This is a genomic window from Chelativorans sp. YIM 93263, from assembly GCF_028767125.1.
In the GTDB taxonomy this organism is placed as follows: Bacteria; Pseudomonadota; Alphaproteobacteria; order Rhizobiales; family Rhizobiaceae; genus Chelativorans.
In genome coordinates this window covers 395952-452874 of the sequence record NZ_JAKCWP010000003.1, presented here as the reverse complement: position 1 = coordinate 452874, position 56923 = coordinate 395952, and the positions used below count along the sequence as shown (strand labels likewise).

The 56923-nt window shown below is 62.5% G+C and carries 52 protein-coding genes and 1 tRNA gene (2 of these 53 only partly in view); 33 read left to right on the top strand and 20 right to left on the bottom strand.

Features of this window, described 5'->3' with window-relative positions; genetic code table 11:
• The 8 genes from LY631_RS09275 to LY631_RS09240 form a co-directional block, all read left to right on the top strand.
• On the top strand, nt 1–802 hold the 3' end of the coding sequence (locus LY631_RS09275; RefSeq protein ID WP_274424975.1) for a hypothetical protein. 902 nt of this gene lie to the left of the window's left edge; the window shows 802 of its 1704 coding nt (coding positions 903–1704); the start codon falls outside the window, past its left edge; it ends in the stop codon at nt 800–802.
• Nucleotides 799–1530: a hypothetical protein gene (locus LY631_RS09270; protein WP_274424974.1), complete on the top strand. Its 732-nt coding sequence runs from the start codon at nt 799–801 to the stop codon at nt 1528–1530. The genes LY631_RS09275 and LY631_RS09270 overlap by 4 nt, the downstream gene beginning before the upstream one ends.
• On the top strand, nt 1527–2498 hold the full coding sequence (locus tag LY631_RS09265) for a dipeptidase (RefSeq protein WP_274424972.1): 972 nt from the start codon (nt 1527–1529) through the stop codon (nt 2496–2498). Before LY631_RS09270 ends, LY631_RS09265 begins: the two co-directional genes overlap by 4 nt.
• A gap of 14 nt (nt 2499–2512) precedes the next feature.
• On the top strand, nt 2513–3571 hold the full coding sequence (locus LY631_RS09260; RefSeq protein ID WP_274424971.1) for an ABC transporter substrate-binding protein: 1059 nt from the start codon (nt 2513–2515) through the stop codon (nt 3569–3571).
• Between the two features lie 114 nt (nt 3572–3685).
• The gene (locus LY631_RS09255) at nt 3686–4534 is read left to right on the top strand and encodes an ABC transporter permease (protein WP_274424969.1); all 849 of its coding nucleotides are present in this window, start codon (nt 3686–3688) and stop codon (nt 4532–4534) included.
• A gap of 1 nt (nt 4535) precedes the next feature.
• A complete protein-coding gene (locus LY631_RS09250; RefSeq protein ID WP_274424968.1) occupies nt 4536–5348 on the top strand; it encodes an ABC transporter permease in 813 nt (270 codons plus the stop codon).
• A 12-nt stretch (nt 5349–5360) separates the two neighbouring features.
• The gene (locus LY631_RS09245) at nt 5361–6422 is read left to right on the top strand and encodes an ABC transporter ATP-binding protein (protein WP_274424966.1); all 1062 of its coding nucleotides are present in this window, start codon (nt 5361–5363) and stop codon (nt 6420–6422) included.
• Between the two features lie 27 nt (nt 6423–6449).
• On the top strand, nt 6450–6827 hold the full coding sequence (locus tag LY631_RS09240; protein ID WP_274424965.1) for a RidA family protein: 378 nt from the start codon (nt 6450–6452) through the stop codon (nt 6825–6827).
• Nucleotides 6828–6863: 36 nt separating this feature from the next.
• Here the strand turns inward: LY631_RS09240 and LY631_RS09235 are convergent, their stop codons facing one another.
• Nucleotides 6864–7322, bottom strand: coding sequence for a COG4315 family predicted lipoprotein (locus tag LY631_RS09235; protein WP_274424964.1), 459 nt, complete (start codon nt 7320–7322; stop codon nt 6864–6866).
• 343 nt (nt 7323–7665) lie between these two features.
• Here LY631_RS09235 and LY631_RS09230 point away from each other — a divergent pair, with 343 nt between their 5' ends.
• The 3 genes from LY631_RS09230 to LY631_RS09220 all read left to right on the top strand — a co-directional run bounded on the left by LY631_RS09230 (nt 7666) and on the right by LY631_RS09220 (nt 11566).
• The gene (locus LY631_RS09230; RefSeq protein ID WP_274424963.1) at nt 7666–8718 is read left to right on the top strand and encodes an ABC transporter ATP-binding protein; all 1053 of its coding nucleotides are present in this window, start codon (nt 7666–7668) and stop codon (nt 8716–8718) included.
• Nucleotides 8719–8862: 144 nt separating this feature from the next.
• The gene (locus tag LY631_RS09225; RefSeq protein WP_274424962.1) at nt 8863–9843 is read left to right on the top strand and encodes an ABC transporter substrate-binding protein; all 981 of its coding nucleotides are present in this window, start codon (nt 8863–8865) and stop codon (nt 9841–9843) included.
• Nucleotides 9844–9853: 10 nt separating this feature from the next.
• Nucleotides 9854–11566 (top strand): ABC transporter permease, encoded by a 1713-nt coding sequence (locus LY631_RS09220; RefSeq protein WP_274424961.1) that lies wholly within the window; start codon nt 9854–9856, stop codon nt 11564–11566.
• Nucleotides 11567–11603: 37 nt separating this feature from the next.
• On the opposite strand, the gene LY631_RS09215 is transcribed toward LY631_RS09220, so the two are convergent.
• Both LY631_RS09215 and LY631_RS09210 read right to left on the bottom strand, forming a co-directional pair.
• Nucleotides 11604–13790 (bottom strand): acetate--CoA ligase family protein, encoded by a 2187-nt coding sequence (locus LY631_RS09215; protein ID WP_274424960.1) that lies wholly within the window; start codon nt 13788–13790, stop codon nt 11604–11606.
• 66 nt (nt 13791–13856) lie between these two features.
• Nucleotides 13857–14837 carry a Bug family tripartite tricarboxylate transporter substrate binding protein gene (locus LY631_RS09210; RefSeq protein WP_274424959.1) on the bottom strand — a complete coding sequence of 327 codons (981 nt, stop codon included), beginning with the start codon at nt 14835–14837 and terminating at the stop codon, nt 13857–13859.
• A gap of 256 nt (nt 14838–15093) precedes the next feature.
• Here LY631_RS09210 and LY631_RS09205 point away from each other — a divergent pair, with 256 nt between their 5' ends.
• Genes LY631_RS09205 through LY631_RS09180 form a run of 6 tightly spaced genes read left to right on the top strand, consistent with a single transcriptional unit; the run spans nt 15094 to nt 24012 of the window.
• Nucleotides 15094–18387: a carboxyl transferase domain-containing protein gene (locus tag LY631_RS09205; RefSeq protein ID WP_274424958.1), complete on the top strand. Its 3294-nt coding sequence runs from the start codon at nt 15094–15096 to the stop codon at nt 18385–18387.
• Between the two features lie 20 nt (nt 18388–18407).
• Nucleotides 18408–18854 (top strand): tripartite tricarboxylate transporter TctB family protein, encoded by a 447-nt coding sequence (locus tag LY631_RS09200; RefSeq protein WP_274424957.1) that lies wholly within the window; start codon nt 18408–18410, stop codon nt 18852–18854.
• A gap of 3 nt (nt 18855–18857) precedes the next feature.
• Entirely contained in the window at nt 18858–20378 is a 1521-nt protein-coding gene (locus tag LY631_RS09195; RefSeq protein WP_274424956.1) for a tripartite tricarboxylate transporter permease, read from the top strand.
• A gap of 1 nt (nt 20379) precedes the next feature.
• On the top strand, nt 20380–22446 hold the full coding sequence (locus LY631_RS09190; RefSeq protein WP_274424955.1) for a 3-hydroxyacyl-CoA dehydrogenase NAD-binding domain-containing protein: 2067 nt from the start codon (nt 20380–20382) through the stop codon (nt 22444–22446).
• 4 nt (nt 22447–22450) lie between these two features.
• Complete coding sequence (locus LY631_RS09185) at nt 22451–23617, top strand: acetyl-CoA acetyltransferase (RefSeq protein ID WP_274424954.1); 1167 nt, start codon at nt 22451–22453, stop codon at nt 23615–23617.
• The gene (locus tag LY631_RS09180; protein WP_274424953.1) at nt 23614–24012 is read left to right on the top strand and encodes a Zn-ribbon domain-containing OB-fold protein; all 399 of its coding nucleotides are present in this window, start codon (nt 23614–23616) and stop codon (nt 24010–24012) included. The genes LY631_RS09185 and LY631_RS09180 overlap by 4 nt, the downstream gene beginning before the upstream one ends.
• A 24-nt stretch (nt 24013–24036) precedes the next feature.
• Here the strand turns inward: LY631_RS09180 and LY631_RS09175 are convergent, their stop codons facing one another.
• The 3 genes from LY631_RS09175 to LY631_RS09165 form a co-directional block, all read right to left on the bottom strand.
• Complete coding sequence (locus tag LY631_RS09175) at nt 24037–24768, bottom strand: IclR family transcriptional regulator (RefSeq protein ID WP_274425098.1); 732 nt, start codon at nt 24766–24768, stop codon at nt 24037–24039.
• Nucleotides 24769–24996: 228 nt separating this feature from the next.
• A complete protein-coding gene (locus LY631_RS09170) occupies nt 24997–25878 on the bottom strand; it encodes an NAD(P)-dependent oxidoreductase (RefSeq protein WP_274424952.1) in 882 nt (293 codons plus the stop codon).
• Entirely contained in the window at nt 25875–26843 is a 969-nt protein-coding gene (locus LY631_RS09165; protein WP_274424951.1) for an SMP-30/gluconolactonase/LRE family protein, read from the bottom strand. The genes LY631_RS09170 and LY631_RS09165 overlap by 4 nt, the downstream gene beginning before the upstream one ends.
• Nucleotides 26844–27027: 184 nt before the next feature.
• On the opposite strand from LY631_RS09165, the gene LY631_RS09160 reads away from it, so the two are divergent.
• Genes LY631_RS09160 through LY631_RS09125 form a run of 8 tightly spaced genes read left to right on the top strand, consistent with a single transcriptional unit; the run spans nt 27028 to nt 34326 of the window.
• Nucleotides 27028–27405, top strand: coding sequence for a hypothetical protein (locus LY631_RS09160; RefSeq protein ID WP_274424950.1), 378 nt, complete (start codon nt 27028–27030; stop codon nt 27403–27405).
• Nucleotides 27402–28283 (top strand): alpha/beta fold hydrolase, encoded by an 882-nt coding sequence (locus LY631_RS09155; protein WP_274424949.1) that lies wholly within the window; start codon nt 27402–27404, stop codon nt 28281–28283. The genes LY631_RS09160 and LY631_RS09155 overlap by 4 nt, the downstream gene beginning before the upstream one ends.
• 22 nt (nt 28284–28305) lie before the next feature.
• On the top strand, nt 28306–29469 hold the full coding sequence (locus LY631_RS09150; RefSeq protein WP_274424948.1) for an ABC transporter substrate-binding protein: 1164 nt from the start codon (nt 28306–28308) through the stop codon (nt 29467–29469).
• 60 nt (nt 29470–29529) lie between these two features.
• Nucleotides 29530–30393: a branched-chain amino acid ABC transporter permease gene (locus tag LY631_RS09145; protein ID WP_274424947.1), complete on the top strand. Its 864-nt coding sequence runs from the start codon at nt 29530–29532 to the stop codon at nt 30391–30393.
• Nucleotides 30390–31361, top strand: coding sequence for a branched-chain amino acid ABC transporter permease (locus LY631_RS09140; protein ID WP_274424946.1), 972 nt, complete (start codon nt 30390–30392; stop codon nt 31359–31361). Before LY631_RS09145 ends, LY631_RS09140 begins: the two co-directional genes overlap by 4 nt.
• On the top strand, nt 31358–32131 hold the full coding sequence (locus LY631_RS09135; protein WP_274424945.1) for an ABC transporter ATP-binding protein: 774 nt from the start codon (nt 31358–31360) through the stop codon (nt 32129–32131). Before LY631_RS09140 ends, LY631_RS09135 begins: the two co-directional genes overlap by 4 nt.
• Entirely contained in the window at nt 32121–32834 is a 714-nt protein-coding gene (locus LY631_RS09130) for an ABC transporter ATP-binding protein (protein ID WP_274424944.1), read from the top strand. Before LY631_RS09135 ends, LY631_RS09130 begins: the two co-directional genes overlap by 11 nt.
• 16 nt (nt 32835–32850) lie before the next feature.
• Entirely contained in the window at nt 32851–34326 is a 1476-nt protein-coding gene (locus LY631_RS09125; RefSeq protein ID WP_274424943.1) for an aldehyde dehydrogenase family protein, read from the top strand.
• A 335-nt stretch (nt 34327–34661) separates the two neighbouring features.
• Here LY631_RS09125 and LY631_RS09120 read toward each other — a convergent pair.
• The 4 genes from LY631_RS09120 to betI form a co-directional block, all read right to left on the bottom strand.
• A tRNA-Pro gene (locus LY631_RS09120) sits at nt 34662–34738 on the bottom strand.
• 73 nt (nt 34739–34811) lie between these two features.
• Nucleotides 34812–36275 (bottom strand): betaine-aldehyde dehydrogenase, encoded by a 1464-nt coding sequence (gene betB / locus LY631_RS09115; RefSeq protein WP_274424942.1) that lies wholly within the window; start codon nt 36273–36275, stop codon nt 34812–34814.
• A 14-nt stretch (nt 36276–36289) separates the two neighbouring features.
• A complete protein-coding gene (gene betA, locus LY631_RS09110) occupies nt 36290–37942 on the bottom strand; it encodes a choline dehydrogenase (RefSeq protein WP_274424941.1) in 1653 nt (550 codons plus the stop codon).
• The gene (gene betI, locus LY631_RS09105) at nt 37935–38522 is read right to left on the bottom strand and encodes a transcriptional regulator BetI (RefSeq protein WP_274424940.1); all 588 of its coding nucleotides are present in this window, start codon (nt 38520–38522) and stop codon (nt 37935–37937) included. The genes betA and betI overlap by 8 nt, the downstream gene beginning before the upstream one ends.
• A 169-nt stretch (nt 38523–38691) precedes the next feature.
• Here betI and LY631_RS09100 point away from each other — a divergent pair, with 169 nt between their 5' ends.
• Nucleotides 38692–39435, top strand: coding sequence for an SDR family NAD(P)-dependent oxidoreductase (locus tag LY631_RS09100; protein ID WP_274424939.1), 744 nt, complete (start codon nt 38692–38694; stop codon nt 39433–39435).
• On the opposite strand, the gene LY631_RS09095 is transcribed toward LY631_RS09100, so the two are convergent.
• Nucleotides 39342–40184, bottom strand: a complete 843-nt coding sequence (locus tag LY631_RS09095; RefSeq protein WP_274424938.1) for a DUF3750 domain-containing protein — start codon at nt 40182–40184, stop codon at nt 39342–39344. The two genes, LY631_RS09100 and LY631_RS09095, sit on opposite strands and share 94 nt — an antisense overlap.
• Nucleotides 40185–40237: 53 nt before the next feature.
• On the opposite strand from LY631_RS09095, the gene LY631_RS09090 reads away from it, so the two are divergent.
• Nucleotides 40238–41245, top strand: coding sequence for an asparaginase (locus tag LY631_RS09090; protein WP_274424937.1), 1008 nt, complete (start codon nt 40238–40240; stop codon nt 41243–41245).
• Here the strand turns inward: LY631_RS09090 and LY631_RS09085 are convergent.
• The 4 genes from LY631_RS09085 to LY631_RS09070 all read right to left on the bottom strand — a co-directional run bounded on the left by LY631_RS09085 (nt 41242) and on the right by LY631_RS09070 (nt 46977).
• A complete protein-coding gene (locus LY631_RS09085) occupies nt 41242–42231 on the bottom strand; it encodes a magnesium transporter CorA family protein (RefSeq protein ID WP_274424936.1) in 990 nt (329 codons plus the stop codon). The genes LY631_RS09090 and LY631_RS09085 overlap by 4 nt on opposite strands.
• 235 nt (nt 42232–42466) lie before the next feature.
• Entirely contained in the window at nt 42467–44593 is a 2127-nt protein-coding gene (gene scpA, locus LY631_RS09080; RefSeq protein WP_274424935.1) for a methylmalonyl-CoA mutase, read from the bottom strand.
• Nucleotides 44590–46029 (bottom strand): methylmalonyl-CoA mutase family protein, encoded by a 1440-nt coding sequence (locus tag LY631_RS09075; RefSeq protein WP_274424934.1) that lies wholly within the window; start codon nt 46027–46029, stop codon nt 44590–44592. Before LY631_RS09075 ends, scpA begins: the two co-directional genes overlap by 4 nt.
• 201 nt (nt 46030–46230) lie before the next feature.
• Nucleotides 46231–46977: a L,D-transpeptidase gene (locus tag LY631_RS09070; protein WP_274424933.1), complete on the bottom strand. Its 747-nt coding sequence runs from the start codon at nt 46975–46977 to the stop codon at nt 46231–46233.
• 418 nt (nt 46978–47395) lie between these two features.
• Here LY631_RS09070 and LY631_RS09065 point away from each other — a divergent pair, with 418 nt between their 5' ends.
• The 4 genes from LY631_RS09065 to LY631_RS09050 all read left to right on the top strand — a co-directional run bounded on the left by LY631_RS09065 (nt 47396) and on the right by LY631_RS09050 (nt 50598).
• Entirely contained in the window at nt 47396–48274 is an 879-nt protein-coding gene (locus LY631_RS09065; protein ID WP_274424932.1) for a branched-chain amino acid aminotransferase, read from the top strand.
• Between the two features lie 99 nt (nt 48275–48373).
• Complete coding sequence (locus LY631_RS09060) at nt 48374–48976, top strand: superoxide dismutase (protein WP_274424931.1); 603 nt, start codon at nt 48374–48376, stop codon at nt 48974–48976.
• A 246-nt stretch (nt 48977–49222) separates the two neighbouring features.
• Entirely contained in the window at nt 49223–49672 is a 450-nt protein-coding gene (locus LY631_RS09055) for a c-type cytochrome (protein ID WP_274424930.1), read from the top strand.
• A 14-nt stretch (nt 49673–49686) separates the two neighbouring features.
• The gene (locus LY631_RS09050) at nt 49687–50598 is read left to right on the top strand and encodes a c-type cytochrome (RefSeq protein WP_274424929.1); all 912 of its coding nucleotides are present in this window, start codon (nt 49687–49689) and stop codon (nt 50596–50598) included.
• 96 nt (nt 50599–50694) lie between these two features.
• On the opposite strand, the gene LY631_RS09045 is transcribed toward LY631_RS09050, so the two are convergent.
• Together LY631_RS09045 and LY631_RS09040 are read right to left on the bottom strand one after the other, a co-directional pair.
• Nucleotides 50695–51282 (bottom strand): class I SAM-dependent methyltransferase, encoded by a 588-nt coding sequence (locus tag LY631_RS09045; protein ID WP_274424928.1) that lies wholly within the window; start codon nt 51280–51282, stop codon nt 50695–50697.
• 29 nt (nt 51283–51311) lie between these two features.
• Complete coding sequence (locus tag LY631_RS09040; protein ID WP_274424927.1) at nt 51312–52070, bottom strand: SDR family oxidoreductase; 759 nt, start codon at nt 52068–52070, stop codon at nt 51312–51314.
• Nucleotides 52071–52142: 72 nt separating this feature from the next.
• Here LY631_RS09040 and LY631_RS09035 point away from each other — a divergent pair, with 72 nt between their 5' ends.
• On the top strand, nt 52143–52805 hold the full coding sequence (locus LY631_RS09035) for a TetR/AcrR family transcriptional regulator (protein WP_274424926.1): 663 nt from the start codon (nt 52143–52145) through the stop codon (nt 52803–52805).
• A 42-nt stretch (nt 52806–52847) separates the two neighbouring features.
• On the opposite strand, the gene LY631_RS09030 is transcribed toward LY631_RS09035, so the two are convergent.
• From LY631_RS09030 to msrB, 3 genes are all read right to left on the bottom strand, one after another.
• Nucleotides 52848–53219, bottom strand: a complete 372-nt coding sequence (locus tag LY631_RS09030; RefSeq protein ID WP_274424924.1) for a VOC family protein — start codon at nt 53217–53219, stop codon at nt 52848–52850.
• Between the two features lie 64 nt (nt 53220–53283).
• A complete protein-coding gene (locus LY631_RS09025; protein WP_274424923.1) occupies nt 53284–55380 on the bottom strand; it encodes a S9 family peptidase in 2097 nt (698 codons plus the stop codon).
• A gap of 232 nt (nt 55381–55612) precedes the next feature.
• The gene (msrB, locus tag LY631_RS09020) at nt 55613–56020 is read right to left on the bottom strand and encodes a peptide-methionine (R)-S-oxide reductase MsrB (RefSeq protein ID WP_274424921.1); all 408 of its coding nucleotides are present in this window, start codon (nt 56018–56020) and stop codon (nt 55613–55615) included.
• Nucleotides 56021–56226: 206 nt separating this feature from the next.
• Between msrB and LY631_RS09015 the strand changes: the two genes are divergently transcribed.
• Nucleotides 56227–56923, top strand: partial view of a putative monovalent cation/H+ antiporter subunit A gene (locus LY631_RS09015; protein WP_274424920.1) — the beginning only. Its footprint extends 1658 nt past the window's final position; 697 of the gene's 2355 nt are visible here — the first part of the coding sequence; it begins with the start codon at nt 56227–56229; the stop codon falls past the right edge of the window.

Below are 56923 nucleotides of genomic sequence, written 5' to 3'. Positions count from 1 at the left end.
CGAAGACAGGATGGTTTACGAGACCTTCGCCTCCAGCGCGGATGTAGCCGACGATCTGGAGAAGATCGCGGCCGCACTGGCCGAACTGAAAGAGACCGGGCTGGTCGGCGGCGAGCGCAGGGAATTCCCGCTGGATGCGCTTGCTCGGCACTTCAAGACGGCGCTCCACCCCGAATCCTTCGAGACCTTTCTGTCCCTGCTCATTGAGTTGGTACCCGAGGAGGCGGATGCGCTGTCGGCGAAGATCGAAGGTCCGGACGAGATGACCGTCGCGCCGGCTGAAACTGCGGCGGAGCTGATCGATTTAATCCAGGAGCAATACCGGTGGGCCTTGGACACGGATATGTCCGACCCCGACGCATATAAGTATGTCTGGTACAAGTCCGAGTCGGCCGAGGAGCCGCGCCGCGGCGCGCGCGAGGAAGTGCCTGAAGCGCTCGACCTCGGCCTCGACATCTGTGGCGAGATCCAGCGCCTCGATGCCGATTTGCGCGCGGAACCGCCGGACCTGACGATGGCGCGCTTTCTGCTCAAGCATCCCGGCCACCGTCACATGGTCGCCCGCATTCAGGCATTGCGTGACTACGAATATCACACACCCATGGCAAACATTAATGCGGAGGAATTCATTCCTATTCATCTCGTTCGTCTTATGAATGTCGGCATCCACGGCATTGACAAGACTCGCGATTTCCTGCGCCGGAACCTGCGCGGTGTTCTCTATCACGGTGCGCCGACCCCGGCGGACATCCGCGCCGGCCATGGAGGACCCTGGGCCTATCCGGCGGAGCCGCGCCAATGAGCGGGGCAGGGGAAGAGGCCATGCTGCGCATCATGCCGCGCGAGATGCGCATGATGACGGAACGCATCTTCTCGCTCACCAACCTGCCGAAGGGGTTCGTCCCGGCCGCGCAAGATGTGGTGATGATCTCGGAGAAGCTCGGGCTTGGCGGATTTGCGCATCTGGAGGACCGGGTCGAGTCGCTGAAGGACGCCGATCTGTCACGAATCCGGATCGCATCGGAAGGTGATGGAGAGCTGTGCCTCGACGGCGGCGGCCAACATGCCTGGTTTGTCGCGTTGACGCTTGTCGACCTGATGGGCGAACTGGTTCAGCGTTCCGGCTCCGCTCGCGTTACGGTCGTCAACACGCTTTATCCCGCAGAGCTGCAGATCGCAGTGGCGCTCGGTTCCCGCAGTGGGCTGGCGGTGCTTTTTACAGGCGGGGAGGAAGCGCAGCTCACCGCTTCCGCGATTACCGCAACCGGTGATCTCCGCAAGGACGAGCCGCTTCTTTGGGCCCTTTTGCAGGACGGTGCGCAGATCGAGCCGGATCTGTGGTGGCGCATCTATCGCCTGGCGCAGAAGGCGTTAACCCCGGACAGCGTCGTTTCCCGCCGCCATGCCGGCCCGTTGATCGTGAACGACGACGGCACGGTGATCGGCCGCAAGGACAATGACGACGAGACGGACATCTCTTTCCTGACCTCCGCCCGCAGCGGGGTCCAGAAACAGGGCGCAGACACATGATTATTGACGGATTGCAGTGCGGCCATTTCGACCGTGAAGCCTTCGCATCGCTTCAGAAGGCCGGCGTCGGTGGCGTGGTGGTCACCTGCGGCTTCTGGGAAGGCACGGTCGAGTCCCTCGATTCCCTCGGCCGCTGGCGCGACCTTGTGCGCGAGAATTCCGATATCGCGGAGATCGGGACCACAGCCGACGCGGTCAAGCGGATCGGCGAATCCGGCAAGGTGGCTGTTATTCTGGGTTTCCAGAACGCCAATCTCTTCGAGGGGCGCATCCGCTTCGTCGAGCTGTTTGCCGAACTGGGCGTGCGCGTCGTTCAACTCACCTATAACAACCAGAACGAGCTCGGCGGAAGCTGTTACGAGGCGGAAGATTCCGGCCTTGCCCGCTTCGGCAAGGAAGTGGTCCGCGAGATGAACGCGGCCGGGATGCTGGTCGACTGCAGCCATGTGGGCGACCGCACGACGCTCGACGCCATTGAGGCCTCGGGTAAGCCGATCGCGGTGACACATGCCAATGCCCGCTCGCTGTTCGACCACAAGCGCAATAAGTCCGACGACGTGCTGAAGGCATTGAGCCAGACCGGCGGTGTCATCGGCTGCGCGGCCTACCGCAACATCACCGGCGACGATTACTGCAAGTCCATCGAGGCGTGGTGCGGCATGGTGGCTCAGACAGTAGAAATTGCTGGCATCGACTCCGTCGCCATTGGCACGGACCGCAGCCACAACTTCACCGCACCGGATTACGCCTGGATGCGTCAGGGCCGCTGGACCCGCGGTATCGACTATGGCGCGGGGTCGGCAGCCCGTCCGGGCAAGGCTCCTCCGCCGGATTGGTTCCAGTCCGTCGAGGACATGAACGTCATACCAAACGGCCTCCGCACAGTGGGCTTCTCGGAAGAAGAGGTCGCAAAGATAACCCACGGAAACTGGCTTCGCCTCTACGAAGCGACTTTCAGAAGAACCTAAGAGGAGAACGCACAATGACGGCATTCAACAAGCGGCCCTTCGGCCTGCTCGCGCCAAACCGCCGAACATTTCTGAAGGCATCCGGTGCCGCGCTCACCACGACACTCGCCGCACCCTATATTGCGCGGGCCCAGGAAAACGTCCTTTACATCAACACCTGGGGCGGGCCCTGGGAGGAGGCCGCACGCGCGAATCTCTTCGATCCCTTCACCGCCGAGACGGGTGTCGAGATCAGGACGGTCTCGCCGGTCTCCTTCGCAAAACTGGCCCAGCAGGTACGCACGGGCACCTATGAATTCGACATCACCACGCTTGGCGGTAGCGAACTCGTCCGGGCCAACGAAGCCGGTATTATCGAGACCTGGAACGAAGCGCCTTATGAGGGCGCCCTGTTCCAGAACGGCGTCGCCTCACATGCCTTTGCAACCGTGATCGGCCACAGGACCGACAAGTTCCCCGATGGCGGCCCCAAGAACTGGGCGGAATTCTGGGACGTGGAACGTTTCCCCGGACCGCGTTCGCTACAGCGTTATCCCGCGCGCATTCTGCCGATCGCGCTCCTGGCCGATGGTGTACCGGAAGACGAGCTCTACCCGCTCGATATCGATCGGGCCTTCGCATCGCTCGACCGTATCAAGGATAACATCATCGTCTGGTGGACCGCCGGTGCGCAGTCGGCGCAGATCCTGCGGGACGGCGAAGTGGACCTCATCGGCATTTGGCACAGCCGCTTCTTCGAGGCGCAGGACACGGGCGCGCCGCTTGAGATGACCTGGAACGAAGGCGAAATCGACCGCGCCTATTGGGTCGTGGCGAAGGACACGCCGAACGCCGAGATCGCCAGAGAGTTGATCAAGTTCGCCACGAGCCCCGAGCCGCTGGCTGGATTTGTGATGCAGGCGAACTACGGGCCGCTCAATCCGGCCGCCAATGAATACATCCCGGAGGAAGACGCCGAGCGCATGCCGACCTCACCGGAGAACTATGCGAAATGCTTTGAGCAGGATATCGCCAATCTCGGCGCCGATCCGTCGGAAATTTCTCAACGCTTCGAAGAGTGGCTTGCCACCTGAATGACACGATCGGGTGCTGCATCCGATCGCGCAAAACGCCGCCGCGAATACCCATGGTACGTGCTTCGCGGCGGCGCCGCCAAGAATCGATAACGAATAAGAAGAGGAGCAGCAGTGGGAGCGACAATCTCCAGATTGGCTGACAAGCCGAATTTGTGGCCGTGGCTGCTTTTGACGCCGCTGGCCCTCTATTTGGCCGTCTTCTTCGCCGTGCCGCTCTTCGACGTTGCGGTGATGAGCTTTACCGAACCCTCACTGTCGTTCGCCAATTATGAGCGGGTGCTGACCGGCAAGCTTTATCAGCAGGTCTTCATGAACACGTTTATGACGGCCGGTCTGGTGACCCTCTCGTGCCTGCTCGTGGGCTATCCGCTCGCGTATCTGATGAATCATGTGACGCGGCGCACGGCGATGCTCATCCTGCTGCTCGTGACCATGAGCTTCTGGACGAGCTTCCTGGTGCGCACCTATGCCTGGATGGTGCTGCTTGGCAATAACGGGCCAGTCGTCGCCTTCCTGGCCGCCATCGGCGTCGACCCTGCGCCGCAGCTTCTCTTCACGCGCTTTTCGTCGACGCTGGCCATGGTGCACATCCTGGCCCCGTACATGATCATGAACATCTACACGGTAATGCAGAAGATCGATCCCGTGCTTATCCGCTCGGCCGAAAGCCTTGGCGCACGGGGGTGGTCATTGTTCCGTCACGTGTACCTGCCGCTCACCGCACCCGGGATTGCCAATGGCTGTGTGCTGGTCTTCGTCATCTGCATCGGCTTCTACGTCACACCCGTGCTGCTGGGCAGCCCACGCGAGCAAATGGTGGCAGGTCTCATCGGCACGCAGATCGAGGAGTTCCTGGCCTTCGGCATGGGGTCGGCGATGGCGATCATCCTGCTGGTCATCACACTGGCCATTCTGGCCGTCTATCACCGCCGTTTCGGCCTCGACAAGCTGTGGGGGTGACATGAACCGTCTCATGCGCATTCTGGGCGTCCTCGTCGTGATCTTCATCGCGGCACCGTTGGTCATTGTGGTCCCGATGTCATTCTCCGACGCGCGTTCGCTTCAATTCCCGCCGCCCGGATACTGGCTCGGCTACTATTACGCTTTCTTCAACGACTGGGGCTGGCTGAGACCTACCTGGAACAGCATCATCATCGCGGCGGCGACCATGGTGCTGACCATGATCCTCGTCGTGCCGGCAACTTTCGCGCTGGTGCGCTACCGCTTCTACGGCAAGAGCGTCGCCGATCTGATGATGATGATGCCGCTGGCCGTGCCGCACATCGTCATGGCGGTGGGGTATTATTCGTTCCTCGGCGATCTGCGCCTGGTGCACACGCATTTCGGCGTTATCCTTGCCCATACCTGCCTTGCGGTGCCGATCGCGTTTCTGGTGCTCTCGGCCAATCTGAAGGGCTTCGACCGGACGTTGGAGCGTGCGGCGCAGAGCCTCGGGGCCAGCCCCGTGCGTACGTTCATGCACGTGACGCTGCCGATTCTGCGACCGGGTATCATGATCAGCGCGCTCTTTGCGTTCATCCAGTCCTTCGACGAGACGGTGGTCGCGATCTTTATCTCGGGCCGGAACGCCGAAACCCTGCCGCGCAAGATGTTCGACAGCATCCGCCAGGAAGCCGATCCGGTGATCGCCGTGATCTCCACCCTTCTCTTCGCCGTCGTAATCTTGGCTCTGGTCGCACCGGCGGGCTGGAAGAGCATTCGCAAGCGCCTGCGTTCCAAAACACCGCCGGCAGCTATCCTCGGTAGCCAGTAACGGGATTTCACCATGAACAGCTATCTTGAAATCAAAAACATCACGAAGAGGTTCGGGGATTTCACCGCTCTCCATGAGGTCAGTCTCGCGGTGGAGAAGGGGGAGTTCGTCACCTTTCTCGGCCCCAGTGGCTCGGGCAAGACGACGACCCTGATGATCATCGCCGGCTTCGAGAAGGCGACGAGCGGGGATGTTCTGGTGCAGGGACAGTCCCTGTCCGGCCTGGCGCCCTATCAGCGCAACATCGGCATCGTCTTTCAGAATTATGCCTTGTTCCCGCACAAGACGGCGGCGGATAACGTCTATTTCCCGCTCCAGATGCGCGGCTACGGCCGGGGCGAGGGGCTGGAAAAGGCCGCCGAGATGCTCGACCTCGTCGGGTTGAAAGGCTTCGGTGACCGTTATCCGAAGGAGCTTTCGGGCGGCCAGCAGCAGCGTGTGGCTCTTGCCCGCGCGCTCGTTTTCGAGCCTTCGCTCCTGCTTCTGGACGAGCCGCTGGGCGCGCTCGACAAGAACCTGCGCGAGCAGATGCAGATCGAGATCAAGCGCATTCAGCGCAGGCTGGGCGTGACCACTGTGTTCGTCACGCACGACCAATCCGAGGCCATGTCGATGTCCGACAGGATCGTGGTGTTCGAACAAGGCCGAATCCAGCAGGCGGCCTCGCCGCTCGATGTATATCACCGCCCGAAGACGCGGTTCGTCGCGGGATTCGTCGGCGAGAGCAATCTCATCCCCGCGCGGATCACGGATGCCGCCGCGGGTAAGGCGGATAGTCCGGTTCTTGGCAACTGCGAAGTTAAGGCAAACGGCGCGGCGGACGGCCAGGACGTGACGCTTCTCATCCGTCCCGAGCACATCAGGCTCTCGCGCGAGCCGGTGGACGGGCGAAAAAACGCCCGCATGCAGGTGGATACCATCGTTAACTACGGCGACAACGCTCTCGTCATGGGCCGCGTCGGTGATCTCAACATGCGCGCGCGCGTCCTGGGGCGGGATGTCATCATTCTGGAGGAAGGTGACGAATGCTGCATAAGCTGGCTGCCGGAATCTGTATTCGTCATTGAACAGTAGCCGCGTCGCGAAAGAAGGATAAAAACCATGACCGAAAGCTTTTTCGAGCGGTTCGGAGTCGGTAAGCGCGCCAGCCTCGCAACCGCCCTCAACGGGACGGGCTATTTTGCCGTAACGCCGCAAGCGCCCTATGACGGAAGCCTGAGCACCGCCGAACAGACCCGCCAGCTTCTGGCAAAGGCGGACGCACGGCTCGCCGAGATCGGCAGCGGCAAGGACCGGCTGGCTTTCACGGCCATCATCCTCGCGGACATGGTCGACTACGATTCCGTGAACGAGGTTTGGGACGAGTGGGTCAAGGACGTGGATCCACCGGCGCGTGCGTGCTTTGAGGCACGGCTCGCCAGCCCCGACATGAAGGTCGAGATGATCATGGTTTCGGCGGTGAATTTTGATATGACGTAGCCGACAGCGGCCGCGCGGACGCTGCCTCGGAAAGAATTACTCCTCGCCTTCGATCTGCTCGCCTGCGGGTGAGACGAGATACCACTCGCCGCCGAAGCTTTCGATCTCGTGGCCGGTCGGCTCGTCCGAGCCTTCGTCCTGGGAGAAATAATAAAGCGGCCAGCCATTATAGGTGACCATCATCTGCCCTTCGTGATCGAGGGTGCCGATCATTTCGGCGTCGACCTGATCGCCAGCCTGGGGCTCGCCTTCGCTATAGACGGGCGGCCATGCGTCCAGGCATTCGCCTTCGCACGAGACCTGGGCGTCGCTATCGCCCGTTCCCTGCGTGTCGGTCGTAAAGAGATAGAGGGCGCGGCCTTCGCCGTCAGCCAGATAGCTGCCGTATTCCTCGCTCTCCCCGACCGTCAGTTCCACGGCATCCTGGGCCATGGCGGGCGTAGCGGACAGCGCAAGTGTGATAATCGCGGCGGAACCAGTCAAATGCTTCAACATGAGAGCCTCCCGTGGGATCTACGGCCCCGCTAACACCTCGGCAGCGGCTTTGTTCCACGGCTGGATGCCGATAACTTCACGCGGACAGATACGCGCCTCGTTCGGGACGAGAGGGGCGCAACTCCAGTTTGCCTTGCTGCTGTCGAGATTTCGAGGTGTGATCCTGCATATCCGCCCAGGGTTGCACCGCCTCCGACAGCGGCACCGGCCCATCCACGTCAATGTCAAGGACGCGCAGTTGGAGCATGCGCACCAGTGTTAGAGACGGCCAGCGTGAGAAGGCACCTGTCGTTAAACCGTCGCAAACCTTCGGTAGCGCTTTATCCAAAATCAGGAGCGGGCAATGGCTGGCATCGAACTTGGCGGCGTCACCAAGCGCTTCGATCAGAAGGCGGTGGTACGCGACGTCGACCTGCACATCCAGGACGGCGAATTCCTCGCGCTCCTCGGCCCGTCCGGCTGCGGTAAGACTACGCTTTTGCGCATGATCGCCGGGCTTGAGCGCCCAACAAGCGGTGAAATCCGCATCGGCTCGGACACGGTCGCGTCCCAATCGATCTTCGTTCCGCCCGAAGACCGCAAGCTCGGCATGGTCTTTCAGTCCTACGCGCTCTGGCCACACATGACGGTCTTCGAAAACGTTGCCTTCGCGCTGCGCGTCGCCAAATTGCGCGGCAAGGCGCTCGAGGACCGCGTCACCGAAGTGCTCGAAGCTGTCGGCCTCGCCGAATTCGCGGCACGGAAACCCGCGCAGCTTTCCGGCGGCCAACGCCAGCGCACCGCACTTGCACGCTGCCTCGCCATGGAGCCGCGCCTTATCCTGCTCGACGAGCCGCTGGCTAACCTCGATGCCAATCTACGCGGCACCATGCAGAGGGAGTTCCGGCGTATCCACAGAGAATCCGGCACAACTTTCGTCTTCGTCACACACGATCAGCACGAGGCCATGGCGCTCTCCGACCGCGTCGCGGTCATGCACGAAGGCCGCATATTGCAACTGGGCACCCCGCAGGATGTCTATGGCCAACCTGCCAATCCCACAGTTGCTCGTTTCGTCGGCAAGGGCGCGCTTCTGCCGGTCGAGGTCACTGAAACGTTGGGGCAGGGGCGCCTGCGCGCGCTTCTATCGGAAAAGCTGATCGAACTGTCTGGGCCCGAGGGCACGGGTGAGCGCACGCTCTGCTTGCGTCCCGGCGACATTGAAATCCCCCCCGCTGATACCGCCGGATTCGCCGCAACCGTCATGTCCGTCGAATATCGCGGCGGCATGTTCGCGCTGGAACTCGCCCCCGACAGCCTGAACGGCACCCGCCTTGAAGCCGCATCTCCGGTCGCCTACGCTGAGGGCGACCGGGTGGATTTTGGCATCAAGAGCGGCTGGGTTCTACCGGGGTAGGCACCCGGCATTGAGGCGAACACCCACTTCCTCTATCGCTTGGGGAAAATGGCAAACCCGCCTCGAACTTTGTCACCGCACTGTAACGGACGCCCAATAGAGAGTCGCCCGTCACGGTAACGCACTCCTTGAAAGGCCATTGCCATGAAACGTCATTTCCTCACCACACTCGCCGTTCTTCTCGCGGGCGCCGCCCCCGCCATCGCCCAGGATGGCACCATCACGGTCTATACCTCCCAGCCGACCGAGCAGATGGAAGCGGTCATCGCTGCATTTAACGAAGACTATCCCGACGTGACCGTTGAGTTGTTTCGCTCCGGCACCACCGAAGTGATGACCCGTCTGCAGTCGGAAATTGCCGCTGGTGACGTCCAGGCCGACGTCGTGCTCATCGCCGACGCCGTCGCAATGACCCAGCTCAAGAACCAGGACCAACTCTACGCCTACGAGGATGCCCCGGTCGAGAACTTGCCCGCAAGCGTCGTCGATCCCGACATGACGTTCTTCGGCACGAAGCTCATTACCACCGGCATCGTCTACAACACCGATCTCGTCGAAGAAGCCCCGACGTCCTGGGCCGATCTGACCGACTCTGAGGTGGCTTCGGGCCTTATCATGCCCAGCCCGCTCTACTCCGGCGCCGCGGTAATTCACGTCGGCACCATCGTCCAACAGCCCGAACTCGGCTGGGACTTCTATGAAACCCTAGCCGACAACGGTGCCGTCGCCGGCCAGGGCAATGGCAGCGTGATCGAAGCTGTCGCGCGCGGTGAAAAACCCTACGGGATCATCATCGAATACATGGCCCTGAACGCCAAGGCTGAGGGCTCGCCTGTCGATTTCGTCTTCCCCGAGGAAGGCGTCACCTCAATCACCCAGCCAGTCGCGATCATCGAAGGCACCGACAACCTCGAAGCCGCCCAGGCGTTTGTCGACTGGCAGCTTTCCGAGACCGCCCAGGAGCAGTCGGTTGCTCAAGGTTACTTCCCGATCTACGACGGCGTCGAGCCCCCGGCCGGCTATCCGCAGGTCTCCTCACTCTCCATTCTCGAGGCCGACCCCGCCGCGATGCTAGAAGCCGACGAAGAAAACAAGCGCAACTTCGCCGATCTCTTCGGCGGCTAACAGCGCGTTGATGGCATCAACTCTAAGGCGTATCCCGTCCGGCGAGACGTTCGTTCTTGCCGGACTTCTGCTTTACGTCGTCGTTGTCGTCGTCATCCCGCTCGCGCGCCTGCTTCTCGAGGGCCTCGCGCCGGGCGAGGAGGGGCAGATCTTCGGCCTTGCGCGTGATACTTGGGGCAGCCGTTCGGTCGGTCGCGCGCTCGCAAACACAGTGCTCATCGCTTCGCTGAGTACCTGCGTTTCGGTCGTCGTAGGCGTTGCCTTTGCGCTTTTCGTTCGGCTCACCGACATATGGGGGCGCAAGGCGATCGTCTTCCTCGCCATGCTCCCCATGCTGATCCCGCCGCAGATTTCGGCACTGGCGTGGATCGAACTCCTTGGTCCCTCGAGCGTAATCCTTCAGCTACTCGGTCTCGCCCCGCCGCCGGGCACGACGAACCCGCTCTATTCGATGGGCGGCATCATCTGGGTGATGGGACTCGAGCACGCCCCACTGGTCTTCCTCGCGGTTACGGCTGCCGCAAGCGGTCTTTCCAACGACCTCGTGGAAGCCGCCCGCATTGGTGGTGTCGGGTCCTGGCGAATCGTCCGCTCGGTTGTTGTTCCGCTCCTGTTGCCGGCGATCATTGCCGGGGGTGCGCTCGCCTATGTCTCGGCCATCGGCAACTTCGGAGTGCCCGCGCTTCTGGGCATCCCCGGCCGCGTCACGGTCTTAACGACGCTCATCTACCAGCGTCTCAATGGCTTTGGCCCTTCGGTCCTCGGCGAGGTCGCCGCAATCGCCTACCTCCTCGTAGGCCTTTCCATTCTCGGTATCGTTATCCGTATCGTGTTCGAAACCCGCAGCCGCACCGTCCAGACGCGCATCGGCCCCGCACTGCGCAGCTTCGCGCTCGGCCGCCATCGTCTGACCGTGAGCGCGCTCGTCTGGACGGCTACACTCTTTTTCTCGATCCTTCCGCTGATTGCGCTCGTTTCCCGCGCGCTCGTTCCTGCACTGGGCGTCAAGCTCAGCTTTGAGACGATGTCGCTCGAGAACTTCTCCTTCGTCCTGTTCGAAAGTGCAGGCACGCGCCGTGCCTTCGCCAACAGCTTCACCCTCGCGGCCGCCGCCGCCATCCTTTCGGCGCTTGCGGCCATCCCCTTGGCCTATTTTTCGACCGTCCGCCAATTGCCCGTCGCCCGATTCCTCGATGCAGCCGCCGATGCGCCTTATGCCGTCCCCGGGACGGTTCTCGCCGTCGGTATCATCCTCGTGTTCCTGCCGCCGCTGCCCCTCCTCGGTTTTTCGCTTTACGGCACGATCTGGATTCTGCTGATTGCCTATCTCGCCCGCTTTCTCCTTCTCGCTCTGCGCCCGATCAATGCCGCCTTCGCAACGCTCGAAACCGGTCTCGATGAAGCCGCGGCCATCGCCGGCGCTCGCCCAATGCGGCGCCTCCTCGCCATCGGCGCGCCCCTTGTGGCGCCCGCTGCGGTGGCGGGCGCCATGCTCATCTTCATGACCGCATTCAATGAACTAACCCTGTCGGCGCTTCTCTGGTCGACTGGCCACGAGACCCTCGGAATCATGGTCTTCTTCCTGCAATACGAGGGCAATTCCCCTGCCGCTGCCGCGCTGGCGACGGTCATCGTGGCGGTCACCGTGCTGCTGGCTTTGCTCTTCGAACTCTTTGGCCGCCGCTATGCCCCCGGCGCGGTACCCTGGCACGTAGCCACGTAGAGTTTTTCCGGGCCATTTGCCGGCAGGACGGGCTTATTCATTCGGCAGCGGCATGATGCTGCCGCGACCCCGTTCGATCGGCGAGCACGATAAGCGCGTCCGCGGCAATGATGTCGCTGCCGCGGCAGATGAGGGGGTTCAGGTCGAGTTCCGCCAGCTGGTTCGCGTGGTCTGCGGCAAATTCAGAGACGCGTGCGATGATGTCTGCCAGGGCTTGGCGATCTACGGCGGGAAGGCCGCGGAAGCCGTCGAGCAGTTTGGCGCCGCGCAGGTTCTCCAGCATGCGTAAGGCCTGGTCGGGGGTTACGGGTGCAGGGGCGGTCACGCTGTCGGCCAGCAGTTCGACCATCACGCCGCCGAGCCCCACAAGAACAAGGGGTCCGAAGGCGGGATCAATGCGCGCACCGACGACGATCTCTATGCCTTCGGGGATCATGCGTTGTAAGATTACACCGTCGATGGCGGCATCGGGGGCATTGCGGGAAACGTCGTCCATCATCTGCTCGTAAGCGGCGGCAACGGCTTCCGGTGTGTCGAGATTGAGGGCGATCCCGCCAACTTCGGTCTTGTGGGCGATGTCGGGACTGTCGATCTTCATGACCAGCCTGCCGCCCATTTCGACCACCGCCTGCCGCGCTGCCTCGGCGGAGGTCGCGCGCCAGTCCGTCGTCACCGGCACTCCATACGCGGCCAGAAGCGCTTTGGCTTCGCGTTCGGCAATCGTGCGGTGCGGCGATGCGGCAAGCGCCGTGGCAACTTCGCGTCCCGCTTCATCAACGCTGACGCGGACCGAGGCGGTGGTCTGCAACTGTGCGCGGCGTCGGTGCCAGTCGGTCCAGATGCGGATGGTCTCGAAACAGCGGTCCATGGAGCGGAACAGGGCGAGGTTGCGGGCAATTTCGATCTCCCGCGCGCCAGGTCCCTCCAGCCAACCCGACAGCCAGACCAGCGAAATCACTTTGCCTGCCTCCCGGCCAAGCCGATCAAGGAGCTCGATGCGGGGATAAGCTGTCTCGTAGGCCAGCGGGTGCGGGACCACCAGGGCAGCATAGCCGTCCTCGTCGAGCACCGTGCGCACGCAGGCGGTGAGGGATTCCACATTGTTGACCACCTCGGCGGTGACGTCGGCGGGATTGCGCGCACTGCCGAAGGAGGGAATATGGGCGCGCAGGGTGTCGCGCACCGCACTGTCTGGCTGGGGAAGCGGAACGCCGGCCGCTTCGGCGGCGTCTGCGGACAGGATCGCGGCGCCGCCTGAGGTGGCGATGACCATGGCACCGTCGCCGGTCGGCGCATCCACTTTGGAGAGGAAGCAGGCCGTTTCCAGAAGGTCCTCGAAAGCGTCGATCACGATGCCGCCGGCCCGCTCGATCATTGAGCGGTAGGCGGCGTGGGAGCCAGCGAGGCTGCCGGTATGGGAGGCGGCCGCCTGGGCGCCCGTGTCTCCATGCGCCATCTTGCACAGGATAATGGGTTTGCCGGCGGCGGTGGCACGCCGTGTGACTTCCTCCAGGCGGCGCGGCGCGGTGAGGCCCTCCAGCAGGCAGACGATGACCTTGCAGGCCGGGTCGTCGACCAGGAAGTTGGCACAATCGGCGAGATCGACATCCGCCGAATTGCCGCACGACAGAACATGGCTGAAGAAGACACCCCGGTTCATCGCCTGGGCCAATGACAGGCCGAGTGCACCGGACTGACTGACAAGCCCTATGCGGCGATCCTCCGGCGCGCGGTCGAAGCCGCGCTCGAAATCGAGGCCCGTCAGGAAGGTGGCTCCGGCGCGAGAAGAGAAATTGACGAAACCGATCGCGTTGGGCCCGAGCAGAGGCACGCCGCTCTCGGCGGCGCGGGTGGCGAGTCGGTCCTGGATCGCGGCCGTGTCCGCCTCGCCGGTCTCGGCAAAGCCCGATGCAATCATCACGACGCCGCCTGCGCCGACAGCGATGCAATCTTCGAAGATCGCCTCTACGGTCGCCAGACCGGTTGCCACAATGACGCAATCGGGCGCCTCGGGCAGATCCCGCAGCGAGCGGCTGCACGGCATGCCGTCGATGTCGTCATAACGCGGGTTGACCAGGTGCAGGCGCCCCTCGAAGCCCGCAAGGTTGGCCATGAAGCGTGCGCCGAAGGAACTTTTGTTGGCCGAGGCTCCGACGATGGCGATGGACCTGGGCGAGAACAGCCGGGCGAGACGCTCGGCGCTTTGGACGGGATCGTGATTCATGGCTATCCTGCGAAGTAACGAAGACGCACCGGGCCGCGAGGGGCGGCCCGGTGCTATTCTTTTACGCTATTGCTCGACGACGATGCCGGCGGCCTCGATGGTCTGCGCTGCAACCTCGGTTTCCTCGGCGATCTGGGCGCGGAACTCTTCGGGCGTCGGAACGACGGGGCGACCCTGCATTTCGAGTTTCTCCCGCGTCGCCGGATCTTCCGTCGCAGCGACGATGGCGTCATACAGCGCCTTCACAATTGCCGGGTCGGTGCCGTCCGGCACGAAAACGCCGGTCCAGAAGGTAACGTCGAAATCCGGGTATCCCGCTTCCATCATTGTCGGCGTATCAGGCAGGCCCGGCCAGCGGTCGGGGCCGGAAACGGCAAGTGCCGTCAGCTTGCCGGCCTCGATCTGCGGAACACCGGCGGGCGTGTCGAAGGCGAGGTCGATTTCGCCGCCCAAGAGACCCACTTCCATCGGCGCAGCGCCCTTGTACGGGATGTGCGTCATCTTCACATCGGCCTGCTGCGACAGCAGCTCCGTCGCGATGTGGATGAGATTGCCGATGCCGGCCGAACCGTAGGAGAGCTCGTCCGGTTTCTCGCGGGCCAGTTCGACGAGGGAGGCGACATCGGTAACGCCGGCCGTGCGCTCGTTCTCGGGATTCGTCACCAGAATGAAGGGAGTGGCCACCACCTTGGTTACCGGCTCGAAGTCCTCCAGGGGTTGGTACTGTATATCGTTGAACAATGTGGGGTTCACGGTGATCGAGCTGGAGTTCGAAAACAGTATGGTGTGCCCGTCAGACTCGGCCTGAGCCACCGCCGTAGCGGCCAGCATGCCGTTGGCGCCGGTCCTGTTCTCAACGACGACAGGCTGACCCAGGGACTTCGTCAGGTTCTCGCCGACGATTCGAGCGACGGAATCGATCGAGCTGCCGGCGCTGAAGCCGACGATGATCTTGATCGGTTCGCTGGGCCAGTCCTGCGCCTGTGCCGAGTTGCCGTAACCAAGGCCGAGCATAAGCGCGAGGGCGAGTGGTCGTAATTTCTGCATGGAGTTCCTCCCTTTCAAGAAAAATGGTCTGTTACATAGCCCATGTGTTCTATTCTGAGCACCAAATAATAAATTTTGCAATGCCCTCGCGGAATTTTTGGGGCGGTCTGCATTCAGCTGGTGGCAAATTCACAGCCGATCGGCAGAAAAGGACTTGATCTCAAGTTAGAACATATGTTCTTTCAGAGAGAACGAATTGAAGGAGGATGGACATGAATGGAACGTTCTGCGGGGATGGCGCGGGGCGCACGGCTGCATGACGAGCGAATTCACGTCCAGCCGCATGCTAATCGCCAATCGAGGCGAAATCGCTATCCGTCTAGCGCGCACGGCCGCGGATCTCGGCCTCTACACCTGCGCAATCCATCCTGAGGATGACGCCGCCTCGCGGCATGTTCATAGCACCGATGAGGCTGTTTTGCTGCCGGGTCGAGGCGCGGCCGCGTATCTGGACATCGATGCGGTGATCGAGGCTGCGAAGCGGTCCGGTTGTGACATGGTTCATCCGGGCTATGGTTTTCTGTCCGAGAACGCGGCGTTTGCCGCCCGATGCCAGGAGGAAGGCATCCTCTTCATTGGTCCGGACGCGGCGGCCTTGCGGGAACTGGGCGATAAAGCACGTGCGCGGGACCTGGCGCGGCGACTTGGCGTCCCGGTGGTCGACGGCGCCGATGACGTATCCACTCTTGAGAGCGCAACTGCCTTTTTCGAGGCTCAGCCGCGCGGCACCGCGATTATGATCAAGGCCGTCGCTGGCGGCGGCGGGCGGGGCATCCGGGTGGTGCGGAACGCGGCGGAGTTGCCGGCAGCGCTGGAGAGTTGTCGCAACGAGGCACGCAGCGCCTTCGGCGATGGCGCGCTTTATGTCGAGCGCCTGATCGAGCGGGCGCGCCACGTAGAAGTGCAGATACTGGGCGATGGGCAGGGTGGCGTCGTTCATCTGTGGGAGCGCGAATGCACGCTGCAGCGCCGCAACCAAAAGCTGCTTGAAATCGCGCCAAGCCCGTGGATCGACCGCACGATGCGCGACGCCATGCTGCAGGACGCATGCCGGATCGCAGCCGAAGTCGGCTATCGCGGCCTTGCCACGATGGAATTCCTGGTTGACCTCAATCGAGGAGACTACGCATTCATTGAGGTCAATCCGCGCATTCAGGTCGAGCACACGGTTACGGAAGAACTGACGGGCCTCGATCTCGTGGCTGCGCAGATTCGCGTATGCGCCGGTGACAGCCTTGAAGAACTTGGCCTTGAGCAAGAGGCGATTCCCGAGCCACGCTGCATCGCTGTCCAGGCGCGCATCAATGCGGAAGTAATGAGTCCCGACGGCAGTGCCCGCATGGCCTCCGGGCGCATCAACGCCTACGAGACACCCGGAGGCCCGGGGGTGCGTGTGGACGGCGGGGGCTATCGCGGCCTGAACTTGTCGCCACATTACGATTCCCTGCTCGCCAAGGTCATCGTGCGCGGGAAGGACTGGGTGCAGGCCCTGACGCGCCTCGACCGGTCTCTGGCGGAGTTCCGCGTCGACGGCGTGCCGACCAATTTGGGCTTTCTGCGCAAGATCCTGGCGCTCCAGGAAGTGCGAAGTGGTGCCATCACCACCCGCTTCGTCGACGAGCATGCGGCTACCCTGGTCGCGGCGGAGGATCCGCCGCAGCAGATGGGAGCCGGCGAGGCCGAGACGTTGCACGGCGAGGTCGGCGGCATTCCGGTGCCGCCTGGGTTCGAGGCCGTGGCTGCCCCGATGGGCGGCGTGCTCGTGCGCCTGCTCGTCGCCGAGGGCGATGCGGTGGCGCAGGGTGCGCCGGTTGCCGTTCTCGAGGCGATGAAGATGGAGCATGTGGTAAGCTCCAAGATCGCCGGCTACGTTCGCGGTCTTGCCCCCGTCGACGCCGTGGTGGCCGCGGGAGAGGCCCTTGTGGTACTGGAGCCGGCTGACGTCGCCGCTAATACGGCAACGCGCGAAGAAGCTTTCGATCCCGACCGTATTCGCCCCGACCTGGAAGAAGCGTTGAAGCGCCGCCAAATGGGTTTCGACGCCGCCCGGCCCGAAGCCGTCAAACGGCGGCATGCAAAGGGCAAGCGTACCGCGCGCGAGAATATCGCGGATCTCTGCGATCAAGGCAGTTTTGTCGAATATGGCGCGCTGGCCGTCGCCGCGCAGCGCAGCCGCCATTCGGAAGAGCATCTGCGGCAGATCAGCCCGGCCGACGGACTTGTGGCGGGGCTTGCCACCATCAATGGCTCGATCTTTGGCTCCGAACGGGCACGTGCGGCGGTCATGTCCTATGACTATACGGTCTTTGCGGGCACCCAGGGCAATATCGGCCATCGTAAGACGGACCGGCTTCTGCGGGTGGCAGAAAGGTCAGCATTGCCCGTCGTCATCTATGCCGAGGGCGGCGGCGGCCGTCCAGGTGACACGGATAACCGCCCGGGCGTGAATCTCGCCAACCCGACATTCTGGCAGCTCGCCCGCATGTCTGGCGTGGCTCCGATGGTGGGTATCGTTTCGGGGCGTTGCTTTGCCGGCAATGCGGCCGTACTGGGGGTCTGCGACGTGGTGATAGCCACCGAGGATGCAAATATCGGTATGGGCGGACCGGCGATGATCGAAGGGGCGGGGCTTGGCGTTTACCGGCCGGAAGAGGTTGGACCCGTTTCGGTGCAGGCGCCGAACGGGGTTATCGACGTCCTCGTTGCGGACGAAGCAGAAGCCACAGCTGCCGCCCGCAAGTATCTGTCCTATTTCCAGGGTTCACTTGAGGATTGGGAGGCGGGTGATGAGCGCATGCTGCGCGGCGCGGTTCCTGAAGACCGCAAACGCGCCTATGACGTACGGCCCTTGATAGAGATGGTGGCCGACAAGGACAGCGTGCTTGAACTGCGCCGCCAGTTCGGTCCCGCGCTGGTGACGGCGCTTATCCGCATCGAAGGCCGCCCGTGCGGCGTCATGGCCAATGTTGCCGCCGTCAATGGCGGAGCGCTCGATCGTGACGAGGCGGACAAGGCGGCGCGCTTCATGCAGCTTTGCGATGCCTACGACCTGCCGATCATCAGTCTCGTCGACACGCCCGGCTTTATGGTGGGCCCGGACGCGGAAACGCGCGCCAATGTCCGCCATTTCAGCCGGATGTTCCTGGTGGGAGCCAGCCTCAACACGCCCTTCCTGACGGTGATCCTGCGCAAGGCTTATGGCCTGGGGGCGATGGCCATGAGCGGCGGCAGCTTTCACGAAAGCAGCCAGATGACGCTCAGCTGGCCGTCCGGAGAATTTGGCGCCATGGGCCTTGAAGGCGCTGCGCGTTTGGGCTTCCGCAAGGAGCTCGAGGCGATCACGGATTCGCAGGCGCGCGATGAACGCTATCGCGAGATCGTCGCCGGCATGTATGAGGCGGGCAAGGCCGTCAATATCGCCCCCTATCTCAGCATCGACGCTGTCATCGACCCGGCCGAGACCAGAAGCCTGTTGGCGGCGGGATTGGCCGCGGTGCCGCGGGCGCGACTGCCGAAAGAGTCCAAACGACCCATGGTCGACGCCTGGTAAGGCGACAATAGGGAGGCGGCATGAAGGGACGACACATCAACTGGCCGGAGACGGCGGCGGCGCTGACCGTGCTCGCCTTCGGCGTCTTCATGGCGGCGAAAGGCATGGACTATCCACTGGGGTCGCTGCGCCGGATGGGGGCGGGCTTCATGCCGGTGGCGCTGGGCACGCTCCTCGCTCTCTTCGGCGTCGGTCTGCTCTTCGAGGCGTTGCGCGCGCCGGAGGAGGTCTTTGAGATCCGATTGCGACCGCTCATTGCCATCGGCCTGTCGATCCTGTTCTTCGCCTTCACGGTACGCCACATCGGTATGATTCCGGCAACCCTCGGCATGATCGTGCTTGCGGCGTTCGCCGACCCGCCGTTCCGGGCGATGCCGGCCCTGCTGTCGGCGGCAGTCATTGCCATTGCCGGCTACCTCCTTTTCGTTCCCGGGCTCGGCGTTTCGCTCGACCCGTTCTGGTGGTGAGCTATGGAAACGCTCGCCAATCTCTCACACGGTTTTTCGGCCGCCCTCAGCCTGGACGCGCTGCTCTTCTGTTTCATCGGTGTATCCGTCGGCACGTTTGTCGGCGTCCTTCCCGGCATCGGCGCGCTGGCGGCAATCGCGATGCTCCTGCCGCTCACCTACTATCTCGACCCGATGGTCGGGCTGATCATGCTGGCTGGCATCTTCTACGGCGCTCAGTATGGCAGCTCGACCGCTGCGATCCTGCTGAACATTCCAGGCACCGCGACGGCGGCCGTCACCTGCCTCGACGGATATCCAATGGCACGCGACGGGCGCGCCGGCGTGGCGCTGTTCACGACGTCGATAACCAGCTTCTTCGGCGGCATGTTCGCGATCTGCCTGATGATGTTCTTTACGCCAATGCTCGCGAACCTGGCGCTTTCGTTCAACTCGGCAGAGTATTTCTCGGCAATGTTCCTTGGTCTCGTAGCCGCTTCGACCTTCAGCGTCGGCTCGCCTCTCAAAGGGCTCGCCATGGTGGTGCTGGGTTTGGCGCTCGCCATTCCCGGGACGGACATCAATTCCGGCCTCATGCGTTTTACTTTCGGCCGCTACGAAATGGCGGAGGGCTTTCAGCTTGTCGCCATCGCCATGGGCTTGTTCGGCATATCGGAAATCCTGTCGACCCTAGTCCGGCGCGAACAACCGCAGGTCCTGGCGCGCGACATTACGTTTCGTTCCCTGCTGCCGACGCGCGACGATTGGCGCCGGATTCCGTGGCCGTCGCTGCGCGGCGCCGGCATCGGCTCAATCATCGGGGCGCTGCCGGGCTCCGGACCCTCGATGGCGACCTTCATCGCCTATGCGGTGGAGCGGCGCGTGGCGAAGGACCCGTCCCGCTTCGGTAAGGGTGCCGTCGAAGGTGTCGCGGCGCCGGAATCGGCCAACAACGCCGCCGTGCAGGCGGCCTTTATCCCGACGCTCAGCCTCGGCGTGCCAGGCGATGCGGTGATGGCCATTCTGCTGGGCGCGCTGATGATCCACGGCATCATCCCCGGGCCGCAATTCATTCAGGAGCAGTCGACGCTGTTCTGGGGACTGGTGGCCAGCTTTTGGATCGGCAACATCATGCTGCTGGTACTCAACGTGCCGCTGATCGGCCTTTGGGTGCGGCTGCTGACAGTCCCCTATCGAGTGCTCTACCCGACCATGCTCTTCCTCATCTGCGTGGGTGTCTACTCGGTGCGATCCAACCCGTTCGATGTCGGCGTTGCTCTCGCCTTTGGCATTCTTGGCTTCTTCATGAACATGCTTCGCTACCCGACCGCTCCGGTTCTGCTGGGCTTCATCCTCGGCCCGCTGATCGAGGAGCATTTCAAGCGAGCGCTTCTGGTATCGCGCGGGGATCTGGCCATTTTCATCGAGCGCCCGATCAGTGCTGGCCTTCTCGCTCTCGCCCTGGGCTTGCTCCTGCTCTCTTTGTGGCAGGCGTTGCGGGCGTGGCGCCGGCGCAATGCGGTGACCACTTCAATGGAGACATAGGATGACTGAACGTGCCGTAACCCTTCAGCGCGTGGACGATGTGGCGCTGTTGATGATCGACAACCCGCCGGTCAACGCGCTCAGCCACCATATGCGCGTCGACCTGGAGGCGTGCCTCGATAAGGCTGCCGCTGATTCCAACGTGCGGGCAGTGGTGATAGCTGGCAAAGGGCGCTCGCTCTGCGCCGGAGCGGATATCCGTCAGCTGAACGCTCCGCCGCAAGAACCGACCTCGCCGGAGATATTCATGCACATCGCAGCGCTGAAGAAGCCAGTGGTCGCTGCTATACATGGTCCCACCCTCGGCGGCGGCTTCGAACTGGCGCTAGCCTGTCATGGCCGCGTCGCCGCGCCCGATGCGCAGATAGGGTTGCCCGAGATACGCCTCGGTCTCATTCCGGGCGCAGGGGGCACGTTCCGTCTGCCAAGGCTCATCGGCGCGGCGGCGGCGCTCAGGCTCATGGCCGAGGGTCGCCGGCTTGATGCCGAGGAGGCGCTTAGCATGGGGCTGGTCGACGCCGTCTCGCATGATCTGCAGGGTGCCGCCATCGCGCTGGCACAGCAGCTGGCGGATGATCCGAAAACGGCGGCGGCTGCGCGGGCTGATCGTGAAGACTTCGAGCATACCGCCGAGAAGGTATTGCGCCGCGCACGCGGGGCCGATGCGTTAGCGGCGCTTGTCGAGGCGGTTCGCGACAGCTTCCGGCAGGATGATGCGACGGCACAAAAGGAGGCGCAGCGACGCTTTCAGGAGCTGCGTTCGGGGGATCAATCGGCCGCGATGCGGCACCTCTTCTTCGCGGAACGAAAGGCTGCGCGCCTGCCCGTGGACGTCTCCGGAACGGCTGGGACTATTGATCGGGCGGCCGTCGTGGGCGCGGGCACCATGGGCGGGGGCATTGCGATGAGCTTTGCCGATGCCGGCATTCCGGTGGTTCTGATCGATGCCAAGCAGGAGATGCTCGAGAAGGGCTTAGCGCGGATTCGTAAAAATTACGAGATTTCGGTCGGTCGCGGGCGGATCAGCCCGGACGAATGCGAGGCGCGAATGGCACTCATCACCCCCGCTACCGCGCTGGACGCGGCGGACGGCGCCAATGTGGTGGTGGAGGCTGTCTTCGAGGATATGGAACTCAAGCAGCGGCTGTTTCGCGATCTCGACGGAATCGTTGCCGGCGAGGCGGTGCTGGCGTCCAACACTTCATCGCTCGACATCAACGCCATAGCCTCCGCCACACAACATCCAGAACGCGTGATCGGCCTGCATTTCTTCTCACCGGCCAACGTGATGCGCCTGCTGGAGATCGTACGGGGCGCCAGAACATCGGGCGATAGCTTGGCGACAGCCCTTGCCATCGCCGGGCGGCTGGACAAGCAACCGGCTGTCGTCGGTAATTGTCCGGGCTTCGTGGGCAACCGCATCCTGCGCCAGCGCCACCACCAGGCGGAGTTGCTGCTCGAGCAGGGCGCACGGCCGGCTGAGGTGGACGGCGCGGTGACGCGCTTCGGCATGGCCATGGGCCCCTTCCAGATGAATGATTTGGCCGGCCTCGATGTCTCCCGCCTTGTCCGGCAAAGCCAGGGCTACAATCTGCCGGTAGCCGACGCGCTGTGTGAGATGGGGCGCCTCGGCCAGAAGACCGGGGCGGGGTACTATCGCTACGAAGACGGGCGCACGCCCATTCCTGATCCCGAAACAGACAGGCTGATCGAAAGCATCGCCGTCCGGTTGGGCGTCAAGCAGCGCACTTTTTCCGAGGAAGAGATCATCGCGCGGCTGTTCTATCCGATGGTCAACGAGGGAGCGCGCGTCCTTGAAGAAGGGATCGCTGCGCGCCCGAGCGATATCGACGTGATCTATGTCCATGGATACGGATTCCCGGCCTGGCGAGGCGGCCTCATGTACTGGGCTGACCAGGAGGGGCTGGACCGGATCGCTTCTGCGCTCGACGCCTGGTCGCGGGAGGCGGAAGAGGAAAGGTTGCGGCCGGCGCCGCTCCTTGCCCAATTGGCAGGCGAAGGCCGCAGCTTCGCCGAATGGAATGCAGAACGAAACAGCGAGGATTGAGCGCATGGGGCGCAATTTCAGGGATGCGGTGGCGATTACCGGTGCCGCCGAAAGCGAGGTCGGTATCCTGCCGCACCGCACGGAAATGCAGCTGCATGCGCAGGCGGCCAAGCGGGCTCTCGAAGATGCGGGCATTCCCCTGTCGGAAGTGGACGGCGTGTTGTCGATCGGCTCGTCGCACGGCACCAGGATGCCGTCGGTGCAGGTGGCTGAGTATCTCGGCATCTGCCCCAGCTACAGTGACTCCACCTCGTTGGGCGGTTGCTCATTCGAAGCGTATGTGCAGCATGCGGCCCTCGCCATTGATGCCGGTCTTTGCAACACTTGCCTGATCACATACGGGTCGACCCAGCGGAGCGGCGGTGCAGGCTTCGGCGGCGGCACGGATCCCTGGTTGCCTTTTTCGCAGTTCGAGGCGCCCTGGGGCTTGCCGATGATGACCGGCGCCTATGCGCTGGCAGCCTCCCGGTACATGCATCTCTACGGCACCACCCGCGAGCAGTTGGCTGAGATTGCGGTCGCCGCGCGCGCCTGGGCGAGGCTAAACCCTGACGCGCCACGGCATGAGCCGCTGACCGTTGAAGATGTGCTTGCGGCACCGATGATCGCCACGCCGCTCGGCAAGCTCGATTGTTGTCTCGTGACTGACGGCGGCGGCGCCGTGGTCGTCACCCGGGCCGACCGGGCGCGGGATGCGCGCAAGGCACCCGTCTGGCTGTGGGGTTCGGCCGAGACGCATACCCATTCCTCGATCGCCAACATGCCCGATTTGACGGTAACGCCCGCCGCGCGCACCGGGCCCGCGGCTTTTGCGAGCGCCGGCCTGCGGCCACAGGACATGGACCTGGCGATGATCTACGACAGCTTCACCATCACCGCGTTGATGACACTGGAGGACCTGGGGTTCTGCGGGAAAGGCGAGGGCGGGGATTTTGTGTCCCACGGACGCATTGCGCCCGACGGTGAATTTCCGATGAACACCCAGGGCGGCGGTCTCAGCTATACCCATCCGGGCATGTACGGCATTTTTCTTCTCGTGGAGGCCGTGCGCCAGATCCGTGGCGAGGCGGGCGAGCGGCAGGTGCCGGTGAATCTCGCCCTCGTTCATGGAACCGGCGGCGCGCTCTCCGCCGGATCCACCCTTATCCTTGGCAAGGAGCCACGCCGATGAGCAACAAGCCCGTTCCCGTTCCGGATTCCGAAACCACGCCCTTCTGGGAAGCCGCTGCCCAAGGCGTTCTGAAGGTGCAGCGATGCACCGGCTGCGGCGAGCATGTCTTTTATCCGCGCGTCGTTTGCCCGTCTTGCCTTTCCGACGATCTTCAATGGGTATCGGTGTCTGGGCGAGCCACAGTTCATGCGGTCACGGTTGTGCATCGCGCTGCGGCGCCCTTCAAGGAGGATTTGCCCTATGCAGTCGCGCTGGTCGATCTGGCGGAAGGACCTCGCATGATGACGCAAATCCTGACCGATGCGCCCGAAAAGCTCGCCATCGGCGACGCCGTGGAGGTGGAATTCAGGCGGCAAGGGGAGGGGCCGCCACTGCCGTTCTTTCGCCCCGTCTAAGGTCGCGGCCGGAGTAATGCCGGCTCAAGTGGGATAGGTCCCGCCCATCTCCGTCGTCAATTCGCGGACAGCGGCCTGTAAGGGCCCCTTCATCCGTTCGACATCTTCAGGGGTGAAGCGTTCCTTGGGGCCGGAGAGGGAGAGGGCACCCATCAGCCGGTCGCGGCGGGTGAAGACCGGAGCGGCCACACCGGCGCAAAACTTGTCACGCTCGCCGAGGGATGCGGCAAAGCAGTCACGCCGGATCTGATCCATCTCCTCGCCTTCGGCGTGATCCTCGCCGAAAGCAAGCAGAACCTTGCCCGCCGCGCCGCGGCGCATCGGAAGGCGATCCCCCGCATGCACACGGTCGAGCGTCGAGTGATTGGAGTCCAGCCGGAACAGGCACACGCGTTCCTCGGCGGTCTGGCGAATGTGGAAGGAGGGGCTTTCCAGACCGGCGTCGACCAGCCGCTGCATGACCGGCAAAAACAGATGACGCAGCGGATTAGCGCGCTCGTAAGCGAGGCCCAGCTGCATGACCGTCGGGCCGAGGGCATATTTGGATTCGTCAACACGTATCACGTAGCCTGCGTCCTGCAGCGACTGCAGGAGACGCAGGATCGTGCTTTTATAGAGACCGGTTGCACGCGAAATCTCTGACAGGTTTCGCGGCATGCTCCAGGCTTCCAGGGCCGCAATTATCGACAGGGCCCGGTCCACCGCCGCGACGCCACGCTGCGATTTGTCCGCATCCATATCGAACTTTTGATCCATGCTCACGCGCCTACCTCGTTGCCTGTGTGCTGCGCATCTGTTCTGTTTAACGAAACGATCATTTCGCTGCAATCGGCCATCTGGCGAATGCGGCCATTCTGCCACGGCGCCTTTAACCTGAAACCGACATCGATCGCTTGTCCCCAGCCATATCGCGCTATTGCCAGATAGCGAAAAACCGTGACGAATCTGCCATGGGGCGTTCGACCAAGAGAACCCCTGCGGCGCTCAGACCTTGTCGATGACGCGTGCAAGAACGGGGAAGTAAGCGTTCGGGAAGCCGGCCTCGCGTGCCTTCTCCATGCGGGCTTTGGCCAGCTCCGCGCCCGGTGCCCGAATGCCGGTCAGCTCCGCCAGATCGAGCGCGCAGGCGACGTCCTTCAGGGCGTAGTCGGTGGGGAAGGCGCTCTCGGGAAACACGTCCGGCAGCATCGCCTTCATGCCATGATTGCGCAGCGCGAAACTGTCTGCCGATCCCTTGGACAGAGTCTCGAACAGCAGTTTCCCATCCACGCCGGCGGACTTGCCTAGCGCCAAGGCTTCCGAAAGCGCGACGACGGTTTCGAACAGCACCATATTGTTTAGGATCTTGACCACCTGACCGCAACCGACGGGGCCACAATGGGTGATGTCGGTCGCCGCGTGGGCCAGGATTGGACGAAGACGTGCGAAAATTTCGTCACTGGCCCCGACCATGATCGATAGCGTTCCGTCCTCTGCCGCCTGTCGTGTACGCGCCACGGGTGCATCGGCGAAGGCAATCCCTTTGGCGGCTAGGTCATCGGCAAGGCTTCTGGTCAGACCGACGGGCGCGGTGGACATATCGACCACGAGGAGGCCTTCGCGTGCCGTTTCGAGCACCCCGCCCGGACCGTGCACCACCGCCTCCACCTGCTTGCCGCCGGGAAGCGACAGAAAAAGGATATCGACCTTTTCTGCCAGTTCGGCCGCGCTTTCGGCGCGCTGCGCGCCAAGCTGCACCAGCCGTTCGACGGGCTCGGGCTTGAGATCGAAGACATGCATCGCCGCGCCGGACTTGCTGAGGATATTGCGGCAGATGGGCTCGCCCATCACGCCGAGGCCGGCGAAGCCGATCGTCGGTGAAGTCATGTCTGTTCTCCTGGAATGTGCTTGATAGGGAGGGAAAGGATCGAATCGCCGCAAAGCGAGCCGAGATAGGCCGTGCTTTCGTCAGCGGAGAAGTCGATGCTCGCCATGTTGCCGAGGCGGCTGGCGCCGGTGTCGTAGAAGTGCTCGCGCCCCATGCGCGCCTCAGCCAGCGCCGTCTCCACCCGGTCGACAAGGGCATCGTCGCAATCTTCAAGGATAAGGCTCTTCGCGCCTTCCGGCGAAAGGCGCCACAGACGGTTCGAGACGATGCAGGTTACCCAGAGGTTGCCACGGCTGTCGAAGCGGATGCCATCGGGGAAATCGCCGCGGCCGAACTGGGCGAAGGTGCGGCGATTGGTGAGGCCGCCATCGGCCAGATCGAAGCGGGTGATTCGTCGTGAAAAGGTTTCGCTGATGACGAGGCCCGCACCATCCGGCGTAAGGCGGCATTCGTTCGAAAAGCAGATGTCGTCCGCGAGGATCCGCGCGCCCTTACCGTCCATCAGCACGATCAGACCGTCGGCCACCTTGTCGCTGTAGGCGGCGAATCGCGGCTGTCGGACCGTACTGACGGTTATCCAGGTGCGTCCTTCGTGATCGGTCATCACGAAGTTGGCCGCAGCCAGTGACACGCCGTCGGCTTCCATCAGGTGCGGCGAGAGGCTGCCGTCCGGCGCGAGCCGCCAGATTCCGCCGCCCTCTCCGATGTTGGCCAAAAGGAAGCTTCCGTCGGGCTGTGGTGCGATTCCGTTCGGAACCAACTCGTGCCCGCCCGCAAGAGCCGGATCGGGCCCGATCGTAGTGACGGTGCCGTTGGCCGAGATGCGGCTTACGCCGCGCCCGCGGTGCGAAACGGCAAGGGTGCCATCTGCAAACGCATGAACGGATTCAGGTCGTTCCAGGCCGCTGCCGATGCGTGTGACCTGCTCGAGGGGGCATAGGGGAGATTTTGGATCGATAGACAAATTCAGTACCTCCTGTTTCAGGAAATAGACCTAAAATTCTGCTAGACGCAACAATTTGTTTCGTTAGGATGCGTTTCAACAGGGCTGGCGGGAGCTCGAAAACGAAAACGCATTGCCAAACCGCTGACAGTGCGTTTATAAAACAGACCAAATGTTCTGCCAAACAAACCACATGGAGGCGTAGATGGGGAGCGGGATTGCCGAGTCTTTTGCGCGAATTCCTGCCCTGTTCGCAGCGTCTGAAGCGTTGGTTCGGGGGGCCGCGCGAGCCCGGATCACCCTGTTGCTCGAGGCAGGTGAAGAGTGCAAGCGGCTGCGGCTCGATTGTGGAACGCTTCAGATCCAGGACACTTCCGGTCCGATGGACGGGTGGGACGTGGCGCTGAGGGCTGCGCCGGACGCGTGGGCCGATCATTGGTCGCTGTTTCCCCGGCCCGATGCCAACGATATTTTCGGCATGGCCCGGCACGGACGCATGCGCATTGAAGGCAACTTCCTGCCGCTGATGCGCCACCTTCAACTTGTGAAGGACATCGTCGCTCTGCCCAGGGGCGCGTCGTGACCGCGCGCTTTGACTCAATCACCGGACGCTATCTGCGCCTCGAAATCGGTGGGCGGCCACATCGCCTTTATGTTGAGGAAGCAGGCGAGGGCATCCCGCTTCTCTGTCTTCACACGGCGGGTGCGGACGGCCGGCAGTACCGGGACCTTCTCCTGGATCCTGAAGTGACGAGCCGCTTCCGCGTCATTGCTTTCGATATGCCATGGCACGGCAAATCCAGCCCGCCGGAAGGTTGGCAGGACGAGGAATACCGCCTCACTACTGCCGCCTATGTCTCGACGATTCTTGCAGTCTGCGAGGCGCTCGGCCTTGACCGGCCGGTCGTGCTCGGCTGCTCTATTGGCGGGCGCATCGTGTTGCAGCTCGCGGCCGATCACGCCGGCTGTTTCCGGGGGCTAATCGGCGCGCAGGGCGCGGCGTGGCAGGAGCCGTGGTACGACACGGATTGGCTGCATCGCCCCGACGTTCACGGCGGCGAAGTTTGCGCCGCGCTCATCTCGGGCTTGATCGCGCCCGGTGGCCCCGAGGCCGACCGGCACGAGACCCTTTGGCACTACATGCAGGGCGGTCCGGGCATCTTCAAAGGCGACCTCTGGTTCTATCGCGTCGATGGCGACCTGCGCGAGACGATTCGTCGGATCGACACACAGCGCTGTCCACTATGGCTGATGGCAGGCGAGTACGATTTCTCGTGCCGGCCCGAGGACATGCTGGCCACGGCGGAACAGATTCCGGGATGCGGCGCGATCGTAATGGAACGGTTGGGCCATTTTCCGATGAGCGAGAATTACGGGCAGTTTGCCCGCTACCTGCATCCGGTGCTGCAGGAAATCGCAGCCTCGGCTCCGCCGGCTGAAGCAAGCACGCCGGCCAAATGAAACGGGAGGAAATATGATGAGAATGAGCAGAATTCTGGCAATAACTTCTGCCGTGGCCCTGATGGCCGGCAACGCGATAGCGCAGGAAGAGACGTTGAAAATCGGCGCGCTGGTCACCCTTTCCGGTGCCGGAGCAAGCTGGGGGCAAGGGATGCTGCGCGCGGCCGAACTCGCGGCCGAAGACGTAAACGAGAATGGCGGGCTGGAAGTCGGCGGCACGAATTATAAGGTCGAGGTCATCCCGTACGACGATTCCTACAAGGCAAATGAAGCGGTCACAGCCGCCAATCGCCTCGTTTTCGAGGAGAAGGTCAAGTATATCATCGGTACGGTCGGCTCCGCACCAATTCTGGCCATTCAGCCAATCACCGAGGAAAACGGTGTTATCACGATGACGCTCGGCTTCACCGCGCAGGCGCTTTCGCCGGAGAAGCCGTACACGTTCCGGCCGAATCCGACGACCGCCGAGGTGGCGCAACCACAGATCGACTGGATCGTGGCCAACCAGGGCATCAAGACGGTGGGCGCCCTTTTTCCGAAAGACGAGACGGGCGAAGCGATCGCCGAGGATGTTGCCGCGGCCTATTCGGCGGCCGGCGCGGAATTGGCGGCCGTGGAATTCTTCGAGCGCGACCGCGTCGATTTCATCCCACTGCTCACACGCATCGTGGCGCAGGGCGTCGATGCGATCGAATTGGACGGCAATTCTCCGGTTACGGCGGGGCAGATCGTTCAGCAGGCCCGCGACATAGGCTTTGAGGGCGTCATCGTGCGCACGGGCGGTCCTGCGACACAAGAGATCGTCAATGTCGCCGGTAACGCGGCTACCGAAGGCATGTTCGTGCATTCGGCGTTCGATCCGGGCGTCGAGAAAGCCGCCGCTTACGAAGCGCGCTATGTCGAAACGTATGGCGAGACGATGAACGGCTTCTCGCCCTTCTTCTACGACGGCACCAAGATGCTGTTCGCTGCCATGCAGGAGGCCGGCACTGTCGAGGACACCGAGGCTGTGAAGACGGCGCTCGAAGGACTAACCGATTACGAAGGCGTGTTGGGCACCATGAACTGGACCGGCGAGGAGCCCTACGGCATTGCGCATCAGCTCGACTCCCCGTTCTACATCGCCCGGGTGGAAGACGGCGCCGAGGTCATCGTCGCCAGATGCACCACGACGGGCTGCGAATAGCGCAAACACCGCGTGCGAGCTCCGCTCGCGCGCGATCTTCTTCAACGAAAGGTCCGGTTCGTGAGTTTTCTGATCGCACAATCGATCATTAATGGGGTGATTCTCGGAACGCTCTATCTGATGATGGCGATAGGCTTCACCCTTGCATTCGGCGTCATGCGAATCGTCAATTTCGCACATGGCGAATTCTACATGATCGGGGCTTTCCTCGCACTGATCGGGGTGAACTGGCTTGGGCTTCCCTTCCCACTCGCGCTAGCCTTGACCGCTGCGCTGGCGATCCTGCTCGGGGCGCTGGTGGAGCGGATCGTATTCAGGCCTTTTCGCGCGGATGAGCTGTCGGGCATGATCGCCTCGCTCGGCTTGGCCATGATCCTGCAGCACGCCGCGCTCATAATCTTCGGGCCCGATCCTCAATCCTTCCCCGCCCTTGTGTCGGGGGTATACCGCCTCGGAGACCTCATCGTTCCACAATCGCGCGCCCTCACGCTTGGCGTGGGCGTGGTGATCCTGCTGGCGTTCTACGTCTTCCTGATGCACACCCGCATGGGGCGCGCATTGCGGGCCCTGGTGCAGGATCAGGAAGTTGCAGCGATCTACGGCGTGCGGCTTGAGATCATGTATCCGCTGGGGCTTGGACTTGGTGTGGCGCTTGCCGCCGTTGCCGGTGGGTTGATGGCGCCGCTTTTCGGCGTCTCGCCCTTCATCGGTGCGACGCCGCTTCTGAAGGCTTTCATCGTCGTGATCCTCGGGGGCCTCGGCTCTATCCCCGGTGCTGCGCTGGCTGCAATCCTGCTTGGCTTGATTGAAAGCCTGACGAGCTCCTTCGTCAGTGCTTCGGCAGCCGACATCGTGACATTCGCGCTGGTGGTCGTGGTCCTGTTGATCCGGCCAGCCGGCCTGCTTGGAAGGGGGGAGGCATGAGCACTTCGGTTTCTGCGCCCCCAATGGCAAGCGCATTCGGCGGCTGGTTGTTCGTGGCGCTGCTGGCAACTCTAGCCGCGGTGCCGTGGTTCACCGGCAGCGTCTTCCATTTCCATATCGGCATCATGGTTTGCTTGGCCGGCATGGCGACGGGTGGTCTGGCGGTCATCGCCTGGGTGGGCCAGCTGTCGCTGGCGCATGCCGCCTTTGTCGGCATTGGAGCCTATACGTCGGTTCTCCTGGTCACGCGCCTGGATCTGCCTTTTCTGGTCGGGCTGCCTGCAGCTGCCGTGGTCGCCGGGGCCGTCGCCTATATCATAGGTGCGCCACTTTTGCGCCTGCGCGGGGTGTATTTCGTGTTGATCACCTTCGCGTTGAACGAGCTGTTCCGTCTTGTGATGCTTGAGTTCCCTGGCATCTCCGGCGGTTCGAGCGGGATCGCCGGCGTTCCCAAGATCCAACTGTTCGGGATAACGCTCGCCGCCCAATGGCAGGTTTATATCTTCACATTGATCTGCCTCGCCGTGGTGATGGCGCTTCTATGGCTGATCCGCAATGGCCAGCTTGGCCGCCGGTTCGCCGCTGTCGAGGAAAACCCGGCGCTGGCCGAATCCTCCGGAATCCCGACGGCCCGCACGCAGAGCCTCGCGTTCGTCATCGGTTGTGCCATTGCCGGTGCCACCGGCTCGATCATGGCACACTATGTCGGCTTCGTCTCTCCGGAGACCTTCGCCTTCCAACTCTCCGTCTCCTACGTGATCATGCTGGTTACGGGTGGACGTCTTGCGCTTTGGGGACCGCTGGTGGGCGCTGTTTTCCTGACGCCGTTGCCCGAATTCCTGCGCGGAGCGGTGGAGTACCAGCATATTATCTATGGTGTCATCCTGATTGCAGTGCTGCGGTTTCTGCCGCAGGGCCTAGCCGGGCTGCCGGAGCAAATCGCCCGTTTGCGGAGAGATCAGCGATGAGCAGTATTCTAACGGTCGAAGGGCTCAGCAAGAGATTTGGCGGCTTGGCAGCGCTTTCCGATGTAAGCTTCACGGCGGAAAAGGGCCAAACAACGGGGGTTATCGGTCCCAATGGCGCCGGCAAAACCACCTGCTTCAATCTCATTACGGGCACCCTGCCGGCCACTGCGGGCAAGGTTGTTTTCAACGGCAGTAAGATCACCGGCTTGCCGCCGCACCGCATCGTGGGGCGCGGCCTTGCCCGCACCTTTCAGGCTGCCACGACCTTTCCCAAGGCGACGGTCCGGGAAAACATATTGCGTGGCGCATTGCTGCGTTACCCGCTGGGGCTAATTCCCTCACTGTTTGGGGGCGAGCGGGCGCGCGAGGCCGAAGCCGCCGCCCATGCCACGGCCGAGGAGGTGATGGAGGTGCTGGCGCTGACCGCTCATGCCGAGCGTATCGCGGGGACGCTAGCCTATGGTCATCAGAAACGTCTGGGGGTGGCCATCGGCCTTGCAACCCGTCCCTCGCTTCTGCTCCTGGACGAGCCCGCCGCCGGGCTCAATCCGGACGAGATCGATCGCTTCGCTTCCATCCTTTCCGATCTCAAGCACCGCTTTGGCTTAAGCATCCTGATCGTCGAGCACCACATGCGCCTCATCATGCGGTTGTGCGATCACATCGTGGTGCTGGACCACGGTGAAAAAATCGCAGATGGCCGGCCTGCCGATGTGCAGAACGACCCCAAGGTCATCGAGGCCTACCTTGGAGTCGAACATGCCGAGTGATCTGTCTATCCGCGAACTGACGGTCAATTACGGGCCCGTCCGCGCGCTTCATGGTGTCAGCTTCGACGTCCCGGAGGGCCAGATTGCGGCACTGGTCGGCTCTAATGGGGCGGGCAAGAGCACCGTTCTTAAGGCAATATGCGGGCTGGTGGAGCCGGTCGAAGGCACCATCACCGTTGGCGGCGAAGCGGTTGCGCCGAAACCTGGCGCCGCCCTCAGGCTTGGCGTCGCGCTATCGCCGGAGGGGCGGCGGTTGTTCGGCAGGCTGACGGTGGAGGAGAACCTGATGATGGGTGCCTACACGGTATCCGATCGCCGCGCCCGACGAGAAATGCTGGAGCGTGTCTACGGGTACTTCCCCCGCCTGCAGGAACGAAAAAGGCAGGCGGCCGGCTCGCTTTCGGGCGGGGAGCAGCAAATGTGCGCTATCGGCCGCGCGCTGATGGCGCAACCGCGCGTTCTCCTGCTCGACGAACCGTCGCTCGGTATTGCACCCATTATCGTTGCCGAACTCGGCCGCATCATCGAGCAGATCAGCCGTGGGCTGGGCATGACGGTATTGCTCGTCGAACAGAATGCGCAGATGGCGCTGTCGTTGGCCGCAACGGGCATCGTGCTCGAGACCGGTAGCGTCAAACTCACCGGTACGGGTCACGAATTGCTGGCAAGCCCGGAAATCCGTGCTGCCTATCTCGGCCATTGAAGAAAGGAATTCGCTAATGTCGCTGTTCGCTGAGCCGGCTACTATGCCACTGCCGGACCGGATCGAGGATCTGCTGATCGGCGGCCGTCCCGTCGCTGGCGACGGGCCGGTCATGGACGTCATCAATCCGGCAAACGGCAAGCGGATCGGACGTATTGGCACTTCCACGCCCGCACAGGTCAGCAACGCCATCGCGCTTGCGCAGGAAGCCGGACGCAGCACAGCCTGGGGTCTGCAGCCGCCCCATATGCGCGCGCGTGTTCTCGCGCGGGCTGCCGATGAGATCGAGAGACAGGCCGACCATCTGGCCGAGCTGCAGATGAACGAGAACGGCAAAACCCGCACCGAAAGCCGGGCGCAGGCGATGGCGGCGGCGGGCATCTTTCGCTATTACGCGGCCGTGTGCGAATGCATCGAGGACGCGATGCCGCCCGCGCGCGGCGATTATTTCACGATGACCGTTCATGAGCCGGTCGGGGTGGTCGCCGCGCTGACACCTTGGAATTCGCCTTTGACCATGGGCGCGCAAAAGCTCGCGCCGGCATTGGCGGCGGGCAATTCGGTGGTGCTCAAGGCGGCCGAGACAACCTCCTTTGTCACGCTGGCGCTGGGACAGTGCGTCGTTGCCGCAGGACTTCCCGAAGGCCTCCTCTCGGTGGTCGCTGGCGGCGTCGAGACTGCGGTCGCGCTTGTGGAAGATTCCCGCATTGGCCTCATCAGCTTTACCGGCGGCACGTCGACGGGCCAGAGCATCGCCAGGGGCGCGGCCGACCGGCTGGTCCCGATGATCCTCGAACTGGGCGGTAAGTCGCCCCACATCGTCTTTGCCGATGCCGATCTGAAAGCCGCAGCCAAATCGGTGGCGAAGGGTATTTTTGGCGGAACCGGCCAGTCGTGCGTTGCCGGTTCGCGTCTGTTCGTGGAAAAATCCGTGGCGGATGAGTTCCAGGGCCTGCTGGTCGCAGAGGCGGAGGGCATGCGGCTCGGTCCGCCGAGCGACCCCGAAAGCGTGCTGGGGCCGCTAGCCTCCTTCGCGCACCGGGATCGTGTCGAGGATTTCGTGCGGCGCGGCGTGGAGGCCGGTGGCGAGATCCTCTTGGGCGGATGCCGCCCCGAAGGCGAGGTCTTCGCCGATGGCGCTTATTATCAGCCGACGATCATCGGCGGGATGGACAACAGCGCCGAGGTCGCGCAGGAGGAAATATTCGGCCCTGTCCTGTGCTTCATGACCTTCGACGGCGAGGACGACCTGATCGCGGATGCAAATAACAGCGTCTACGGCCTTGCCGCCGGAATTTGGACGAACGACTACCGGAAAGCCTGGCGCGCGGCGCGGGCGCTCGAGGCGGGAACCGTCTGGATCAATACTTATAAGCAGCTCTCGATCGCGGCACCATTCGGCGGCTTCAAACTTTCCGGGCTTGGACGGGAAAAAGGACTGCAAGGACTTCGTGCTTACCAGCAGGCGAAAAGCCTCTACTGGGCCTGTTGAACATTGCACGCTTTGCAGTGTCTGGCCGTAGACACTGAAGTCTAAATGGATAGGCACTGCCATGTCCCCATGGTCAGCGCGCGCTGCACGATGCGGTGGTGATGAGCGCGATTGCGCCGTCCACTACTTCGGTACACCGCGGCCACTTGGCTCATGCAGGCCGGCACGAATGTTGGCTGGCCGCTGACCTCGTACGCTTGAAGGGGATACACCGTTACCCGAGCATCAGGCTGAGGATGGCGATGCATTCACCAGCGGCAGAGCAGGGAGAGGGCAATGTGTTTTCATTGCCGTTGCCGTGAATCGAGATGAGTATAGTGTGTCACTGATTTGTCTGGTCGGAGTGGCAGGATTCGAACCTGCGACCCCCTCGTCCCGAACGAGGTGCGCTACCAGGCTGCGCTACACTCCGTAACCCGACGGCGGGCTTATAGCTGCCGTGCCGCCCCTTCGCAAGCCGAAAAACCCTGTTTGCCTAACACGGATCAGTAAGGGCTGTCGACGTCGCCGGTCTCGACATAGACCGACTTGATCTGGGTATAGTGATCAAGCGCCGCAAGGGCGTTTTCGCGGCCCATCCCTGAATCTTTCACGCCGCCGAAGGGGAGTTCGATCGGCGTCAAATTGTAGGCATTGATCCAGCACGTGCCGGCCTGAAGCTCGGCGACGACGCGGTGCGCGCGTGCCATGTCGCGCGTGAAGACGCCTGCAGAGAGGCCGAAGGCGGTGTCGTTGGCCCGTTCGATGGCTTCTTCTTCCGTGTCGAACGAAAAGACGCACATGACCGGCCCGAAGATCTCCTCCTGGGCGATGCGCATGTGGTCGCCCACTTCCGTGAAGATTGTCGGCTCGATGTAAAAGCCGTCCTCGAAGCCCTGCAAGCTGGGCGTGCCGCCGCCATAGTGGAGATGTGCGCCTTCCTGCTTTCCGATATCGATATAGGACATGACGCGCTCGCGCTGCGCGGCGGAGATGAGGGGGCCCAGATGAGTGTCCGGGTCGAGCGGATCGCCCAGCCGGATGGCGCGCGTGCGCTCGGTCAGCCGCTCGAGGAAGCGGTCATAAATGCCCTTCTGCAGAAAGACCCGCGTGCCGTTGGAGCAGATCTGTCCGGTGGAATAGAAATTGCCGAGCATCGCGCCGCCGCTGGCATTTTCGACATCGGCATCGTCGAACACGACAATGGGCGATTTCCCGCCAAGCTCCATCGTGCCGTGCTTCATGTGCTCGCCGGCAAGCGCCATCACCTTCTTGCCCGTGGCGACGGAACCGGTGACGGAGACCTTTGCCACGCCGGGATGGCTGGTGAGCGCGGCACCCGTTTCTCCCGCGCCCTGAACGACGTTGAAAAGCCCGTCCGGCAGGCCCGCCTCGGTTAGGATCTCGGCAAGCGCCAGCGCTGAAAGCGGCGTGTTCTCCGATGGCTTGAAAACCATCGCGTTGCCCGCCGCGAGTGCGGGTGCTGCCTTCCACGCGGCGATCTGGATGGGATAATTCCATGCGCCGATGCCGACACAGACTCCGAGCGGCTCGCGCCGCGTATAGCCGAAGGGGCCTCCGAGCTCGATATGATCGCCGTTGTGGGCGGCGACGGCGCAGCCGAAATACTCCAGCGCTTCCGCCGCCGAGGCGGGATCGGCAACCAGCGTCTCCTGAATGGCCTTGCCGGTGTCGAGCGTTTCCAGCCGCGCCAGCTCGTCATTGCGCTCACGCAGTATGTCGGCGGCACGCCTTAGAACGCGCCCGCGCTCGATCGGCCTGAGGCGCGCCCAGGCGTCCTGAGCGGAACGTGCCGCCTCGACGGCAAGCTCGACAATATTGGGCGTGGCGATATGCACTTGAGCGATTTTCTCCGCCGTCGCCGGATAGAAGACATCGAGCGGATCGCCGTGCGTATCCTCCACGAAATCCCCGTTGATGTAGTGCGATGCTTTCGGTTGCGCGTGCATGGGGCTCTCCAATGTCAGCGGTCCGATTCCTGCCAGCGCGGATTGATCCACGGTTCCTGATTTGAAGCTGGCAGGAGCGATTTGTCCAGAATGTGATCGGCGGCTTTTTCTCCAACCATGATGGAGGGGCCATTGATGTTGCCGTTGGTGATCCGCGGGAAAATGGACGAGTCCGCCACTCGCAGGCCCTCCACGCCGATCACCTTCAGCTGAGGATCGACGACGCTCGTCGGGTCGTCGGCATCGCCCATCCGGCAAGTGCCGCAGGGGTGATAGGCGCTTTCCACATGCTCGCGGATAAAGTCGTCGAGCGCCTCGTCCGAAGTCATATCTTCCCCAGGAGAAATCTCGTGCCCACGATAGGGTTTGAAAGCGTCCTGGGCAAAAATCTCCCTTGTCAGCCGGATGCAATGACGGAAGTCGCGCCAGTCGTCCTCGTGAGACATGTAGTTGAACAGGATGCTCGGCGCCTCCCACGGATCGGGCGAAGCGAGGGTGACCGAGCCGCGAGACTTGGAGCGCATCGGGCCGACATGGGCCTGGAAGCCATGCGCTTTGGCGGCAGCCTTCCCGTCATAGCGGATCGCAGCCGGAAGAAAGTGGTACTGGATATCCGGGTATTCGACGCCCGCGGCCGAGCGCAGGAAGGCCGCCGACTCGAAATGGTTGGACGTGCCGAGCCCGGTTTTGAAGAACAGCCATTCCGCCCCGATCATCGTCTTGGAGAAGAGGTTGAGCTTGGAATAGAGCGTGATCGGCTGCAGGCTGGCCTGCTGAATGTACAACTCCAAGTGGTCTTGCAAATTCTGCCCCACGCCCGGCCTGTCCGAGACAATCTCTATGCCATGCTGCTGGAGTTCGTTCGCCGGCCCGATTCCAGAGAGCATGAGGAGCTTGGGTGAATTGATCGCTGATGCGGCAATAACAATCTCACATTGTGCTTTAACAACTTGAATCGAATTCTTAGCTTCAATCTCAACACCGACGGCACGTTGATTCTCAATGATCACACGCCGCGCGAAACCTTTGACAAGACTCACATTCTTTCGCTTGAGTGCCGGCTTCAGATAGGCGTTGGCCGTGGACCAGCGGCGACCCTTGTGGATCGTCTGCTCCATGGGGCCGAAGCCTTCCTGCTTCGCGCCATTATAGTCGTCGGTGGTTTCGAAGCCCGCCTCGCGCCCCGCTTCGATAAAGGTCTGGTAAAGCGGGTTGACGCCTGGGCCGCGCTGCACGTGCAGCGGACCTTCGGTGCCGCGCCAGCCGTTTTCGCCTTCCGGTGCGTTCTCCATGCGCCTGTAGTAGGGCAGAACATCCTTGAACGCCCAGCCGTGCGCGCCCGTTTCGGCCCAATGGTCGAAGTCGCGCGCATGGCCGCGCACATAGACCATGCCGTTGATCGAGGAAGAGCCGCCGAGAACCTTGCCGCGCGGCGTGGCGAGCCTGCGCCCGCCCAGATGCGGCTCCGGCTCGCTCTGGAAACCCCAGTCGTAGCGCCGCATGTTCATGGGAAAGGAGAGGGCGGCCGGCATCTGAATGAACGGTCCGAAATCGCTGCCGCCATACTCGATGACGATCACCGAATGCTTGCCGTCTTCCGAAAGCCGGTAGGCAAGAGCAGACCCGGCCGAGCCGGACCCGATGATGACATAATCGGCTTCAAGCATGTGTGCTTATCCCGAGTCTGAGTGACAGATAATCCTCCACCGCCGCGATCGCGGACGCCGCATCGGGCGGCCCGTCCTTCAGCGCGCGGCGGATGTAAAGCCCGTCGATGAGGGCGGCGATCCCTTCGGCCGTGCGCTCCGCGGCGGAATGCGGCATCAAAGGACGCAAACCAAAGACGATGTTGGAATGCAGTCGGCGGGCGTAAACGCGCAGCAAGCGCCGCAGCGCCTCCGATCTCTGCGCCTCGACATAGAAAGCAAGCCAGGCGCCGATCACCTCGGGCCGGAACTGCTTGGCGGAGAAGTTGACTGCGATGATCGCGCGAACCCGTTCCGCGCCCTCTCGTCCGGCGATGGCCTCACGCAGGTCGCGGCCCAGTTCGCTCAGGATGTGGCGCATGGTAGCGAAAAGCAGATCCTCCTTTCCGCCGAAATAATGATGCGCCAGCGCCGGCGAAACACCCGCACGCCGGGCAATGTCGGACATCGTGACGTCCAGCGTGCCACGCTCGCCAATCGCGGCGACTGCGGCATCGATGAGCGCACGGCGGCGAAGGGGTTCCATTCCAACCTTGGGCATGGCGCCCATATAATATTGATTGACTGGTCAATCAATGAAAACCTTATCCCGGTTTCATGCCTCTATCCCGTCAAAACCCGCGACCGCCCCGGCGCGATATGCTACCATTCCGCCGGAGGAGAGGAGGAAAGGCGTTGGTGGGTATGCTCTTGCCAAGGATACGTGCGGAATGAACCGAATGGCCGTCGTTACGGGCGGGGCCGCGGGTGTGGGACGCGCCGTGCTCGAGCGCCTGCTGGATGACGGCTGGAGCGTCGCCGCAATCGATGCAGACCGGGAAGCGTTGGCCGAGGCGGAAGATCTCTTCAATGGCGAGGAAGCGGTGTTCTTAGCTACCGACGTCACGGATGAGGACGAGCTTGCCGACGCCTTCGATGCGGCGGTGAATGTGTTCGGACCCGTTTCCGCACTCGTGAATTGCGCCGGGCTGCGGCGCGAACTGTCAGTCGAGCAGACGAGCGCCGAACTCTTCCGCGAGATTCTGGAAATCAATCTTGTCGGATCATTCATTGCGGCACAGGCCGCGCTCGAGCGCATGGACGACACGCTGGCGATCGTCAATCTGTCATCGGTCAGCGGGCTGCGCGCCAATGCGGGCGCAATGGCCTATGGCGCGTCGAAAGCGGGCGTGAAGATGATGACGGAGGTCATGGCGGTGGAACTGGCTGGCCGGGGCGTTCGAGTCAACTGCGTTGCCCCAGGCATCGTGGAAGACCCGGCGTCTTCCTTCGATGCGGATATCGAGCGCCGCCGCCGCTGGCTGGCGCAAACGCCGCAGCGACGCTGCGTCGGCCCTGGCGAGATCGCCGCGGCGGTTGCCTATTTGCTTTCCTCGGAGGCCGGTTCGGTCACTGGCCACACATTGGTTGTCGACGGCGGTTTTTCAGTCTCCGGCGTTTCGCGCGGCGACTGAGCCTGAGCATTGGACCACAGGTCGATCCGGCCGAAGCCCGGAAGCTTGATCGCCGGCTTAACGAAGTCGATTCCGGCGACAAGGCCCAGAAAATTGAATTCCAATCCGGTATCGAGACCGAGCGCCAGCCCCGCATAGCCGCCCAGCGCAACCCTGTAATCCGACCAATCCGCATCGTGCTCGAACACGAACCAGCCGGGGCGGAAATCGCGGCCGATGGCAATGGCCGGCATGTGCACGCCGAGTTCGGGCACCTCGTTCGCCACGTGAGCGACGAACGAGTTGGAGTTTGGCCCCGGCCAGATCCTGTAGTCGCCATTGTTGGAATAGGGGTAGTTCTCGATCGCCGAGCGCACCTTCGGGATCAGCCGTTGTGCGTCACCCCCGTGTATGGCCGCCACGACCCAAGGCGTATTGGAATACCACAGCCCGTCCGGTGGCCGGCTGTCGCGCCGCACGGGGCTGCCCCAGCCAACCTTGTCATAGCGCTCGTAAACACTGTTCTGCGGCTTGAGGACGATCCAGGTGTGCACGGAAAGCGCACCTTTCAGCCCCCCGGTGCGCGCCGCCAGAACGTATATGGCCGCATCCTGATTCTCATTTTCCGCCGGCAGCAGGCCGGAAGCACCCCAGTCGGCGGCGCGCCAGGAGGAGGGGCGCTCCTGTACCATCCACCAGCCGGCATAAATTGCCACCGGCAGCAAGAAGACGATCAGGATGAAGGCTATGAAAAACTTGATTTTCCGCACAGGGGCTCGTCCATGGTAGTGCAGCTATAACGTACAGCAAAGATGGTGAGACAATGGCAAACCCTGTTCTTGTGGAAGCGTTCCGTGGCGGCGTTGTAGAAAGCCGGCACCGCGGGGCAGTCGCGGTGGTGGACGGCGACGGCAAGTTCGTGCTCGAGATCGGCGACGTGGAGCGGCCAGTTTTCCCCCGCTCGGCAGTGAAGGCGGTTCAAGCCCTGCCGCTCGTGGAAAGCGGCGCGGCCGATGCTTATCGCTTCGGCAACCGGCAACTTGCGCTTGCCTGCGCTTCCCATTCGGGTGAACCGGCGCACACGGAGACCGCGCGCGCGATGCTGAATTGCGCCGGCTTTGATGAGAACGCCTATGAATGCGGCGTGCACTGGCCCAAGCACCACGAAACCTATCTTGCGCTCGCACGCAGTGGCGGCGCACCCTCACAACTGCACAACAATTGCTCCGGAAAGCATGCCGGATTCCTGTGCACCTGCGCACACGCGGGCATCGATCACCAGGGCTATGTGGCCCATGGCCACCCGCTTCAGGAGATGATCCGAGAGGCGCTGGTAGACGTGACGGGCGCGGCCCACGCGACGGACACCTGCGGCACGGACGGTTGCTCGATCCCGACCTACGCCGTACCCCTGAAGAATCTCGCAACCGGCTTTGCCCGCATGGCCACGGGCAACGGACTTTCGCCGGAGCGGGCCAGGGCCGCCCAGCGCCTTTTTGCCGCCTGCATGGCTGAGCCATTCTTCGTCGCTGGCACGGATCGCGCTGACACGGTCATGATTGAAGCGGGAAAGGGGCGTCTCTTCACCAAGACAGGGGCGGAGGGCGTCTTTTGTGCTGCGATCCCGGAGCTCGGGCTCGGCATCGCGTTAAAATGCGACGACGGCGCGACGCGGGCTGCCGAGGTAATGATCGCTTCCACGGCTGCCAGGCTGCTGAAAGCCGATGATCCGTTGCGCGGCCAGCTTGCCGCGATGGCACGGCCGGTACAGAAGAACTGGCGCGGTATCGAGGTGGGCGGATTGCGACCGGCGGGGGATTTGGCGGGTTAGAGCCACCCCTTTCTGCGGAAGTAGTAGAGCGGGAGGGCGGCAGAGAGGAACATCAGCAAAAGCGCCAGCGGATACCCCCAGCGCTCGTCCAACTCCGGCATGAAGTCGAAGTTCATCCCGTATATGGAGGCGATCAGCGTCGGAGGCATGAAGCCGACCGCCGCCACCGAGAAGACTTTGATGATCGCGCTCTGCTCGACCGAAATGAGTCCGACGATAGTGTCGAGCAGGAAGGTGATCTTGTTTGAGAGGAAATCGACGTAGTTTTCCAACGAGTTTGCGTCGCGTTCGAGTGCCTTGATCCTCGTGCGCAGATCCTGCTGCTTTTCCGTGCCCATGATGGTGGTGGCATAGGCAACGAAACGCCGGATACCGGACAGGCTTTCTCGGGCCTTGGAAAGAAAAGTGCCCTGCCGACCGATGCGGGTCAGCATGCGGCGAAATTCCTTCGTGCTCATGGGGCGTGAATTCACTGGCCGGTGGTATATTCTGTCCGAGGCCGTATCGATGTCCTCGGTCACGTTCTCCAGGAGGTCGGCCAAGCGATCGGTAACCGCCTCAATGAGGCCGATCATCACCGTCTTGCCGTTGGAATTCTTTCCAAGCAGTCTGTTCCCCGGCTTCGTCGCGCGGTTGATATAGAATGAAAACGCCTTTGGATCGGAGTGGCGCACCGTGACGAGACGCCCGCCCGTGATCACAAAAGAGACCGGCGCGACCGTCCTGTGTTCGTCGTCAACGGTGTGAAGGATAGGAACGGTCAGATATTGCACGCCCGCTTCGGAATAGAAGCGGCTCGTCTCCTCGATTTCCACCATGTCTTCGCTGGTGGGAATGTCCGCGCCCGTCCAGGTCTCGACGGCCCTGTCCTCGTCCTCGCTCGGGTTGAAAAGATCGATCCATAAGGCATTGTCGGGCAATGCTTCGCCTGGCTGAACCTCGACCGCCAGGAGATAATCGTCCTCGATACAAAAGACCTGGATCATGGTGTTGCCCTTGTTTGGGGGTGCCGGCGTCCTTCATGCCCCCTCTGTCCTGCCGGACATCTCCACACGGGGAGATCGGCCGTCGCGACGACCTTCACCAATCGTAAACGTTGCAGAATAGATACCGGGGCAAGCGGCCGGCGCAATCTCTCAATATGTGGAGGAGATGTCCGGCAGAACAAAGGGGGGCGCAAAGAGGCGGCGCTATCTCCGGTCATCGAAGATGCCGCCATTGTCAGTCCCGTTCAAGCAGCGTGTCGACCAACCGCCCCGCCGCTTCCGGGATGACGGTACCGGGCGGGAAGATTTCCGCTATGCCCGCCGCGTGCACGGCCTCGAAGTCGTCCGGCGGGATCACCCCGCCGGCCACGATGAGCACATCCTCGCGGCCGCGCTTTGCGAGCGCTTCCTTCAATTCCGGAATAAGCGTCAGATGGCCAGCCGCGAGCGAGGAAACGCCGATGATGTGGACATCTTTCTCGCCGGCCAGCTTTGCCACCTCTTCGGGGGACTGGAACATCGCGCCCACCGTCACCTCGAACCCGAGATCGCCCAAGGCCGAGGCGATCACCTTCTGGCCGCGGTCATGCCCGTCCTGGCCGAGCTTCGCTACGAGAACGCGCGGCGGTCCTCCCGTTTTCTCGCGAAAAGCGTTGATCTTCTGCTCCGCGCGGGCAACCGCCGGGCTATCACCCATTTCCTTGCGGTAGACGCCGGAGATGGTGCGGATCTTCGCAACGTGCCGGCCGAAGACGTTTTCCAGCGCCTGGGTGATCTCGCCCACCGTGGCATGGGCGCGGGCAGCTTTGACAGCGAGTTCCAGGAGATTCTGACCTTCTTCGGCCGCCTTCGTCAAATCGGAGAGCGCGCGTTCCACCGCGCCGACATCGCGCGTGCCTTTAAGCTGCTGCAGCTTAGAGAGCTGGCGCGCACGGACCTCGGAGTTCTCGATCTTGAGAACGTCGACCGGGCGGTCCTCGTCGGGGCGAAACTGGTTGACCCCGATCACCGGCTGCTCACCGGAATCGATGCGCGCCTGCGTGCGTGCGGCGGCCTCCTCGATGCGCAGCTTTGGAATGCCCTTTTCGATCGCCTGAGCCATGCCGCCCAGCTTTTCCACTTCCTCGATGTGGGAGAGAGCACGGGCGGCAAGATCATGCGTCAGGCGCTCGACAAAGGCTGAGCCGCCCCAGGGATCGATGATGCCTGTCGTGCCGGATTCCTCCTGCAGTACGATTTGCGTATTACGCGCGATGCGGGCCGAATGATCGGTGGGCAAGGCCAGTGCTTCGTCAAACGCGTTGGTATGAAGCGATTGCGTATGGCCCTGGGTAGCCGCCATCGCCTCGAGCATCGTGCGGATGATGTTGTTGTACGGGTCTTGCGCAGTCAGCGACCAGCCGGAGGTCTGGCAGTGAGCGCGAAGGGCCAGGGAGCGCTGGTCCTTTGGATCAAAGTTCCGCTTCACAAGTGCGGCCCAGACGAGCCGCGCCGCCCGCAGCTTGGCTACCTCCATGAAGAAGTCCATGCCGACGCCCCAGAAGAAGGAGAGGCGAGGAGCGAAACGGTCGATATCGAGACCGGCCGCGATACCCGCGCGCGCATATTCGATGCCGTCGGCAATCGTGTAGGCAAGCTCCAGGTCGGCCGTCGCGCCGGCCTCCTGCATGTGATAGCCGGAGATCGAGATGGAGTTGAACTTCGGCATATGCTCCGCCGTATAGGCGAAGATATCCGAAATGATCCGCATGGAGGGCTTGGGCGGATAGATATAGGTGTTGCGGACCATGAACTCCTTCAGGATGTCGTTCTGAATGGTCCCGGCAAGGTCCTTCTGCTGAACGCCCTGCTCCTCGGCCGCCACGATGTAGAGCGCCATGATCGGCAGCACAGCGCCGTTCATGGTCATCGATACGGTCATCTCGTCGAGCGGGATGCCGTCGAAGAGCTGGCGCATGTCGAGGATGGAATCGATCGCCACGCCCGCCATCCCGACATCGCCCGCCACACGCGGATGATCGCTATCATAGCCACGATGCGTAGCCAGATCGAAGGCAATGGAAAGGCCTTTCTGACCATTGGCGAGGTTGCGCCGATAGAAGGCGTTGGATTCCTCTGCCGTCGAGAACCCCGCATACTGGCGGATGGTCCATGGCCGCTGCGCATACATGGTGGGGTAGGGGCCTCGGATAAAAGGCGGGAGGCCCGGATAGGTGTCGAGATAAGGCAGACCCTTCAGGTCGGCTTCGCCATAGGCGCGGCGGACGGCAATTCCTTCGGGCGTCTCTCTCGAGTCCTGGGGCGGCTCGTTGCCCGTCCCGGCCGGCGGCGACCAGGTGAGACCCGAAAAATCCGGAATCATTCGGTCTCTCCGAGACCCTCGTCAATGCGCGAGGCGGCAAGGCGCTCGCACGATACCACGCCATCCGTGGGCAATGGTTGCCTGGTGGCCTTGAGCGTGGTCACGGCCGGCTCTTTCTCCATTTCGTAGAGCGTTGTGCCGACAATGTTGTGCGCGCCTTCGCGATAGGAGGAAAGCCGCGCGGCGCGGGCCTCCGCAACGCGCTTCTGGATATTCCCGGCCGCCAGGCTGCGCAGAACGCCGCCTTCGGCCTCGATCTTGCGGAACTCGTCCCAGGCTTTCTCGCACAACCCGTTGGTGAGCGTCTCGACGCTGCCCGATCCAACTGCCGGATCGGTCGCGAAATCGAGATGGCTTTCGCCGGCCAGGATGAGCTGGGTATTACGCGCCAGCCTGCGGGCAAAACCATCCGGCAGGCCATGACCGATGCTATGCGGCACCACGGAAATCGAGTCGGCCCCGCCCACGGCGGCGGCGAAGGTGGCAATGGTGTTGCGCAGGATGTTGGTTTCGGGATCGCGCGCCGTCATCATGCGGTAGGAAGTCTCGGCATGGATGGCCACAGGAACGGGCTTTATTTCGCAGGCTTCCAGCATGCGCGCCCAGAGCTTCCTCAGCGCCCGGATCTTGGCCATGGAGAGGAACTGGTTCTGATCGACGCTGACCGAGAAACCGATATGCGGCACAGCATAGATGAGGGGCTGCCGCGCTTCCTCGAACATTCTGAGATGAGCGATGGCCGAGGCGAGCATGATGCCGAGCTCCTGCGCCTCGCTCGCGCCGGCATTGTGGAAGACACGCCCATCCGCCTCAAGAAGGATGCCCGGCAGCGACATGGCGAAGAAACCGGCCAGCGATTGCGGCATGGAGGCTTCCAGCGCTTCGATGGACATGCGCATGCGCCCCGTCCCGGCAAAGAGCGAGGCGGGATCGATGCCGAAGGAGAGGCTGAGCTTCTCCGGATCGGCGCGCTTGACCTGCAGCACATGGACGAGCCAGTCCACGGATGCACGGCTTTGCGGATGAACATCGATACGCAGATGAATGTTCTCGAACGACAGATCCGCAAGCGCCGCTTCCAGGCTTTCCTGGGTTGCCGTAAGCCCGTAGCCGAACGCATTGGGCGCACCGGCGAAGATCAGCGATAGCCCCGTCGCTCCCTGCTCCAGGTCTATCTTTGCCTGGGCATTGGCACGCCTCGGATCTGGATCATCCATCCGCTGCATGATCTTCCAGGAGGAATGCGGATCGAGGCGCGCCAGAGGGGCGGCGTCCGGACTCCGCTCGTGCAATGGTTCGATCGGCAGGCCGTCATCCGTATGGCGCACCAGGGATTCGTAATCGGTGTCCTTGCCGATGGATTTGGCAACGAACTCCAGCCACCGTCGACGATCGACGGCGGTAAATTCTGTATCCCTGAGGATCGAGCGATCCATCGTCCCTCCCTGCCGGAGCCTGGCTGCAGTCAGTCGATTTTAGGATGACCTGCCGCTCGCCGCAATGCATCCTTCGGATGCTTTTGCCGGGGACGGTAAGTCGGTGGCAGGATTATGGCAAGGCGGCTCTGACCGGTCTGGCCGGTAGTGTTGCATACGCAACACGCTTTCCGGCAGTCGTGAGAGGAAGATTGCCAGGACCTATACCGTAATTTCGAGGCCGCTTGTCACGAGAATCGGAGATCCCACCGGAACGCGTCCGTAAAGATCGATTGCATCCTGGTTCAGCATGCGCACGCAGCCTGAAGAGACGGACTTGCCGATGGTCCACCATTCCGGCGAGCCGTGCACGCGATAAAGCGTGTCCTTGCCATCTTCATATATGTAGAGCGCGCGGGCGCCGAGCGGATTCATAATGCCGCCCTCCATGCCGCCGCGCCATTCGCCCGAAGCCTTGTCGTACTCGGGCCGGTATTTCTCCAGGTCCGGCTCCCGATCGATCATTTCGGCGGGTGGATACCATTTCGGCCAAGCCTGCTTGCGTGCGATCTCCGCACGTCCGGACCACTCGAACCCGGCCCGGCCGAGCCCGACGCCGTAACGCATGGCACGGCCGCCTTCCCGCACAAGGTAGAGGAAATGCTGGGAGGTATCCACGACGATGGTGCCGGGGGTTTCCCCGGTGGGGTCGGAAACCTCCTGCCGCAGGAATTGCGGGTCGATGCTTTCGATCGGGACCGCCGGAATTTCATGGCCGTCATCGACCATTGCGGCATACATTTCCCGGTTGCTTCCCGGCGGTATCACCGGCTCCGGCTCGACAAATGCGTTCGGGCGCGGCTCGGAGGGCACGCTCACACATGCCGACAGCGAGACCGTGGCCGCACCAGCGGCTGCAGCCAGGAAAGCACGGCGCGAAAGGGAGGACACGGCTTCATTCTCGGACATGGGAAGACTTCACTCTCATAAACAACGTAATGCCTGTCAAAGCAGCAGGCCGGGTGGTTGGTTCCAGATTGCTGGCTGGGACCCCGGGACTGTTCCAGAACCAAGATGGAGAAACCAAGGCAGCTTGTGCTATCCCATGACGCGCCATCTCTCCTATGACCTTTCTGCAACACTCGGAGGCAACATCGTTATCAACAGCTCGCGATGCCGGTAGGTTCAGAGATACTCGAAATACGCGAAACGCCCGAAAGGAGATGTGAAACGGGCGCAGGATTCTTTCGCGGTAGTTATCGCTTGATGAAGCCGGTCGCCCGCATTTGCGTTGCATTCTGGACCGACGCATCCTGGAAACGTGGCGATTGACGGCTTCGCGCAAAGCGTTATGCCTGTAATAAGCAATCGAGAGGCATGGCGAGACATGACGAAACTTCCCGAGGCGCAGTCCGCGACGTGGACCTATATCGATGGCGACTGGCATGAGGGCAATGTGCCCATTGCCGGCCCTCGCACGCACGCCATGTGGTTGGGCTCTTCCGTTTTCGATGGCGCACGCTGGTTCGAGGGTGTGGCGCCGGATCTGGACCGCCATGCCGAACGCGTGAATGCCTCGGCCCGGGCCTTAGGCCTCAATGCGACCATGCCCGCGGAAGAAATCGTTTCGCTGACCTGGGAGGGCTTGAAGAAATTCGACGGCAACACCGCCGTCTATATCCGGCCCATGTATTGGGCCGAGCATGGCGGCTATATGAGCGTGCCGGCGGACCCGGACTCGACGCGCTTCTGCCTCTGTCTTCACGAGGCGCCGATGATAGCACCCTCGGGCTTCTCGGTCGGTGTGTCGCGCTTCCGCCGTCCGAGCTTCGAGACCATGCCGACGAACGCCAAGTCCGGCTGTCTCTATCCCAACAATGGCCGGGCTATTCTCGATGCCAAGGCGCGCGGCTTTGACAACGCGCTGGTGCTCGACATGCTCGGCAATGTGGCCGAGACGGGGACGTCCAATGTCTTCGTGGTCAAGGATGGCCAGATATTCACCCCCGCGCCGAACGGCACGTTTCTCTCCGGCATCACGCGTGCCCGCGTAATGACCCTCCTGGGTGGCGCCGGAATGCCGGTGATTGAAAGGACGCTGAGCGTTCAGGACTTCATGGAGGCTGACGAGATATTCTCCACAGGAAATCATTCCAAGGTTGTGCCGGTGATCGGCATAGAAGACCGCCAGCTCCAGCCCGGCCCTGTAGCCAAAAAGGCGCGGACACTCTATTGGGAGTGGGCGCATTCGACCCCCGCCGGCTAACTTTTTAATCGAAGATACCGGCGAGGGGAGTTGCCAAAGCAGAGGGGCTACCCCATCTGCGCATCGTAGATATTCAACATCGTTACGAGGGAGACCGAAATGGCCTTTGAACTGCCGGACCTGCCCTACGACTACGAGGCTCTGCAGCCCTATATGTCGCGGGAAACGCTGGAATATCACCACGACAAGCACCACAAGACCTATGTCGACACCGGCAACAAGCTGGCAGCCGAGGCCGGCATGGACAACCTCTCGCTCGAAGAGGTCGTCAAGCAGTCCTTCGGTAAGAACCAGACCCTCTTCAACAATGCGGGTCAGCATTACAATCACCGTCATTTCTGGAACTGGATGAAGAAGGACGGCGGCGGCACCAGCCTGCCCGGTGCGCTGCAGAAGGCTTTCGACAGCGATCTCGGCGGCTACGACAAGTTCCGCGCCGACTTCATCAATGCCGGTGTCACGCAGTTCGGCTCCGGCTGGGCCTGGGTCGCCGTCAAGAACGGCAAGCTGGAGATCATGAAGACGCCAAACGGCGAGAACCCGCTCGTTCACGGCGGCACGCCGATCCTCGGCGTCGATGTGTGGGAGCATTCCTATTACATCGACTACCGCAACGCGCGGCCGAAATATCTGGAGGCGTTCGTGGACAACCTCATCAACTGGGACTACGTCCTCGAGTGCTACGAGAAGGCGACGGGCTAAGCGCCTTTTGCGACTCCACTTTCGAGAACCCGGCCGCGTGCCGGGTTTTCTGTTTTTGGAGGGGGTGCGCTGCCGGAGCGGTGACGAAGCGCGTTGGCGCTGCCGGGAAATGTCTCCCCGTGCGAGCGCCTCAGCGCCAAAAGAGGGGCCGACTCACAAAACCGTGATTGGAAAAGCCCTGATTGTTAAATATCGGCAACGAGTGAGCCGCTATGGTAGCGCATCATAAGAGAGGGAGCCCTTTATATGAAAAGACTCGCGATTTCCGTTTCCGCGTTGCTTTTTACAATGGTTGGTGTGGCAGCCGCCGACGATCCGATTGTCGTGCGCCAGTCACTGATGCAGGCGGCCGCCGCCTCCGCGGCCACCTCGGCCGGCATGATGAAGGGCGAGATCGAATACAACCCGACCGTCGCCAAGGCGGCCATCGCCACGCTCTACGGCGTTTCGCAGGCTTATGGCGATTACTTCCCCGAAGGCACTCAGGAAGGCGATTCGGATGCCTCGCCGCGTATCTGGGAGGACATGGAAGGCTTCCAGCAGGCGATTGCCGATTTCCAAACTGATACGGCGGCTGCTGTCCAAGCGGCCGGCGAGGACGGCCCGGCAGACCTGGCCGCCTTCCAGCAAGCGATCCAGCCGGTGCTCTCGAACTGTAAGGACTGCCACGAAGATTTCCGCATCCAGGATAACTGATCGGCCGGAGCTTCATGCTGCGCAAATCGCTCTACGTTATCGTCGCGCTGGTTGTGGCGGCGGGTGCGGCCTTCTGGCTTCTGACGCAGCCCGAGCGGCTGGACGGCTCGGCGCTCGCCGCGGCAGGGCCCGGAGATCCGGACCGTGGCGAGCGCGTTTTCTGGGCCGGTGGATGCGCATCCTGTCACGCCCGCCCGGACGCCGAGGACGATGCACTTTTGGAGCTGGCCGGCGGCCGCGCGCTGGAAACCGACTTCGGCACCTTCATCGCGCCCAACATCTCGCCGGACCCCGAGCACGGCATCGGTGACTGGAGCGAAGCGGACTTCGCCAATGCCATGATGCGCGGCGTCTCACCGGAAGGCGAGCATTACTATCCGGCTTTTCCGTATTCTTCTTACGCGCGAATGGACGAGCAGGACGTGGCGGATCTCTTCGTCTATTTGAACGCACTGCCGCCGGTGGCCGAGGCCGCGCCGGCGAACGAGCTTTCTTTCCCCTACAATATTCGCCGCGGGATCGGCCTGTGGAAGCTGCTTTACATGCACGATCAGCCGGTTGTCGACCTGCCGGCCGACGCGCCGGAAGAGGTGCTGCGCGGGCGCTATCTGGTCGAAGGTCCGGGGCATTGCGGCGAATGCCACACGCCGCGCAATTTCATGGGCGGCCAGAATTTCGACCGGTGGCTGGCCGGTGCGCCGATGATGGAAGGGGAGGGCAGTGCCCCCGACATCACGCCGAGTGAGGATGGTCTGGGTTCCTGGTCGGCGGGCGACATCGCCTATTACCTCGAAAGCGGCTTCACGCCGGACTTCGATGTGGTCGGCGGCGCCATGGCGGACGTGCAGCGGAACATGGCGCGCCTTCCGGATGAGGATCGTCGGGCGATCGCTGCCTATCTGAAGGCGATACCGGCGGCGAATTAGGGCTGTGGGGGCATCGGCGTCGAATGCATGTCGCCGCAGATCTGGGTTGCCGCCGGAGTAAAACAGCGCTGATTGGCGGTTTCTCGCGCCGGCTAGCTACAAAGCGACGAATGCCAGCTGCTGGACGCGGCGGGGCGCGCGCCGATAAACATAGACAACGGCTGGCGGTAGGTTGAACCACACCCGGTTTGTGCGGGTGTAGGTCAGACCCAGGCTTGTGACGATGTTCTGCCGCACCGGCGATGCCGGGCCGTATGTGAACTGGATGTAGACCCCGTCCTCACCGAGTTGGGAAAAGACTGCTGACAGGATCTCCTGCTGCTGGCCGGCGGTCATCGACAAAAGCGGTAGGCCGGACACGACCGCATCGATCGGTTCGGGTCCGGCAAGGGCGAGCTTGTGTGCCGGTTCGTTGAAGACGGTAGCAGCGGGATAGGTATTGCGCAGCCATTGGCTGAAATACGGATTGATCTCGAAGAGGCTGAGGTCTTTCGGCTGAATGCCGACTTCGATGATCTCGCGCGTGACATTGCCGGTTCCAGGGCCGAGTTCGGCCACCCGCCGGGCCGAAGAGGGGATCTGCATCGCCATCGCCCGGCACAAATGGCGGGAGGAGGGTGCAAGCGCGGACACTTCGCGCGGCCTACGCAGAAGCTGGGCAGAGAAGGTGGTGAGCTTGGGCATCGGATATTCCTGCGTTGGCGTATACCGGGTCAGCGATCACGCATGATGCGATAGGCGAGGCTGGGCGAGAGGCGGTGGACGAGGCGCAAGAGCTTGGTTTTCTCGATCCAGATTTCTTCCAGTCCACGCTCGACGCCGGCGATCACGTCCCTGGCGGCCTCAGCCGGCGGGTATTTGCGCACGGGCGCAGGGCGCGAGAGGGTCGTGTCGACCAGTGTCATGACGGCCTCGCACACACGAACGGACAGGCCTGCTGCGCGGCACTGATCGCGCAGCGAACGTGTGAAGCTGCGTAGAGCTGCTTTGGTGGCACAGTAGACCGCAGCATCCCGCTTGGGCGCGATGGCAAGGCCGGAGGTGACATTGACGATCACTGCAGAGGAATGGGCGCGCAGCACCGGCAGCATCGCGACAGCAAGCTGCAGCGGAGCGGTCGTGTTGATGGCCACTTCGGTGCCGATAGCCTCAAGCCGGTCCAGGCTATCCTCGGTCAAGTCGAGATGATGCATGACCGCCGCGTTGTTGATGAGCACGCTGCAATCCGAATGCTGGTCATGCATCCATGCGGTCAACGCCGGGACCGCCTCGGGCTGAGATAAATCGGCCTGCCGTGTCGCAACGGCCTGCCCGAGCTCTTCTGCGAGTGCGGCGAGCGTCTCCGCATCGCGCCCGACCGCCACGACGCTCGCTCCCTTCGCAACCAGCTGGCGCGACAGCTCAAGACCGATGCCGCGCGCGCCGCCCGTCACGAGGACCTTCTTGCCGCGAAATTCAAAACTATCGCGCATATGCGCTCCGCTTGACCGTTTCTTTGGTGCAAACGATAATGCGAATAATTACTCATATTCTACTCGCATCCGATGATGATGACAAAGCCGAGACTGAATCCGCGAAAAACACCGCGACAGAGCCGCAGCCAGGCGACTTACGTAGCGGTTCTGGAGGGGGCTGCTCGCATTTTGGAGACGGAGGGCGGTCACAGGTTGACCACCAATCACGTCGCTGAACGGGCAGGCGTGTCGGTCGGAACGCTTTACCAGTACTTTCCCGGCAAGGAGGCGATCCTTGCCGAACTGATCCGCCAGATGCGGCAGGACATGCTCACCGACTTCGAGGAAGCGGCACGGGAGGCGAAGGGTAAGGATCTCGCCTTTGCCCTCGATGCGCTGATCGCCGCCAGTCTGCGGCACCACCTGCGCCGGCCGGCGCTAGCGCAGGCCTTGGAGCGAGTGGAATCCGAACTGCAGCTCAATGACGAGATCCATGCGCTCAAGGCGCGCATGCGCGAACTGATCGTAGAGGTGTTGAGGGAACGGCGCATCATGGAACCGGAGCGTACGGCCTTCGACTTGATGGCACTGTCGCGCGGTATTTCCGACGCCGCGATCCAGTCCGACCAGCGAGACTTTGATGACCTCCAGCAACGTCTGTCGCGCGCAATACGGGGTTATCTGGGCCTTGCGGTGACCCCACTTGTCGCAGCGCCGGTGAAAACTTCAACTGAGATCGCCGGTTGCCGGTAGGTCACGCGCGGTTCGCAACGCTGGGTGCGGCCAATCCGCCGCCTACTGCCAACTGCTTTGATCGGTTGGTTCCCAAAGTTCAATCGGGTTGCCTTCGGGATCATGGATCCTCGCAAAGCGGCCTACATAGGAATTCCATTCGTCACTCGTCTCTACCGCGACTCCGGCTGCCTGCAAATTTCCGATCAGACCATCAAGGTCGTCGACGCGGAAATTAAGCATCCATTTTTGATCCTGTGACCCCAGGTAATCAGAAGATACTGGATAAGGTGCAATTATGGTCGGGCCACGTTCTTGTTGCCAGACACCCTTGCTCATCTCGGTCACGCCAAGATGCGTTTCGTACCACTGCGCCAAAGCCTGCGGATCCGCCGCCCTGAAAAATAGCCCTCCAATACCAACTGCCTTTGCCATCATCTCTCCCAAGTACGCTCGCGAACTCCCAGATTGCCGACGCGTGCTGCACCTCATGAGTGCCCTAGTCCCTTATCCCCACCATCTTCAACATGAACGCATAGCTCAGCGCCTTCTCCTCCAGGCTCGCGAAGCGGCCGGAGGCGCCGGCGTGGCCGGCGTCGAGGTTGGTTTTCATCAGGATCGGTCCGTCGCCCGTATTGTGATCGCGGATGCGCGCGACCCACTTGGCGGGCTCCCAGTAGGTCACGCGCGGGTCCGTCAGGCCGGCAAGCGCCAGGATGGCCGGGTAGGACTGGTCGCGCACATTTTCGTAGGGCGAATAGGCGGCGATGGTGTCGTAGTCTTCCTTGCTGGCGATGGGATTGCCCCATTCCGGCCACTCCGGTGGGGTGAGGGGCAGCGTGTCGTCCAGCATCGTGTTGAGCACATCGACGAAGGGAACGGCCGCGACGATGGCGCGGAAATCCTGCGGCGCCATGTTGGCAATGGCGCCCATCAGCATGCCCCCCGCCGAGCCGCCTTCGGCCACCAGCCGGTCGTGGCTCGTATAGCCTTCCGCCACCAGATGTCGCGCGCAGGCGATGAAATCGGTGAAGGTGTTCTCTTTTTTGTCGCGCTTGCCATCCTCGTACCAGGCAAACCCCTTGTCTTTTCCGCCGCGAATATGGGCGATGGCGAAGACGAAGCCGCGATCGACCAGCGATAACGGGTTGGTGCGGAAGGAGGCCGGCATCGTGATGCCGTAGGAGCCGTAGCCATGGAGCAGGCACGGCGCGGAGCCGTCGAGCTTCAGGTCGCGGCGATGGACAAGTGAGATCGGCACCAGTTCGCCGTCGGGCGCGGGCGCCATCAGCCGGCGCGTGACATAGTCCTCCGGATTGTGGCCGGAAGGAACCTCCTGCGTCTTGAGGAGAGTGCGCTCGCGCGTGCGCATATTGTAGTCGAATTCCTGCGCCGGCGTCGTCATGGATGAATAGACGAAACGGAAGGTCTCCGTATCGTATTCCAGCGCGCCGATGAGCCCCAGCGAATAAGCTTCCTCATCCAAGGCGATCGTGTGCTCCTCGCCGCTTGTCCGCTCGCGCACGACGATACGCGGCAACCCGTCCTTCCGCTCCAGCCGAACGAGGTAGTCCTTGAAGGCGAGCACCGAGAGGATTAGCCGGCCCGGTTCGTGCGGCACCAGTTCGCGCCAGTTCTCCCGCTGCGGCGCTTCGGCCGGAGCGGTCATGATCTTGAAGTCCTTGGCGTCGTCGGCGTTGGTCAGAATGAAGAACTCCTGCCCGCCCGGCTCCAGATCGTAGATGACGCCCGTTTCGCGCGCCGCGACAAGGACGGGCTCCGCACTACCGGCGCCGCCGGCGGGCAGCACGCGGTACTCACTCGTCTCGTGGTCGTGGATGTCGATGAAAATCCAGTCGTTCAGCCGGCTACCGGAGACATTCATGAAGAAACCCGGATCCGACTCTTCGTAGACGAGCCGATCCCCTTGAGCATCCATGCCGATCTCGTGAAAGCAGATCTTGGACGGACGGTGGTTATCGTCCAGCCGGGCATAGTAGAACCCGCTGCCATCGGCGTTGAAGGTGCCGGAGCCGCCCGTGTTTTCCACCCGGTCGTCTAGGTCGCGCTTGTCGGAAAGCCCGCGCACCCGCAGTGTGTAGAACTCGGAGCCCTTGTCGTCCACGCTCCAAAGAAGGCGCGTATGGTCCGGGGAATGATCAGCCGAGCCGATCTGGAAGTAAGCCTTGCCTTCGGCTTCCGTGTCGCCGTCCAGCAGGACATCTTCATCACCGCCCTCGCGCGGGGTCCGGAAGAAGCGCGGATGCTCGCCACCTTTCCGGAAGGCGGTGCCATAGGCGAACGGCCCGTCCGGCATCGGCACGGAGCTGTCGTCCTCCTTGATGCGCCCCTTCATCTCGGAAAAAAGCCGTTCCTGAAGCGCTTTCGTGTCCTCCAAAAGCTGCTCCTGATAGGCGTTCTCGGCCTCCAGATGGGCCCGAATATCCGCCGCCAGTTTGGAAGGATCCTTCAGCACCTCCTGCCAGTTGTCCGCCCGCAGCCAGGCATAGTCGTCCGTCCGGGTGATCCCGTGCCGGGTGTCCTCGGCGGGGCGCTTTTCTGCTTTCGGCGCTGTGGGGGAGGCGGCCTGCGACATGGGAAGGATACTCCTGAAAAATCGAGTTGCTGGGCGGTATTAATACTTGACCGCCGGCGCGGTGCCCGAGCCGTCCCACTGTGCGAGACGATCAAAGCCAATGGCCACGGATACAATGCGAATCACCTATATGCGAAGCGAGCCTATCAGAGCGAAGCGCTGTACCGGTGACGGGACTTTTTGCCATCCTGCGTCGAAAAGACGCTGATGCCCAGAACGTGCTAGCCCGTTCCTATTTTTCTTCGAAATCGAGCGCGTGGCCGTTCATGCAATAGCGCAGGCCCGTCGGCTCCGGCCCGTCGTTAAAAACGTGGCCCAGATGGGAATCGCAATCGGCACAGCGGACTTCCGTCCGCGTGGCGAACCACGAGCGGTCCTTGTGAAGCGACACCGCGTCGTCATCAACCGGGGCATAGAAGCTCGGCCAGCCGGTGCCGGAGTCGTATTTCGTCTCGGACGAAAACAGCGGCCGGGCGCAGGCCACGCAGCGATAAAGGCCCTCGCGCTTGTTGTCCCAGTAGGGGCCGGTAAAGGCGCGTTCGGTGCCGTGTTCTCGGGTGACGTAATACTGCTCCGGCGTGAGTTTTTCGCGCCACTCTTCATTCGTCTTCCGGATTTTCAGCGGGGTGTCTTCAGCCATATCAAACCTCTTTGCCCGTCGTCATGGCATATGTAGGACGCAACGACGCACCTTTGCAGTGTCTGCGCGGCAATCCCGTGAATAAACCGGCTTGCAACCCGGCTTGTCTTGCCCGGCGCGGCATGAACGTCTATGTGACGGCGGCGAATGTCGTGGCTTTCACCATCGCAAACAAGAGAGTTGGGGGCTTCTAGCGGGGACTATTCATGGCAGCCGACGGGCCGTTGCTGACCTTTTTTGTGCTGATCCTGCCGTTCATCGCGGCAGGACTTGCTCCGCTTCTCACTCGCTGGCTGGCCCACAACGCCGCCTGGGTCCTAGCGCTCGCCCCGCTCTTCATTTTCTATCATTTTGCAGGCTTCCTGCCGTCTGTGGCGGCCGGCGAACCGGTGGCGGGCGGCTATAGCTGGATCGAGCGCCTTAACGTCGAGTTCTCCTGGTATCTGGACGGGCTCTCGCTGACATTCGCACTGCTCATTTCCGGCATCGGCACGCTGGTCGTGCTGTACTCGGGCGGCTACCTCAAGGGCAATCCGCAGCAGGGCCGTTTTTTCTCGTTCATCCTCATGTTCATGGGAGCGATGCAGGGGCTGGTGGTCGCCGACTCCTTCCTCATGCTCTTCGTGTTCTGGGAACTGACCTCGATCACCTCCTTCCTGCTGATCGGTTTCGATCATGTGCGCGAGGCCTCCCGCCGTGCCGCGCTTCAGGCCCTGGTCGTAACGGGGGCAGGCGGTCTGTCACTGCTGGCCGGACTTCTGGTGATCACGAGCATCACGGGTGAGCACTCGCTCTCCGCGATCCTGGACAGCGACGCCCTGCGCGCCTCGCCGCTCTACATCGCCGCGCTGCTTCTCATTCTCGGCGGCGCTTTCACGAAATCGGCCCAGTTTCCGTTCCATT

Excerpts from the sequence above, each read along its gene's own strand:
- LY631_RS09270 (WP_274424974.1), top strand. The coding sequence starts at position 799 with ATGAGCGGGGCAGGGGAAGAGGCCATGCTGCGCATCATGCCGCGCGAG.
- LY631_RS09265 (WP_274424972.1), top strand. The coding sequence starts at position 1,527 with ATGATTATTGACGGATTGCAGTGCGGCCATTTCGACCGTGAAGCCTTC.
- LY631_RS09260 (WP_274424971.1), top strand. The coding sequence starts at position 2,513 with ATGACGGCATTCAACAAGCGGCCCTTCGGCCTGCTCGCGCCAAACCGC.
- LY631_RS09250 (WP_274424968.1), top strand. The coding sequence starts at position 4,536 with ATGAACCGTCTCATGCGCATTCTGGGCGTCCTCGTCGTGATCTTCATC.
- LY631_RS09245 (WP_274424966.1), top strand. The coding sequence starts at position 5,361 with ATGAACAGCTATCTTGAAATCAAAAACATCACGAAGAGGTTCGGGGAT.
- LY631_RS09240 (WP_274424965.1), top strand. The coding sequence starts at position 6,450 with ATGACCGAAAGCTTTTTCGAGCGGTTCGGAGTCGGTAAGCGCGCCAGC.
- LY631_RS09235 (WP_274424964.1), bottom strand. The coding sequence starts at position 7,322 with ATGTTGAAGCATTTGACTGGTTCCGCCGCGATTATCACACTTGCGCTG.
- LY631_RS09230 (WP_274424963.1), top strand. The coding sequence starts at position 7,666 with ATGGCTGGCATCGAACTTGGCGGCGTCACCAAGCGCTTCGATCAGAAG.
- LY631_RS09225 (WP_274424962.1), top strand. The coding sequence starts at position 8,863 with ATGAAACGTCATTTCCTCACCACACTCGCCGTTCTTCTCGCGGGCGCC.
- LY631_RS09220 (WP_274424961.1), top strand. The coding sequence starts at position 9,854 with ATGGCATCAACTCTAAGGCGTATCCCGTCCGGCGAGACGTTCGTTCTT.
- LY631_RS09215 (WP_274424960.1), bottom strand. The coding sequence starts at position 13,790 with ATGAATCACGATCCCGTCCAAAGCGCCGAGCGTCTCGCCCGGCTGTTC.
- LY631_RS09210 (WP_274424959.1), bottom strand. The coding sequence starts at position 14,837 with ATGCAGAAATTACGACCACTCGCCCTCGCGCTTATGCTCGGCCTTGGT.
- LY631_RS09205 (WP_274424958.1), top strand. The coding sequence starts at position 15,094 with ATGACGAGCGAATTCACGTCCAGCCGCATGCTAATCGCCAATCGAGGC.
- LY631_RS09200 (WP_274424957.1), top strand. The coding sequence starts at position 18,408 with ATGAAGGGACGACACATCAACTGGCCGGAGACGGCGGCGGCGCTGACC.
- LY631_RS09195 (WP_274424956.1), top strand. The coding sequence starts at position 18,858 with ATGGAAACGCTCGCCAATCTCTCACACGGTTTTTCGGCCGCCCTCAGC.
- LY631_RS09190 (WP_274424955.1), top strand. The coding sequence starts at position 20,380 with ATGACTGAACGTGCCGTAACCCTTCAGCGCGTGGACGATGTGGCGCTG.
- LY631_RS09185 (WP_274424954.1), top strand. The coding sequence starts at position 22,451 with ATGGGGCGCAATTTCAGGGATGCGGTGGCGATTACCGGTGCCGCCGAA.
- LY631_RS09180 (WP_274424953.1), top strand. The coding sequence starts at position 23,614 with ATGAGCAACAAGCCCGTTCCCGTTCCGGATTCCGAAACCACGCCCTTC.
- LY631_RS09175 (WP_274425098.1), bottom strand. The coding sequence starts at position 24,768 with ATGGATCAAAAGTTCGATATGGATGCGGACAAATCGCAGCGTGGCGTC.
- LY631_RS09170 (WP_274424952.1), bottom strand. The coding sequence starts at position 25,878 with ATGACTTCACCGACGATCGGCTTCGCCGGCCTCGGCGTGATGGGCGAG.
- LY631_RS09160 (WP_274424950.1), top strand. The coding sequence starts at position 27,028 with ATGGGGAGCGGGATTGCCGAGTCTTTTGCGCGAATTCCTGCCCTGTTC.
- LY631_RS09150 (WP_274424948.1), top strand. The coding sequence starts at position 28,306 with ATGAGCAGAATTCTGGCAATAACTTCTGCCGTGGCCCTGATGGCCGGC.
- LY631_RS09140 (WP_274424946.1), top strand. The coding sequence starts at position 30,390 with ATGAGCACTTCGGTTTCTGCGCCCCCAATGGCAAGCGCATTCGGCGGC.
- LY631_RS09135 (WP_274424945.1), top strand. The coding sequence starts at position 31,358 with ATGAGCAGTATTCTAACGGTCGAAGGGCTCAGCAAGAGATTTGGCGGC.
- LY631_RS09130 (WP_274424944.1), top strand. The coding sequence starts at position 32,121 with ATGCCGAGTGATCTGTCTATCCGCGAACTGACGGTCAATTACGGGCCC.
- LY631_RS09125 (WP_274424943.1), top strand. The coding sequence starts at position 32,851 with ATGTCGCTGTTCGCTGAGCCGGCTACTATGCCACTGCCGGACCGGATC.
- betB (WP_274424942.1), bottom strand. The coding sequence starts at position 36,275 with ATGCACGCGCAACCGAAAGCATCGCACTACATCAACGGGGATTTCGTG.
- betA (WP_274424941.1), bottom strand. The coding sequence starts at position 37,942 with ATGCTTGAAGCCGATTATGTCATCATCGGGTCCGGCTCGGCCGGGTCT.
- betI (WP_274424940.1), bottom strand. The coding sequence starts at position 38,522 with ATGCCCAAGGTTGGAATGGAACCCCTTCGCCGCCGTGCGCTCATCGAT.
- LY631_RS09100 (WP_274424939.1), top strand. The coding sequence starts at position 38,692 with ATGAACCGAATGGCCGTCGTTACGGGCGGGGCCGCGGGTGTGGGACGC.
- LY631_RS09090 (WP_274424937.1), top strand. The coding sequence starts at position 40,238 with ATGGCAAACCCTGTTCTTGTGGAAGCGTTCCGTGGCGGCGTTGTAGAA.
- LY631_RS09085 (WP_274424936.1), bottom strand. The coding sequence starts at position 42,231 with ATGATCCAGGTCTTTTGTATCGAGGACGATTATCTCCTGGCGGTCGAG.
- scpA (WP_274424935.1), bottom strand. The coding sequence starts at position 44,593 with ATGATTCCGGATTTTTCGGGTCTCACCTGGTCGCCGCCGGCCGGGACG.
- LY631_RS09075 (WP_274424934.1), bottom strand. The coding sequence starts at position 46,029 with ATGGATCGCTCGATCCTCAGGGATACAGAATTTACCGCCGTCGATCGT.
- LY631_RS09070 (WP_274424933.1), bottom strand. The coding sequence starts at position 46,977 with ATGTCCGAGAATGAAGCCGTGTCCTCCCTTTCGCGCCGTGCTTTCCTG.
- LY631_RS09065 (WP_274424932.1), top strand. The coding sequence starts at position 47,396 with ATGACGAAACTTCCCGAGGCGCAGTCCGCGACGTGGACCTATATCGAT.
- LY631_RS09060 (WP_274424931.1), top strand. The coding sequence starts at position 48,374 with ATGGCCTTTGAACTGCCGGACCTGCCCTACGACTACGAGGCTCTGCAG.
- LY631_RS09055 (WP_274424930.1), top strand. The coding sequence starts at position 49,223 with ATGAAAAGACTCGCGATTTCCGTTTCCGCGTTGCTTTTTACAATGGTT.
- LY631_RS09050 (WP_274424929.1), top strand. The coding sequence starts at position 49,687 with ATGCTGCGCAAATCGCTCTACGTTATCGTCGCGCTGGTTGTGGCGGCG.
- LY631_RS09045 (WP_274424928.1), bottom strand. The coding sequence starts at position 51,282 with ATGCCCAAGCTCACCACCTTCTCTGCCCAGCTTCTGCGTAGGCCGCGC.
- LY631_RS09040 (WP_274424927.1), bottom strand. The coding sequence starts at position 52,070 with ATGCGCGATAGTTTTGAATTTCGCGGCAAGAAGGTCCTCGTGACGGGC.
- LY631_RS09035 (WP_274424926.1), top strand. The coding sequence starts at position 52,143 with ATGATGATGACAAAGCCGAGACTGAATCCGCGAAAAACACCGCGACAG.
- LY631_RS09030 (WP_274424924.1), bottom strand. The coding sequence starts at position 53,219 with ATGGCAAAGGCAGTTGGTATTGGAGGGCTATTTTTCAGGGCGGCGGAT.
- LY631_RS09025 (WP_274424923.1), bottom strand. The coding sequence starts at position 55,380 with ATGTCGCAGGCCGCCTCCCCCACAGCGCCGAAAGCAGAAAAGCGCCCC.
- msrB (WP_274424921.1), bottom strand. The coding sequence starts at position 56,020 with ATGGCTGAAGACACCCCGCTGAAAATCCGGAAGACGAATGAAGAGTGG.